43 protein-coding genes (1 of these 43 only partly in view) are annotated in these 43,318 nt (G+C 55.1%); 17 read left to right on the top strand and 26 right to left on the bottom strand.

The window, feature by feature from the left end:
- The 7 genes from istA to VSQ83_RS26270 all read right to left on the bottom strand — a co-directional run.
- On the bottom strand, nt 1-1,492 hold a 1,492-nt coding region (istA, locus tag VSQ83_RS26300; protein WP_196693432.1), incomplete at its 3' end, for an IS21-like element ISPst3 family transposase.
- A gap of 180 nt (nt 1,493-1,672) precedes the next feature.
- Nucleotides 1,673-2,083 (bottom strand): hypothetical protein, encoded by a 411-nt coding sequence (locus VSQ83_RS26295; protein WP_326427926.1) that lies wholly within the window; start codon nt 2,081-2,083, stop codon nt 1,673-1,675.
- On the bottom strand, nt 2,080-2,250 hold the full coding sequence (locus tag VSQ83_RS26290) for a hypothetical protein (protein ID WP_326427925.1): 171 nt from the start codon (nt 2,248-2,250) through the stop codon (nt 2,080-2,082). The genes VSQ83_RS26295 and VSQ83_RS26290 overlap by 4 nt, the downstream gene beginning before the upstream one ends.
- A gap of 67 nt (nt 2,251-2,317) precedes the next feature.
- Nucleotides 2,318-2,701, bottom strand: a complete 384-nt coding sequence (locus VSQ83_RS26285; RefSeq protein WP_326427924.1) for a hypothetical protein — start codon at nt 2,699-2,701, stop codon at nt 2,318-2,320.
- 238 nt (nt 2,702-2,939) lie between these two features.
- On the bottom strand, nt 2,940-3,203 hold the full coding sequence (locus VSQ83_RS26280; RefSeq protein ID WP_326427923.1) for a hypothetical protein: 264 nt from the start codon (nt 3,201-3,203) through the stop codon (nt 2,940-2,942).
- Nucleotides 3,204-3,300: 97 nt separating this feature from the next.
- Entirely contained in the window at nt 3,301-3,678 is a 378-nt protein-coding gene (locus VSQ83_RS26275; RefSeq protein WP_326427922.1) for a hypothetical protein, read from the bottom strand.
- Between the two features lie 190 nt (nt 3,679-3,868).
- Complete coding sequence (locus VSQ83_RS26270; RefSeq protein WP_326427921.1) at nt 3,869-4,090, bottom strand: hypothetical protein; 222 nt, start codon at nt 4,088-4,090, stop codon at nt 3,869-3,871.
- 241 nt (nt 4,091-4,331) lie between these two features.
- Here VSQ83_RS26270 and VSQ83_RS26265 point away from each other — a divergent pair.
- Nucleotides 4,332-5,551, top strand: a protein-coding gene (locus VSQ83_RS26265) for an IS3 family transposase (RefSeq protein ID WP_442800259.1) whose coding sequence is annotated in 2 segments (ribosomal slippage) — nt 4,332-4,677 and nt 4,677-5,551 — 1,221 coding nt in all. Because the reading frame shifts where the segments join, the coding sequence is not laid out codon by codon here.
- Nucleotides 5,552-6,021: 470 nt separating this feature from the next.
- The gene (locus VSQ83_RS26260) at nt 6,022-6,642 is read left to right on the top strand and encodes a DUF6904 family protein (protein ID WP_169872938.1); all 621 of its coding nucleotides are present in this window, start codon (nt 6,022-6,024) and stop codon (nt 6,640-6,642) included.
- Nucleotides 6,643-7,030: 388 nt separating this feature from the next.
- Here the strand turns inward: VSQ83_RS26260 and VSQ83_RS26255 are convergent, their stop codons facing one another.
- Together VSQ83_RS26255 and VSQ83_RS26250 are read right to left on the bottom strand one after the other, a co-directional pair.
- Nucleotides 7,031-7,474, bottom strand: a complete 444-nt coding sequence (locus tag VSQ83_RS26255) for a hypothetical protein (RefSeq protein ID WP_326427920.1) — start codon at nt 7,472-7,474, stop codon at nt 7,031-7,033.
- A 202-nt stretch (nt 7,475-7,676) separates the two neighbouring features.
- The gene (locus VSQ83_RS26250; RefSeq protein ID WP_169872936.1) at nt 7,677-8,063 is read right to left on the bottom strand and encodes a hypothetical protein; all 387 of its coding nucleotides are present in this window, start codon (nt 8,061-8,063) and stop codon (nt 7,677-7,679) included.
- Between the two features lie 462 nt (nt 8,064-8,525).
- On the opposite strand from VSQ83_RS26250, the gene VSQ83_RS26245 reads away from it, so the two are divergent.
- The 4 genes from VSQ83_RS26245 to VSQ83_RS26230 all read left to right on the top strand — a co-directional run bounded on the left by VSQ83_RS26245 (nt 8,526) and on the right by VSQ83_RS26230 (nt 16,573).
- Nucleotides 8,526-9,959, top strand: a complete 1,434-nt coding sequence (locus tag VSQ83_RS26245; RefSeq protein WP_326427919.1) for a hypothetical protein — start codon at nt 8,526-8,528, stop codon at nt 9,957-9,959.
- Between the two features lie 954 nt (nt 9,960-10,913).
- Nucleotides 10,914-13,277 carry an EcoAI/FtnUII family type I restriction enzme subunit R gene (gene hsdR, locus VSQ83_RS26240; protein WP_028622366.1) on the top strand — a complete coding sequence of 788 codons (2,364 nt, stop codon included), beginning with the start codon at nt 10,914-10,916 and terminating at the stop codon, nt 13,275-13,277.
- Nucleotides 13,278-13,379: 102 nt separating this feature from the next.
- Nucleotides 13,380-14,849 (top strand): type I restriction-modification system subunit M, encoded by a 1,470-nt coding sequence (locus VSQ83_RS26235; RefSeq protein ID WP_028622365.1) that lies wholly within the window; start codon nt 13,380-13,382, stop codon nt 14,847-14,849.
- Nucleotides 14,846-16,573 (top strand): restriction endonuclease subunit S, encoded by a 1,728-nt coding sequence (locus VSQ83_RS26230; RefSeq protein WP_028622364.1) that lies wholly within the window; start codon nt 14,846-14,848, stop codon nt 16,571-16,573. Before VSQ83_RS26235 ends, VSQ83_RS26230 begins: the two co-directional genes overlap by 4 nt.
- A gap of 506 nt (nt 16,574-17,079) precedes the next feature.
- Here the strand turns inward: VSQ83_RS26230 and VSQ83_RS26225 are convergent.
- The 6 genes from VSQ83_RS26225 to VSQ83_RS26200 all read right to left on the bottom strand — a co-directional run bounded on the left by VSQ83_RS26225 (nt 17,080) and on the right by VSQ83_RS26200 (nt 25,907).
- Complete coding sequence (locus VSQ83_RS26225; RefSeq protein WP_326427918.1) at nt 17,080-18,630, bottom strand: hypothetical protein; 1,551 nt, start codon at nt 18,628-18,630, stop codon at nt 17,080-17,082.
- Nucleotides 18,631-19,455: 825 nt separating this feature from the next.
- Nucleotides 19,456-19,824 carry a hypothetical protein gene (locus VSQ83_RS26220; RefSeq protein WP_326427917.1) on the bottom strand — a complete coding sequence of 123 codons (369 nt, stop codon included), beginning with the start codon at nt 19,822-19,824 and terminating at the stop codon, nt 19,456-19,458.
- Between the two features lie 44 nt (nt 19,825-19,868).
- Complete coding sequence (locus VSQ83_RS26215) at nt 19,869-21,962, bottom strand: integrase (RefSeq protein ID WP_326427916.1); 2,094 nt, start codon at nt 21,960-21,962, stop codon at nt 19,869-19,871.
- Entirely contained in the window at nt 21,952-23,493 is a 1,542-nt protein-coding gene (locus VSQ83_RS26210) for a site-specific integrase (RefSeq protein ID WP_326427915.1), read from the bottom strand. Before VSQ83_RS26210 ends, VSQ83_RS26215 begins: the two co-directional genes overlap by 11 nt.
- Complete coding sequence (locus tag VSQ83_RS26205) at nt 23,486-24,739, bottom strand: site-specific integrase (RefSeq protein ID WP_326427914.1); 1,254 nt, start codon at nt 24,737-24,739, stop codon at nt 23,486-23,488. The genes VSQ83_RS26210 and VSQ83_RS26205 overlap by 8 nt, the downstream gene beginning before the upstream one ends.
- A 763-nt stretch (nt 24,740-25,502) precedes the next feature.
- Complete coding sequence (locus VSQ83_RS26200) at nt 25,503-25,907, bottom strand: hypothetical protein (RefSeq protein WP_169872935.1); 405 nt, start codon at nt 25,905-25,907, stop codon at nt 25,503-25,505.
- Between the two features lie 613 nt (nt 25,908-26,520).
- Here VSQ83_RS26200 and VSQ83_RS26195 point away from each other — a divergent pair.
- Entirely contained in the window at nt 26,521-27,138 is a 618-nt protein-coding gene (locus VSQ83_RS26195) for a hypothetical protein (protein ID WP_169872934.1), read from the top strand.
- Nucleotides 27,139-27,252: 114 nt separating this feature from the next.
- Here the strand turns inward: VSQ83_RS26195 and VSQ83_RS26190 are convergent, their stop codons facing one another.
- The 8 genes from VSQ83_RS26190 to VSQ83_RS26155 all read right to left on the bottom strand — a co-directional run bounded on the left by VSQ83_RS26190 (nt 27,253) and on the right by VSQ83_RS26155 (nt 29,974).
- On the bottom strand, nt 27,253-27,531 hold the full coding sequence (locus VSQ83_RS26190) for a PapB/FocB family fimbrial expression transcriptional regulator (RefSeq protein ID WP_169872933.1): 279 nt from the start codon (nt 27,529-27,531) through the stop codon (nt 27,253-27,255).
- 84 nt (nt 27,532-27,615) lie between these two features.
- A complete protein-coding gene (locus VSQ83_RS26185) occupies nt 27,616-27,810 on the bottom strand; it encodes a hypothetical protein (RefSeq protein WP_169872932.1) in 195 nt (64 codons plus the stop codon).
- A 74-nt stretch (nt 27,811-27,884) separates the two neighbouring features.
- On the bottom strand, nt 27,885-28,136 hold the full coding sequence (locus VSQ83_RS26180) for an antirestriction protein ArdR (RefSeq protein WP_169873076.1): 252 nt from the start codon (nt 28,134-28,136) through the stop codon (nt 27,885-27,887).
- 12 nt (nt 28,137-28,148) lie between these two features.
- The gene (locus VSQ83_RS26175) at nt 28,149-28,433 is read right to left on the bottom strand and encodes a hypothetical protein (protein ID WP_169872931.1); all 285 of its coding nucleotides are present in this window, start codon (nt 28,431-28,433) and stop codon (nt 28,149-28,151) included.
- Between the two features lie 22 nt (nt 28,434-28,455).
- On the bottom strand, nt 28,456-28,857 hold the full coding sequence (locus tag VSQ83_RS26170; RefSeq protein WP_169872930.1) for a hypothetical protein: 402 nt from the start codon (nt 28,855-28,857) through the stop codon (nt 28,456-28,458).
- 10 nt (nt 28,858-28,867) lie between these two features.
- Nucleotides 28,868-29,092 (bottom strand): hypothetical protein, encoded by a 225-nt coding sequence (locus tag VSQ83_RS26165; RefSeq protein ID WP_169872929.1) that lies wholly within the window; start codon nt 29,090-29,092, stop codon nt 28,868-28,870.
- Between the two features lie 334 nt (nt 29,093-29,426).
- A complete protein-coding gene (locus VSQ83_RS26160) occupies nt 29,427-29,702 on the bottom strand; it encodes a type II toxin-antitoxin system RelE/ParE family toxin (RefSeq protein ID WP_057425920.1) in 276 nt (91 codons plus the stop codon).
- Nucleotides 29,702-29,974 carry a CopG family ribbon-helix-helix protein gene (locus VSQ83_RS26155; protein WP_015060662.1) on the bottom strand — a complete coding sequence of 91 codons (273 nt, stop codon included), beginning with the start codon at nt 29,972-29,974 and terminating at the stop codon, nt 29,702-29,704. Before VSQ83_RS26155 ends, VSQ83_RS26160 begins: the two co-directional genes overlap by 1 nt.
- 245 nt (nt 29,975-30,219) lie before the next feature.
- Between VSQ83_RS26155 and VSQ83_RS26150 the strand changes: the two genes are divergently transcribed.
- The 4 genes from VSQ83_RS26150 (at nt 30,220) to VSQ83_RS26135 (ending at nt 34,892) form a co-directional block, all read left to right on the top strand.
- Nucleotides 30,220-30,738, top strand: a complete 519-nt coding sequence (locus VSQ83_RS26150; protein ID WP_083188299.1) for a GNAT family N-acetyltransferase — start codon at nt 30,220-30,222, stop codon at nt 30,736-30,738.
- An 82-nt stretch (nt 30,739-30,820) separates the two neighbouring features.
- The gene (locus VSQ83_RS26145) at nt 30,821-31,252 is read left to right on the top strand and encodes a DUF1198 family protein (protein WP_065348729.1); all 432 of its coding nucleotides are present in this window, start codon (nt 30,821-30,823) and stop codon (nt 31,250-31,252) included.
- 109 nt (nt 31,253-31,361) lie between these two features.
- Nucleotides 31,362-31,922: a recombinase family protein gene (locus VSQ83_RS26140; RefSeq protein WP_065348730.1), complete on the top strand. Its 561-nt coding sequence runs from the start codon at nt 31,362-31,364 to the stop codon at nt 31,920-31,922.
- Nucleotides 31,923-31,925: 3 nt separating this feature from the next.
- A complete protein-coding gene (locus tag VSQ83_RS26135; RefSeq protein WP_232197098.1) occupies nt 31,926-34,892 on the top strand; it encodes a Tn3 family transposase in 2,967 nt (988 codons plus the stop codon).
- Here the strand turns inward: VSQ83_RS26135 and VSQ83_RS26130 are convergent.
- From VSQ83_RS26130 to VSQ83_RS26120, 3 genes are all read right to left on the bottom strand, one after another.
- Nucleotides 34,889-35,692 carry a methylmalonyl-CoA mutase family protein gene (locus VSQ83_RS26130; RefSeq protein ID WP_326427913.1) on the bottom strand — a complete coding sequence of 268 codons (804 nt, stop codon included), beginning with the start codon at nt 35,690-35,692 and terminating at the stop codon, nt 34,889-34,891. The genes VSQ83_RS26135 and VSQ83_RS26130 overlap by 4 nt on opposite strands.
- Nucleotides 35,689-36,546 (bottom strand): Pnap_2097 family protein, encoded by an 858-nt coding sequence (locus tag VSQ83_RS26125; RefSeq protein ID WP_166620063.1) that lies wholly within the window; start codon nt 36,544-36,546, stop codon nt 35,689-35,691. Before VSQ83_RS26125 ends, VSQ83_RS26130 begins: the two co-directional genes overlap by 4 nt.
- Before the next feature lie 215 nt (nt 36,547-36,761).
- Nucleotides 36,762-38,666: a sigma 54-interacting transcriptional regulator gene (locus VSQ83_RS26120; protein ID WP_326427912.1), complete on the bottom strand. Its 1,905-nt coding sequence runs from the start codon at nt 38,664-38,666 to the stop codon at nt 36,762-36,764.
- 242 nt (nt 38,667-38,908) lie between these two features.
- Here VSQ83_RS26120 and VSQ83_RS26115 point away from each other — a divergent pair, with 242 nt between their 5' ends.
- The 6 genes from VSQ83_RS26115 to VSQ83_RS26090 all read left to right on the top strand — a co-directional run.
- The gene (locus VSQ83_RS26115; protein WP_075944565.1) at nt 38,909-39,391 is read left to right on the top strand and encodes an MSMEG_0572/Sll0783 family nitrogen starvation response protein; all 483 of its coding nucleotides are present in this window, start codon (nt 38,909-38,911) and stop codon (nt 39,389-39,391) included.
- A gap of 97 nt (nt 39,392-39,488) precedes the next feature.
- Entirely contained in the window at nt 39,489-40,466 is a 978-nt protein-coding gene (locus VSQ83_RS26110) for a Nit6803 family nitrilase (RefSeq protein WP_326427911.1), read from the top strand.
- The gene (locus VSQ83_RS26105) at nt 40,453-41,535 is read left to right on the top strand and encodes an MSMEG_0568 family radical SAM protein (protein ID WP_326427910.1); all 1,083 of its coding nucleotides are present in this window, start codon (nt 40,453-40,455) and stop codon (nt 41,533-41,535) included. Before VSQ83_RS26110 ends, VSQ83_RS26105 begins: the two co-directional genes overlap by 14 nt.
- A gap of 14 nt (nt 41,536-41,549) precedes the next feature.
- Nucleotides 41,550-42,110 (top strand): MSMEG_0567/Sll0786 family nitrogen starvation N-acetyltransferase, encoded by a 561-nt coding sequence (locus VSQ83_RS26100; RefSeq protein ID WP_326427909.1) that lies wholly within the window; start codon nt 41,550-41,552, stop codon nt 42,108-42,110.
- Entirely contained in the window at nt 42,103-43,125 is a 1,023-nt protein-coding gene (locus VSQ83_RS26095; RefSeq protein WP_326427908.1) for a sll0787 family AIR synthase-like protein, read from the top strand. The genes VSQ83_RS26100 and VSQ83_RS26095 overlap by 8 nt, the downstream gene beginning before the upstream one ends.
- 1 nt (nt 43,126) lies before the next feature.
- Nucleotides 43,127-43,318: the 5' portion of an MSMEG_0570 family nitrogen starvation response protein gene (locus VSQ83_RS26090; protein WP_326427907.1), read on the top strand. Its footprint extends 144 nt past the window's final position; 192 of the gene's 336 nt are visible here — the first part of the coding sequence; the start codon lies at nt 43,127-43,129; its stop codon lies beyond the right edge, outside the window.

The following is a 43,318-nucleotide window of genomic DNA, read 5'->3' as shown; positions in this document are numbered from 1 at the left end:
GACCGATCTCCTCGGTCTGGCCACGCAGGCGGTCGTAGCGCGCCGTGTTAGCGACGGGGGCTTCCTTGAGCGACAAGTGGGTTTCGACGCTGGGTGGTGGTTCGGTCGCGGCCAGGCGCGCCACGACATTGAGGATGTGTTCGGCGCTCAGGCTGCCGCTTTCCAGTACCAGCTCAACAGCCACCAGCACCGCATCGAGCCCGGCGACCGGTACGGCAGCCAGAACTTGCGCCATGATCCGGTCACCGCCGGCATGACGCCCCAGACCGTGCTTAAGCTGACGCAGCGGCGCCGGCAGATCAGCAAAGGGCGCGCCGTTGCGCAGCGCACCGGGCTTGCGTTCGATCAGCGGGAGGTAGTGCTGCCAGTCATAGCTGACCTGGTCGCGATCCAGCAAGCGGACATGGCTGGCGATCAGCGCGTCGTCAGCCACCACCTCGATTCGCGTCGGATACAAACGGCTGCTGACCCACTTACCCGCATACTCACACGGCACCGAGTAGCGGTTGCGCCCGACGCTGACCAGGCAGGTGCTGGAGACCCGCGCAGGCCGCTCGACGTAACCGTCGAATGGCGCTGGCACAGGCATCAGTTCAGCGCGCTCCAACTCCAGCACTTCGGCCACACTCAGCCCGCTGTATTGAGGGTGCGTCAGCTCGTTCCAAAGCGCGCGGCAGCGCTGGCCCAGCCAGGCATTGAGTTCCTCGAAGGAGTGAAACTGGCAGTCCTGGGCGTCTAGCCAGATACGCCTGCGGCTGTCTTGCACGTTCTTTTCAACGATGCCCTTTTCCCAACCAGCGGCGACGTTGCAGAAGTCCGGATCGAACAGGTAATGCGCGCACATCACCGCAAAGCGCGCATTCACCGCCCGGCCTTTGCCCTTATTGACCTTGTCGACGGCGGTCTTCATGTTGTCGTAGATGCCCCGGCGCGGCACGCCGCCCAAGGAGCCGAACGAGCGTGTATGGGCGTCAAATAACATCTCATGGCCCTGGCTCGGATACGCCACAAGCCAGAACGCACGGCTGGCACACAGCTTCAGATGTGCCACCTGCATACGCCGGTAAATGCCGCCGACCAGCAAGCCTTCCTCGCTCCAGTCAAACTGAAACGCCTCGCCAAGAGCAAAGGTCAGCGGCACAAAGGCCTGCGACGCCTTGCCCTGTCCCCCTCGCCAGGCACGGATAAACGCGGTGAGCTGGCTGTAGCCACCGTCATAACCTTCGGCTTTGATTTGCGCCAACAGCGCCTTGGCACTGCGCCGCTGTTGCTTGGGCCGCAGCGAATCGGCTTTTAGCGCCTGCTCCAGCGTGGCGTGAAAAGGGCTGAGTTTGTTGAAGATCGCGCGGCGTTGGTAGACCGGCGGCTTGGCCTCAGGTGCTCTGACCCACTTGCGAATCGTGTTGCGCGCCAACCCGGTGCGCTTGGCTATCTCATGCAGCGACAGCTTGTCGCGGAAATACATCCGGCGAATTTTGCCCATCATTTCCATACTGATCACCCTGTGTTCTCCTGCTCAAAAATTGAGCAGAAGCAGTTGAACACCTGGGTCAGTTTTCAGTCGGCAGAACAGCCTCTACTGGGTCAGTTTTCGGTCAGCGGCAACACCCTTTCCTATGATTCATAGTGAGCGGCGCAATGGGGCCTGCCTATGTGACTGTCCTTGAATAGCTCAGTTCTTTGCGGGAGGGTTGCCAGTGAGGTCAAAAATCCGCTCGTCTAGCGGCCCGGATGGATCACGTACTTTAATGAACCCTGCTGCAACACCCATGTTGTAAGCGTGGTCAGCTTGTTCATCCGTTTGATCGCAGAGCGTGCTAAATCCATGGGGCAAGTCTTGGTCGGCCTGAGAATTTGCCATTAGGTGAGCAGACTCGCGCTCGATAGCGAGCAGAGTTGCTGCCCCATCATCGCTCATACCGTTATCACGCAGATGGCCAAGCATCACCAGACCGTTGAGCATCCAGTAGGCTGATGACGCACCGTCGTTGCGCCCTTGGCCATCTGGTTGGCTCAACTCGCGGCGCAGCTCAACGAGCTGAGTCTGAGCCGATTCAATAATTGTTTTCTCAAGCTGATTCATCTGCTACTGATCCTCAACGAGTTGTCGAACGCAGCCCCGGTTTCAATGTTTGGGACTGGCAAGCAGTCAATGACCGCGCCGGTTGGCACATTTAGGCTTGGCACGGCTTCCGCCGCCTGGGTAGTACCTGCGATGATCGAAAGCGCTGCTGCATAAACGAATTTCATTGGTTGAATCCTTTTGTATGAGGGAGAGCAGCATGTCGCTACTCAACCCATCGGCTCGCGTCTTCCCTCAATTGGCTGCTGGTTCATTGTCGCGAAGGATCTGCGCAACTTCGACGTTAAGCCCTTCCCTGTACCATCTATCAAGTGGGGTCATATCGACCTTCCGAAGCACTGCCAAAGCAGAGTCCAGTTTGGCAGACACGGAGCTTGAATCATTCTGGTCTACATTGGCAGTTATTGACTTGTTCAAGAGGCTTGCCACGCTGTCAGCGCTGACTTTTGCTAGCGTCTCGGAACAGTGGTTGCAGCCGAGGAAGAAAACACACTGTACGTCTTGAGTGTTGAGGCGCCCTTGCTGGACGCTCGACAGGTTGACGATAGAGGTTTGCCAAGTCAGGTCAGTGCTTTCGCATGCCTTGCAAACTGTGATTGTCGATGCCCTGATGCTCATGCTTTATCACTCCTACCTGTTTTGGCAGTGAGGGCATACGTGGATATTCCGACCTTTCAATCGGCGCATTACCCAGCCATTAGCTTTCGCCACTTCCCATGCACCTGTGGCGCAGCCTTTGGTGCTATGCCAGTAGGTCTCACCCTGTTCGATGAAATCTGTTTTGGCGCAGCCCCCACCGTCAGTCCCGTCGCAAAAAATATCAGCTTGCCAAACTATGCTCATTTGAATTTCCTTCTTACGCAGCCGCGTGTTCAGCTACGACGGTGCAGTGTTCCAAAGAAACAGCACCTGAAACATCCTCCACCATGATGACCGGCTCGCAGCACATGACGAATGCTTTGCCGCAGGTCTTGGTCTGGATCGTCTCACCCGAGCCAAGGCGCTCTTCGTAGGTCACGTTTACACCTTCCTGGTGCTCGGAGTTCCAGTCGTAGCACTGAACCTTGGCGGCAACTTCCCGTTGGCGAAGGGTCATGTTTTTTGGTTTCGGTAGTGGCATGTGTCAGTCCTTAGATTTGGTAGACGCCAAAAGGGCATCTTTCTACGGCCTCGGCCTGTATTCGGGCCGGAGCTTTAGCGTCCCTATTGAGAAATTCCTATCGCGCAACGCAAACGGCATGCCCTGGTTGATCACCCGCATTGCGATCTCGGCCCTGCCAGATATTTACTGCTTGAGTGCAAGCCACTTCTGAATTAAAGCCAGGCACATACGTGGCGGACTGATTCGTCGGGGTGAGGATCAACACCCAATCTTTACTGCGGTCTGAGCTGAGTCCTTTGCATGCGACGGGGAGGTCAATGCCCATTTGCCTAAGTTTGTCCTCTGCTTCTGTGCTCAACGATCCGCTCAGATAGATAGGGCAAGCTTGTGTTAGATCAAAGGTAGGGGTCGGAGCCTGTTTACCGACCGCTCCAACAGAGGTAGAAATCAGCAAGGTCGTAATGGCGGCAACTTTAAGAATGTTCAATTTCATCTCCTAATCCCGAGCGCAAAACCACGCCTCTTCTACTGCCAAAGCCCAGCTATAGCTGGGCTTTGGCATTTCATTTTGTTGGACATCAAGATGACTTGTTGTCTTCGCCGCCGCGAAAATGGATGAACTTCTATGCGTCAGATCTTGCTGGATCGCGGGCTACGTCGTCGCACGTGACAGCGGTATTAAGCTACGCGGCTGTTCTCGGGTGCCGATACGGAGATTCTTGCGTGGGCAGGTCCAGGGCTTTAGCAACCAGACGACGTCTTACTGCTTGGGCGAGCTTCTTGGCTTCCTTATCGCTATCGAAGGGAACGACATAAACCTCGCACTGCATATAGTCTGGATCGGACACCGGCCCCCCCATAGACCAAGAGCCATTCGGGAATCGCACCACCGTGATGAGCTTCATGGACAATTTTCCTTATTGGTCGTCGTCGACATCTTCAAGCTGGCCGAAGAGAGGTATTTCGTTCAAGTGCGTTTGATCGGGCCGAACGTGCTCAAGCTCTCGCAGGATTTTTTGAGCCAGTGCAAGCGCTTGATCCTTTGGGATAACCAACCGAACGAGGTCCGGGTAATGTGAACGAGCCCCATGAAAGACAGGACACCGTTTCCCCCTTACGATAAGGGATAGGCAAACGGTTATGTTTATGACTAATAGCAACGATAAGAGTGGGGAGCTTTTGGGCCAGGAGCGGCGGCGCCGATGGAGCCCGGAGCAAAAACTGGCCATGGTTCGCGAGAGCCTTGAGCCCGGACAAAGCGTTTCGGTGGTGGCTCGGCGCAACGGCATCAATGCCAACCAGCTGTTCCTGTGGCGCAAGCTGTACCAGGACGGCAGCCTGTCGGCGGTCAGTGCTGGCGAAGCCGTGGTGCCGGCCTCCGAGCTGAGCGATGCGCTCAAGCAGATCCGTGAACTGCAACGGATGCTGGGCAAGAAAACGATGGAAGCAGAAATCCTCAAAGAGGCCGTGGAGATCGCCCGGTCGCGAAAATGGATTGCGCACTCACCCTTGTTGCCGGGGGACGACCAGTGAAGCTGGTCAGCAAATGTCTCGGTGTGGCGCGCTCGCAATTAACGGTTCGAATCAAACAATCGGTATCGCCCAAAGTACGGCGAAGCAGACCTGTGGACGACGCTGAGTTGGTGGTTGAGATCCAGCAACAGGTCAGCGAGCTGCCCAGCTATGGCTACCGTCGGGTCTGGGGATTGCTGCGTCGAGCCCGTGAAACCCAGTCGCTACCGGCAATCAATGTGAAGCGGGTTTACCGGGTCATGCGTGATCACAACTTGCTGCTGGAGCGTCGACTCAAACAACCCGGCGTGCCGCGGCGGCACGAAGGTCGTATTGCGGTGAAAACCAGTGATACGCGTTGGTGCTCGGATGGTTTTGAGTTCCGCTGCGAGGACGGTGCCAAACTGAGCGTGACCTTCGCCCTGGACTGCTGTGATCGTGAGGCCATCGGCTGGGTTGCAAGTCCAACGGGGTACAGCGGCGATGATATCCGCGACTTGATGCTGGAAAGCGTGGAGAAGCGCTTTGGCGATCAACTGCCCGCCACGCCGGTGCAATGGCTAAGCGATAACGGCTCGGCGTACACCGCCGAACAGACACGCCTGTTTGCTCGGCAGATCGGTTTGCAACCGGTGACCACACCTGTGCGCAGCCCGCAGAGCAACGGCATGGCCGAGAGCTTCGTGAAGACGATCAAGCGGGATTATGTGGCGCACATGCCCAAGCCGGATCGAGAAACGGCGCTGCGTAACCTGGCAATTGCCTTTGAGCATTACAACGAGCAGCATCCGCACAGCGCTTTGAACTATCGCTCACCGAGGGAGTTCAGGCGCTTGGCAGTGGCATCAATTTAACGGGGAGTTGGTGTCCGGTTTTGTAGGGGCTAATCCATAATGGGACTTTCCGTCCACCATTTCCTGACCCTTGCCGATAGTGAATTCCTGATCTTTGCAGCGCATGATGCATCCCCATTGAATAGTTGAATGTTGGCAGCCGACTCTTCGAATCGTCTCTCGACAGGTCCCGGAATTCCGGGGCTAAGTGACAAGTGGCGTGCGTGAATTCAGTTGCGAATAGCGCTCTACCGAGCGCAACGTTACGGCTTTCTTAGGCTTCAGTGTCCAACTATCACGCATCATCATTGATTCGCTTCAGTGAAAATAGTGTATACCTCTAAGGATATACACACAAGCAAAAGAGCCACTTCAAATGGACCGGCAGATTTTAGAGAATGAAAGCTGTCGTAGGGGATTAAAAGCTGTCGTGACCGGCTGCCTCAGCTCGCCTATCCTGTAGCAATTCCATTCATAACAGGGTGATCCAGATGCACCACGCCATACGAAAAAGTAACGCCGGACTTGTGCTCTGGGGCGATATTTACGAACTCAAAGCGCTCTGGACTTTCATCCACCGTGTCATCGAAGAAAGCACCCTTATCGAAATAGAAGACCCACTACTATTAGGGCTAGCCGATGAGGTGCGTCACGCCTGCGATGGCATGAGGCACAAAGGTACGAAGGATTTGTTCGGGGACGACCCGGCACCGATTTATGGGTTTGACTGTATTTGGCCAAACATGCTGATCCAGATGGGCTTATTGAGAGCAGGTTTGGCCTTCATGCCTACCGTGACGAGAAATGACCAAGCGATTATGTACCAGTTGGAGCATGCCTTGTTGGATGGCCTTGAGGCCCTGCTGCCTGGGGCGAGCGAAAATTTATACAAAACTGCGCTCATGGTTGCCCAAGAAGGCGGGGAAAGCGCCAACGAAAAAATCCATAGCAGGACAAGTTACTTTCTAACGCTGACACCAGCCAAAAGGAAAAACGAATTGGGCGCAATTTTGGATACGCTTCTCGCCATCGCTGCATTCGACAACCCTCTCAAATCGATGGTTTTTGAGCCGTTCGAAAGCTGGTCTGAATATCCCTCTTACAAATGGTGAGTTGTTTTCGCAGCGCATGAGCGTTGGGTGCGTAGGCGCTTGGACGGAACTGAAGAGCGGTGTAGGTCGCGACAGTTTTAATTTTCAAAATCAAACGGGAATACCTCGCGCTCACGTCGGCACCTGCATGAATCGTCACTGTATGCCTGCGGCCCTCCGCTGACTGCCATTGCCATCAAATGATCCTCCGGACCATGACATGCAGTGCTCATGAATTTTAGTGGCACAACAATGCCTTCAAAGAGCCATAACAATGACCAAAATTTTGATGCTGCTCGCTATATTTTTTGGTGAGGATTAACGGGTGGCGTAGAAGGTTTGCAGTTTGGCGGCTGACGTACATCAGTCTGCACAGTGGCGCATATTTCTGCGGAGCAGATTGGTGGGGCTATGGCCAACGACTTTTGCAGCCTGGACGTTGACATCGACTAGAAGCTGGGACCGTATCGGCAAGCTCTGGATCTTGCATGAGCATTTGTGCGCCGCACGCTGGTTTTGAATTAATGACGATGTGGTAGCGCTTCGGCGTGCGTGTATCCGGGTAATTCAACCAGCTGGCGTCACGCTGCGCGGCCATTTCCAGATCAGGATTTACAGTGGAGGGATGGACCAGTGGATCGGGTGGTTTCCATTCAAGCCCGCTGCCGACAATTCTTGCAGCCGCTGACTTCGCGCCACGAACTGTTTGGTATCGCCTGGGCAGCTCCAGATACACCGAGCTACCTCGACGATCAAGGTTACATTCAAGCGAGAAGGGCATGTCGAGGCGATGCGAGACCTCGATACGCAACTCATCCAAACCATTCTTGGAAATGAATAATATTGTACTCATAGCTTGGTCGCCTATGACTGGTGGCGAGCACCAAAACAAGCAGGAGGGGTATTTGCTGGCCTTCAATGCTCGATGGCGTGTAAGAGACGGAGAGGCCGTCATCGAGCATGGATCTAAAGGTGCTGTGCCTACAGAAACAGACTGCATTGATTGGCTTGCCGATTACACAGCACTTCACCGCGCAACAAGCGATCAGCACAGATCAAAATTCAGCGCTGCGCTTGTGAGGTTGGATAAAACCGCAGGACATCAAGTAACCCATCCAAATAGCAGCGCCGCACGGCAACGCATGGCCAAGACCTATAACCGAGAAAACAATTGCGCGGGGGATGCTCGATTCAGGCAGTTGATACGCACTGCCTATGAAGGTGGCATCAAACGCCACCAAGAGAAAACCGAGCCCACTGAAAACCAATGCGCAGAATAAAAGACCTACAAGCCAAACAGCGATGATGAAAACGCCCGATGCTTTGGCTGAATGGTTCGATGCATGCAAAGCCCCTTCCTGCTGCTCCGAGTTAAAAGCATCAAATTCCTGCTCCGCAAACGAATCTTTTTCGCTAAGAGTTAAACCTTGTGGGACCTGCATGTTAAATCCTTTTTTTGAGGTGATGGCTGTGGGCGCGAACACCGCTCCCTGGTACTGCCGTTATGCTGACCAATTATGTAAACAAAGATGATTGAACGGGGACGGCAGCAGCCTTGGAGAGCGTAGGTTTCTGAAAATGGAAATAAATACTCGAAATACCGCTAAAAGTTTACACAAATCTCAAGGCGTTCCCGGGCGCCCTCGTATCCATAGAATCTGGTGACCCACACCCTTCACTTAAGTTTTTTCGGCATCGATAGCTGCTTATCGGTTGCGAACCAAACCACTATCTCTCGTGAATTCACAGGACGCTCTTGGCTTTTCCTCGAACACGAAATGCCCGGGTTCCGACAGATGCTTGTGGGTGGATGGACAAACGGGAAAAATCGTACGTTAAGCCTGCAAAGCGTTATGAGTATGCCTATATTTCAGAACGCTTAACTTACGGATTGGACTGAATCGATGAGCACCGTTATAACTACCCAAGGCTTAAACAGCCTTATCGATCCGCAGGCTCAGCGCCTGGTGGATTTCTTGCGCGACGTGGGCCTTCCTCACGAAAACATTATGGCCGAACCGTCCGAACGGTCGATCATTGCAAACAACCTTCCCAGCTACCTGCAATCTTTGCCGGCCGAGGTGAAGCGCGACGCGCGCTACCTTTCTAAGTTTGTGATAGGCGCCGGCTCTGGCCTCTTCGATTATGCGCTGAACGCAATCTGGAACGAGGTCGTCATCGACCTCCGCAAGAAGGCGGCACTCTACGGTCTCGATATTTTTTTCGATGCTGCCGTTGGCGGGAGCAAGACGCGCGAGTTTTACAAGACTGAAGACGATCTCGCTGCTCTCAAGGATGCAGTGCTTCTCGATACCTGCCGCAAGTTGGAGCTGATCTCCGACACCACCTACAAGAAGCTCAAGCACATTTTGGATATGCGAAACGATATCGGCATATCCCACCCGACGAATTACAACATCAATGCCTTCGAGCTAATGGGTTGGTTGCAGACGTGCGTGCAGGATGTATTGCACGATCGCCCAACCGAGGCAGCCCTTCAAGTCCAAGCGTTTATCGCAAACCTCAAGGGACATACGGACCCGATCGACCAAGCCACGAAGCAAACCATTGAGCGCCGCTTCACGGAACTGCCGAGCCATCTATGCGGAAACCTGCTACGAACCGTGTTTGGCATCTACGTAGCACCGGATACTGATCAGGGCGTACGCAAGAATATCGCTACCTTGGTGCCTGCGCTTTGGAATACATGTCCCGACGAACCACGATATCGACTCGGGATCGTGTTGGAGGGCTACAACACCAATCTCTACAAGGACAAATACGCGCTCGGAAACCAGTTCTTTACGCTGGTGGGTGGCAATGCCTACCGCTCTGCCTCCGAACGGCTTGTCATCGTAGATACGCTGATCACGGAGCTACTCGACAAGCACAACGGCTGGGATAACTTCCATCACGAAGCTCCTGTAGCTGCCAATTTGTGGTCGTACGTACCAGATCAAAACTCGATTTTTGACAATCTGGCGGCACGCCTTTTCAAGACGGTCCTGCTGTGTCGTATCGGTCGAGGGGTGTCCTTTAACGATGGCGTCTCGCCTGGCGGAAAGCGCTATTACGACGCGATCCTGAAACTTTGCGGCGACAAATTCGCGCCGCACATCCTGGCTGCGTTCACCCACTACGAGATTTCGGGCCAGCTCGGTCGCTCGGTCTGTCGAACTCAAGCGAAGCAGGCATTGGAAGCCGCCCGCACAAATATCATCAATGAGCGGCTGATCGAGTGCATGACCTATCTTATCGAGCACATCGACGCAAACCCCGGCTGCGCGACTAGCACCGAATTCAAACGGTTATCCGCTGACTACATACGCTGGAACTGACGGAGAGCTTGGCAGCTTTCGCCTAAAACAGGCAAAAATAAGGTTGAACTCGTTTTGATGAGGCCGATTTTGATTCTTGCAGCTCTTGGCGAAACTCCAGGGCCGCTGCTGCAGTTGGCATTCCCAGGTGCTCGATAGAGCAGCATGGACAAAACAGTGCGATCGCGCAGGCCGTATTGGGTGACAGCGCCGGGCACTTCGCAATGACACGCGATGAGTTGAATAAATACCTGAAGCAACAGGTCGAAATCTACAAAGCGCTGATCAAGGACCTGCGAGCGAGTCAGTAGTCAAACTTTGCTGAGCCACCCAGCCTGTGCTGGCTCAGCATTTGATTCCAAGTGAATTGCCATGAAACCCGTTTTGCATCTCGTCTCTTGCATTTCATCAACCTCACCTTCTGCTGTCAGCGTATATGGTGAGTTTTTTTGTCCATCTGCGCGTATTAGCTGGCCAAATAAACTAGAAAACTAGTTTTATGCGCAATTATGCAAAAATTCATAATTTGCCTCAGGCCATATCCAAGCAATGAAAAACTTAAGGTACGGGGGACCGCCGTCGCGATCTACCAATCATGGCTACAAGGTGCGTTGGTCACCGCTTCTCAAGAGCCTTGATTTAGGTTGACTGACTTCCTCAGGGCGTGAAGCGGCCGTTCGTCTGTACCCAATGCGAAATTGCGCTCCACTTGACCACCCGTTTGCATTCGACCCGACCAGTCACTTGCATTCGTCCTGACCAGCGATTGCATCGGATTTGACCAACACGCGTTGTAACCATGATCGGCAGAGAACGGCCACAAGCCGTCGCTAGATGTCCCACTTAACCGTGCCCAACTCGGGAATTAGCCGCTGCTCACGTTGGCAACGCAAATCAAGGTACATTTGTGCCTGCCAAGTAAGATCAGCAGTGCTGGGATGGAGCGACCATGCCGGCTTGAAAGGGAATCAGAGCATGGACAAAAAGTCGCTTACCGAGCGAGACATCTGCAGCAAGTACATCGCACCTGCCATCCAGCAATCTGGCTGGGACATGCATAAGCAGGTGCGCGAGGAAGTCAGCTTTACCAAGGGCCGCATCATCGTCCGGGGCAAACTACACAGCCGTGGAGAAGCACGCCGCGCAGACTTCATCCTCTACCACCAAGCCAATCTGCCTATCGCCGTGATCGAGGCGAAAGACAACAAGCACTCCGTCGGCTCCGGTATGCAGCAGGCTCTGGGTTACGCGGAGACGTTGGATGTGCCATTCGTGTTCTCCAGCAATGGCGATGGCTTTCTGTTTCATGACCGCAGTGGCACAGGCAGCCAAGTAGAAACCGAACTCAGCCTCGACCAGTTCCCCAGTCCTGACGAACTCTGGCAGCGATACTGCCAGTGGAAGGGCTTGAACGACCAAGTTCAGCACAAGATCGAAGCACCCTATTACGACGACGGCTCCGGGCGTATGCCTCGCTACTACCAAATGAACGCCATCAACCGCACGGTCGAAGCCGTGGCACGTGGGCAGAATCGCGCGCTGCTAGTTATGGCCACCGGCACCGGCAAGACCTACACTGCCTTCCAGATCATCTGGCGGCTCTGGAAATCCAAACAGAAGAAACGCATTCTGTTTCTCGCCGACCGCAACATCCTGGTCGATCAAACCAAGAACAACGACTTCAAACCGTTCGGCCGGGCGATGACCAAGATCGCCAGGCGTCAGATCGACACCTCCTATGAGATCTACCTGTCGCTTTATCAGGCCGTGACAGGCACTGAAGAGGAGATGAACATCTACAAGCAGTTCTCTCGCGACTTCTTCGATCTGATTGTGATTGACGAATGCCACCGTGGCAGTGCCGCCGAGGATTCCGCATGGCGCGAAATTCTCGATTACTTCTCCAGCGCCACCCACGTCGGCCTCACCGCCACACCGAAGGAAACCAAAGAGGTTTCCAGCATCACTTACTTCGGTGAACCGGTGTACACCTACACCCTTAAGCAGGGTATCGAAGATGGCTTCCTCGCACCTTATAAGGTGGTGCGTATCGACTTCGACAAAGACCTTCAGGGATGGCGTCCGCCCAAAGGCATGCTCGATAAGAATGGCGAGCTGATCGAAGACCGCATCTACAACCTCAAGGATATGGACCGCACCTTGGTAATTGAAGCGCGCACCCAACTGGTTGCATTGAAAGTTACCGAGTTCCTCAAGGCCACGGATCCGTTCCAGAAGACCATCATCTTCTGCGACGATATCAACCACGCAGAGCGCATGCGCCAGAGCCTAGTCAACCTTAACCCGGAGCGCATTGCAGAGAACCGCAAATACGTCATGCGTATTACCGGCGATGATCAGGAAGGCAAAGCCGAGCTGGATAACTTCATCAACCCGGAAGAGCGCTACCCAGTCATCGCAACCACCAGCAAGCTGATGACCACCGGCGTCGATGCGCAGACCTGCAAACTGATCGTACTCGACCAGCACATCAAGTCGATGACCGAGTTCAAGCAGATTATCGGGCGCGGCACACGCATAAACGAGGACTTCGGTAAATACTGGTTCACCATCATGGACTTCAAGAAGGCTACCGAGCTGTTTGCCGACCCAGCCTTCGACGGCGATCCGGTGGTGATCTACACCCCCGAAGGCGGCGTACCGCCCGTGCCACCCGATGACCTGATGGAGGACGATGGCATCAGTTCCGGCAACAATGCCGAGGCTGATGACCTGGAGTTCACAGGCGACGATGACGGCAAGAAGCGCATCAAATACGTTATCGACAGCATCCCGATCTACGTCATTGCCGAGCGTGTGCAGTACTACGGACCAGATGGCCACCTGATCACTGAGTCGCTGCACGACTACACCCGCACCTGCGTACAAAAACAGTTCGCCTCGCTGGATGACTTCCTGCGCCGCTGGAGTGATGCCGAGCAGAAGAAGGCCATCATCGACGAGATGGCCGCACAAGGTGTGATGTGGGAAGCCCTGGCAGAGGAAGTGGAAAAGAAGCAGGGTAAGCCCCTCGATCCGTTTGACCTTGTCTGCCATGTCGCCTTCGACCAACCTGCCTTATCGCGCAAGGAGCGTGCTGAGCAGGTGAAAAAGCGCAATTACTTTGCCAAGTATTCCGGCGCGGCTCGGCAAGTGCTGGAGGCGTTGTTAGATAAATACGCCGATACCGGTGTTGAGCATATCGAGGACATCAAAATCCTCCAGCTCGACCCTTTCATCCAGATCGGTGCCCCCCTCGAACTGGTTAAGGCATTTGGTGGCAAGGCCGGTTACAACCAGGCCATCCATGAACTGGAAGACGAACTTTACGCCAGTTAACCCGCATTGCCCCGCAAGTGGATTAGCCGTGCAGCTGGGTAACCTATCAGCAGCCAATCCCTTTACAATCGTCCGCTTTGCCGCGCCTCCCGAGTACTTGTTATGTCGATCAGCTCCACCATCAAATCCATCCAGGACATCATGCGCAAAGACGTTGGTGTCGACGGCGACGCTCAGCGTATCGGCCAACTTGTCTGGCTGCTATTCCTGAAGATATTCGATGACCGCGAGCAGGAATGGGAGCTCATGGACGATAACTACCACTCGCCCATCCCCGAGAGTTGCCGCTGGCGCACCTGGGCTGCCGACCCGGAAGGGATGACCGGCGATGAGTTGAAGAACTTTATCGACAACAACCTCTTTCCCCAGTTGCAGAACTTGCATGAGTACAGCAACACACCTTCAGCCTTCGTAGTCCGTAGCGTGTTTGAAGACGCCTACAACTACATGAAGTCGGGCCAGCTGCTGCGTCAGGTGATCAACAAAATTCAGCAAGGTGTGGACTTCAACAAGGCCCAGGAGCGCCACGAATTCGGCAACCTCTACGAGCAACTGCTGCGCGACCTGCAGAATGCCGGCAACGCTGGCGAGTTCTACACACCGCGCCCGGTCACCGAATTCATGGTGCGTATGGTCGATCCAAAATTGGACGAGAAAGTTATGGACCCGGCCTGCGGCACCGGCGGCTTCCTTACCTGCGCGATCGAGCGCAAGCGCAGCCGCTATGTAAAAACCGCCGAGGACGAACGCATCCTGCAGGCCAGCATCTTCGGCGTTGAAAAGAAGCCGCTGCCGCACCTGCTGGCCACTACCAACATGATCCTGCACGGCATCGAGGTGCCCAGCCAGATCCGTCACGACAACACCTTGAGTAAACCGCTGATCAGCTGGGGGCCGAGTGAGCGCGTGCACTGCATAGTTGCCAACCCGCCGTTCGGGGGCATGGAAGAAGACGGCATCGAAACCAACTTCCCCGCCGCCTTCCGTACCCGTGAAACCGCCGATTTGTTCCTGGTGCTGATCATGCACCTGCTTAAAGACGGCGGCCGCGCCGCCGTGGTGCTGCCTGACGGCTTCCTGTTCGGCGAAGGTATCAAGAGCCGCATCAAGGAAAAGCTGCTGACCGAGTGCAATCTGCACACCATCGTTCGCCTCCCCAGCGGCGTGTTCAACCCCTACACCAGTATCAAAACCAACCTGCTGTTCTTCACTAAAGGTACTCCGACCAAAAAAGTGTGGTTCTACGAGCATCAGTACCCGGCCGGAGTGAAAAACTACTCTAAGACCCGGCCCATGCGTATCGAAGAATTTAGCGCAGAAGAAGCCTGGTGGGGCAACGAGACCGACGGCTTTGCCGCACGGGTGGAGAACGAATTCGCTTGGCAGGTCAGTGTCGAAGAGCTGCAGGCGCGCAACTGGAACCTCGACTGCAAAAACCCACATATCGGCGAGCAAATTAGCCATGACCCAGGCGAACTGCTACGCAGCTATGCCGCCCTGCAAGGTGGAATCAGCGACCTGCGCGACCAGCTTAGGGCCGTGCTGGCCAAAGCACTGGAGCGCCAGGTATGACAGCGTTGCTGACCGAGAATCTGCCGCTGCTGGCTGGCGCACCCAATGGCATCAAAAAGCTGCGAGAGCTGATCCTGGAATTGGCGGTACGCGGCAAGTTGGTGCCGCAAGATCCCAGCGATGAACCGGCCAGTGAGCTGCTCAAGCGGATTGTTGAGGAAAAGGCGCGGTTGGTGGCTGAAGGGAAGATCAAGAAAGGTAAGACTGTAGATGACGCCGTAGCCGAAATTTCTTACCCAATACCATCGACGTGGGACGTTGCTTCACTTGGCCAGGTCGTTGAGATTGTTCGTGGAATTACTTTCCCAGCCAACGAGAAATCGAGAGAACCAGAGCACGGGCGTGTTGCATGTCTGCGGACTGCAAACGTGCAAAACGAAATTGAATGGGATGATCTGCTGTACATCCGCGAGAGTTTTATCTCTCGACCTGATCAGTACGTCCAGCCGTATGACATTGTTATGTCCATGGCAAACAGCCGGGAACTAGTCGGAAAAGTTGCCATGATTGGTTCAACACTTGATCAGCCAACAACATTTGGTGGCTTTCTCGGTGTCCTACGCCCGGTGTTGATTGAACCTCGATTTGTGATGGCACTACTGCGCACACCTCATGCTCGAAGTGCCTTAATAGATAGTGCGAGCCAGACCACAAACATTGCTAACGTGTCATTGGCAAAACTACGCCCCTTGTTGTTTGCTATTCCTCCACTTGCAGAACAATACCGAATCGTAGCCAAAGTTGATGAGTTGATGGCACTCTGCGACCGCCTGGAAGCTCAGCAGGCCGACGCCGAAAGCGCCCATACCCAACTCGTACAAGCGCTGCTCGACAGCCTGACCCAAGCTTGCGACGCAGATGACTTCGCCACCAACTGGCAACGCCTGGCCGAACACTTCCACGCCCTGTTCACCACCGAACCCAGCATCGTCGCCCTCAAACAAACCCTATTGCAACTGGCCGTGATGGGCAAGTTGGTGCCGCAAGATCCCAGCGATGAACCGGCCAGTGAGCTGCTCAAGCGGATTGTTGAGGAAAAGGCGCGACTGGTAGCGGAAGGCAAGATCAAGAGGCAGAAAGCGCAGGCTGAAATTGTTGAAGAGGAAAAACCGTTTGTACTGCCAGAGAAATGGACGTGGGTCCGTCTCGGGGAAATATTATCTTTAACATCAGGAAAAGGCTTTAAAGCGCAGGAGTACTCGCTTAGTGGCGCTAGACTTTTTCAAATAGCGAATGTAAGCCTTGGGCATACAAAGTGGCAAATTGAAAATTTCCTTCCGGAAAATTATCTCAATGACTATCCAGAGCTTGCACTCAAAGAAGGAGATGTACTGATAGCACTTAACAGGCCGTTACTTAATGGCAGGATGAAGGTTTGCATTATCTCTGAAAAAGACCTCCCTGCAATTTTGTATCAGAGAGTTGGAAGATTTAACTTTTACGACTCATCCGTAGAGGCTAAATTTTTTTATTACTATCTGCAGTCTCATTTATTCATTGGCAAATTGAATGAGAGCCTGCAAGGATCAGACCAGCCGTTCATTAACCAATCCCAGGTAGTTGAGTTCTTGTTTTCTTGGCCGCCTCTAGCCGAACAACACCGCATCGTCAACAAAGTCGATCAACTTATGGCCCTCTGCGACCAACTGGAAATCCGCCTATCCCAGGCCCGCGAACTGAACGAACAACTGGCCAGCACTCTGGTTGAGCAGGCGGTGGCGTGATGAGCGAAACCTTCAACATCTACTGCGACAAGTCCTGCCATCTGGAGAACGATGGCCAGAAGGCTATGGCGCTGGGCGCGGTCTGGTGCCCCAAAGCCAAGCGCCTAGAGATCGGCCAGACGACGAATCGATGGCTCACTAAGGGGGCCAGAGGCTTATCTATGATTTCTACTTCGCGCTCTTAGTTGGAAGACATTGATTAGCGTACCCGCAACGGGTTCCTATCTTCGGAGTTGAAGGGCGAGGATCCTCGATACAGGGTCGCTTTTGCGGCAGAAAGGCCGGCGGGAACGACGCACTGAAGGGCAGCATAGGGTCGTTCTCTGCCGGTCATGTCCACGAATCGTGCTGGTCAAATCCGATGCAAATGACTGGTCAGGTCGAATGCAAATGGGTGGGCAAGTCCGTGCAATTACCCACCCAATGAACCTCAGGTATTAAAGGTTGCTTACAGCCACCCCCACAGAAGGCTCGCTTTCGCACTGCTATCGCCTGAACCTCGGCGTCTAGCGCTTTTTCTTGTTCGCCTTCTTGGCTTCTTTCCGAGCTTCTTTCGCCATTTTGCGACGCTCAGCTCGGTTCATTGGGGTGCCAGAACCGTACTCGTAGAACTTGGGGCCACCAAAGTTGAACGGCATCGGGAATTCGTGATCTCCTCCGCCGAAGTACTGCACATCCTTGCTCGGTGTCTGCAGGACGTCGAGTTCCTCCATTACGCCCTTCCAATGGACTGACTCCTCTGGGCTCAGCTCGTGAGCAAGGTCGACGTACAAAAAATCTTGCGAAGCTACTTTCTCGGAAAAGGGCTCGGATGCAATACCAATCGCTTCGGTCGCGCAGGGAAAGCGCAGCTTGATGCCGTGGCAGTATGCGAGCAGTACAGCCGAGCGCATCTCCCGGTAATCCTGGTAGTCAACATTCGCTGGCTTTGGAACAGTTAGGAATACGTACCCACGGGACATGGTGTCACCGCTCAGGATCATGCGAGCGAACTTCTTGCCGGGCTCGCTCTTCGAGAGCGCGAGGCGGAATTGGTTGGCGAGATCACGCCTTGCCAGTCGGGGCTCTGATGCGAAGGCACGCAGGATTCGCTCGTGGTCGACGGTCTCAGGGGGGATCTCGGGAAGCCCAATCGCTGTCCCTGCACGAACGAAGGATGCTTGGTACTCAATGAGTGCATCCCACATGTAGCTGCCCTGATCGGCCACGCGCTTGGCCGCTCGTTGAGGGCTTGAGCGGTAGAACTGCCAATCGCCCTCCAAGAGGGTGACGGCACCAGTGCCAGGTGGCACTTTAGGCAAGGTGTGCCGACCGTTCTCCATCGTGCACATGTACTGCGCAAGCAATTCCTCTTCACCGGCAACGTGCATTACGACGCCGTTCGCGCTGAAATAGCGCTCCTTGCAGACTAGGTAGTCGACAAGGTCCGGGACGGTGTCCAGTTCCTCTAAGAGGGCGTCGACTGTCACCTCATCAAGGACGTGGACGAAGCGGCGGCCTTTCAGTGGGAAGCCGACTTCGAAAGGGTGTTCGTAGTGGGCGTTGCCCTCAAGCATGCTGTTGAGCATCAAGCTGCCGCTGCTTCCACCGCCGAAGTACCGAGCTGCTGCCTCATGGCCGCCTCGCGTGACGGCAATCAGGAAGTAGCGGGCTAAGCTTGGGTTCGGGAGTTCAACGGGTAACTCGGTCTGACATGACTTATCGACGAACACGCGGCCTCGGAAACGACGCAGGAAATTTTCGGCCCCTACAAGTTGCCTTGTTGACTTCTCGACTGCTCGTTTATACCAACGCGGCCAAGCAACCTTGATGTCCACGTCCGACTGAAACGCGCAGTGCTTGTCGGAGAACAGCAGCACGTCGTTGCCAAAGACTACCAGCAGGTCTACCAGCTCCTTGCCATCACCTTTGCCGCTAGATCTTCCTTCGTCGCTGTGAACGTTCGGGTAGCTCCACAGACTCAGAAACGCCTTGCGGGCGAGCCGCGCTAGGGCACGCTCCGAATCGGTCGTGCCCTCTGCCTCAGCTGCCTTCTCCCATGCGGTCTTGTTGCTCATCCGATTATCCCTAGCCTGCTATTCCACCAGCATATCCGGGCCGGTTTTTACACGTGTATTGAAATCGTGTGAGCGACCAATGACCCCACTTGATTACACCACGGTCGCCCGCGCCGTCGAGGCGTGCTGCAACTCTTAGCCCTGAGTGTGAAAAAACGCTAAATCGGTTTTTCTATAGCAACGCTAAGGAAAAGAAATGTTTCCTTTAAGTGGTGAATATAGCCGTAAAGACAACATTTCTTTACTTACGGCTATCGACCGATTCTGTTGAAAAAGTCGGCCATGGTTTCCACGGCAGAAAAGTAAGCGCTTGAGATTGAAATCTTTACCTTGTGCAGAGGATTCCGGGCTTAGATTTCGCGTAGCTGCGTGCAAAAAAGGCATTTTGAGCAGTAAGTACGCGGGCAGTCTGGAAGTACCGACTTTTTCAACACAATCGACCAAAAACTGACATTCGTAATCGATGACGGTTTTCTGGGCACAACCGCGCTTTGAAGCCGTCGCCAGTGGAATGCTTGGAAGTCAAAGCGCCCATTCGTGGCCCTCCCCAACGACTTGGTGCGATTCGCTGACCACGATTAGTGTCTTACCGCGATGCACTAGACAAAAACTCGATACAAGGTCAGCGTCGACGCCGACGGCTGATGTTATGTCACCAAGCGTTCCGATCCAGACATATCGCTGGGTTTCGAGGCAAGCCAAGTAGTAGCCGACAGACATAGCATGCTCCACAAACAAAAATACGAATCCCAAGCTCCCTGAAGCTACAGAGGGCAGTCGCAGCAACAGGCGTGATCTAAGCCCAGCATGAGCGCCTGCCATCCACTATGGTGTTTGCTGTCGATTGATGGCGGGTAGTGGGCGGCATAGGAACTGTTCATCCAAACCCCGGCTGTAAGCGTTGTAGGCCCACCGCACAAATTGTTCGAGCAGTCGATCATTCTCCATTTGCAGGCGTTGATTCTCGCCTTCCAAACGTGCGATTCGCTCGTTTGTCGCTTGAAACTCTGGGCTTATGGCCTTCTTCTTCCCAACCGAAATAGAGAGTGTTTTTTTACGTAAAGTGAACGCACTCCTAATCCGTTCATGCTTATGAAGCGCCTGACGCGTGTAGGTCCCCCGCAAACGGCGAGCGACGCTTTGGATCAGCAGATCCCAAGTCAACTTTCCAGACCAGCCATCAAGGATAGACACGATCTGCTCTATAGCACCAGGGGTAAGATTTCTCGAACGAGACATCACAGGTCCTCAGACTCTATGCGTGGCACATTTGGATCTTCAATGGCTGGACCTTGAAGTTCACGCGTTTTTACAATTTGATGATGGGCCAGTAACTGTTCCAATCTTGACGCAGGTACAACCCCGCGCGGCTGAATAATTGCGTTCGCGGCAACGGAAGAGTCCTCAAAAATGTCACACAGTTCATCCAAACGTTTTAGGGTCAGCGTCTGGTGTTCGACCCAACGGTTGGCACCAAACGCCTCCTCGTCCAGCGCTTCTAAGGCTTTCGCGAGGAGGACCTGGATTTCCACACGATGCTGACGTATAGCCTGCTCTCGGACCACATCGCCTTTAATGCACACATGCTCATCACAATTGAGGCAATCTCGATAGAGCTGACAAGGCAGCATGGAAAAATCGTGCAGGCAATATCCCAGGTCCGTAGTATGGGCGGTCACGATCTTCAGTGCCGCAAACTGATCCCGTGCAATCAAACTACTGGGTGGAATACTCGCGATATGCCCGGCCGACTTTTCTGGATCACCTAAAGCGGACCTGGCGAGTGCCAGCACATCCCTGTCGGATTGGTGGTCATAGCACCTGTTCTGTCCAACCTTGGCGCGACCGCTCCACTTGGCGATGTCGAGTTGCGATAATCCGCCCATCTGCGCCACGGTATTTAAAAAATGGCGAAATTGATGCGTCGTGATTTTCATTGGGCTGCCATCTAATTCACGATATCCGAAGCGATCAAAAATATTGAGGGCCCTTCGCGCACTGGACAATTGCTTCTGAATATAACTGGTGTCTGGTAAGACGATTACCCCTCGGTACGTTGCCCACGCCTCGGTTAATTCATTAACGCGCGTCAAGCAAAGCCCTTCACTGTATTTCAGGTTGTTGTTCTGGTCCGCCATCGGGAAGTTAGTTGGCAGCATCGAAATGATCACTCGTTCAATGTCCGCGAACAGAAATCTCGGGGCATTTTTTCGCTGAGGCTCATAAGGAATGTGTTCAACAATCCCATGCTTCCTGCACCACCGTGCCCCACGCTTGGCATGATTGCCATTGGGCGGTGGAGTGAGAAAAACAATCGCACTCACCTCTTCTGAACTTACTAGCGTCCTCCCCCGAAGAGTCTCCAATTCCGCTGATAAATAAATGGCATCAGGATGTTGCTCGTACCACCGTGCTACGTCACGCGCGGGCGTAGAAATGCTCCTGAGTTTACTCACCGCCTCTCGAGCAACACTGGCCATGGATTGCACCACCCATTTGACTTGCGCCTTTCCACCCTTTGAAGGCCGCCAGCGCAATCCATACAGTTGTTGCTTCGTTTTTGGATCGAACTCCTCCACTTCGCATTGTATTGAAATGGATAGCACCTCATTAATGCGACTTGGCGCCGACGCCAACAACGCACACACACAGGAGGTGAAGATGTCGCCAGGTTTTTCGGCGGCTCCGAAGATTTCGGCAATCGCCTCTAATGAGGCCGACGAGGGCAGACGAGCTTGACGCGAAGCATCAAACTCAGGCCCAACGCGGCGCTCAAAACTCGTTGGCGCTCGAAGCGGGTTTTGCCATTGGATTGGCACAGTGCAGAGCTGATGTTCGACAAGAAACTGCGAAATACGCTTGAGTTCTACACCGGCAAAAAAAGCGGCGGAGGTTTGATAACGCTCATTAAGTATCGCGCATGCGCGATTAAAATGCCTCAGACCGGCTTTGATTGGCGTGACACAATCCTCTGTTTCCTCCAAAGCTACAGCCAGAGAACGGAGCGCGGCCAATCGGGAGCTGACGGTGGTATAGGGACACAACGCATAATCATAACGGCAGTAAGCTTTGGCAAAGTCTTTGTAAGGCTGAGGTAAGCAACAAGAATCCCTTTGCCCTCGCCCACTAGGGAATCCATGAAATCGGATACTTGAGCAAGAGTTTCGTCGTTTCAATCGGACATAATTGGTGACATCCCAACTGTCTGCATCAAAAATCAACCCACTACCAAAAGCCGTCAGAGAATCTCTGGCGAGGGTAATGAAATCCCTTAGGTTATCTTCAGCCGCGTGCTCTGCTCGGGGCTTGAACAGGATGACCCTATCGTCCATGACCCTGCTCCTTTCTGCTACGGCATAATTGGACCACCTCTGCCACGGCGAGCATCGTTCGATCATTGATTGCCGCAATACGCCCATCCGAATAGCGTTTAGCATCCTCTAGCAAGAAATCCAGGACCGCCTCATGCGGCCCGTCCAACCAAGGTTGAAAACATTGGCAGGTGTAACAGGCCACGGGAGCATTCAATCCGCAGAAACTGAAGCTTCCACAAGAGCCCATTGGCCGTGCGCTTTGATCGATACGCAGATCAATGATGCGGCTAGAAGGGTCTGCACCACGAACAGCATTACCCTCATGAGCTATCAATTGACCTTTAAAGGCTTGAGCCAGTGGCGCCATGTACAGCGCAGTCGCCTTTTCAATCCGCATCGCAAGTTCTGGTGTGGCGGCGACATAGACCCCCGCAGAGTCGGTACGCGAATGATCAAGCAAGTCCGCAATAACCAACACCCCATGACCTTCACGAGCAAGATTTGTCCCTAAGGTGCGCCGAAAGCGTAGGGCACAGATATTAATCACAGTCCCTGTGCGCTCAGATCGAACGGAAAGTTTGTCCAACGCAGACACCAACATTTTCCGTAAATTCTCGCTGGTGCGATGGAACCTTCCCCATCCTGGCCCACTCGCCAAATACTGTAACTGCAGGGGTAAAGGAAACAGGGGCGCCTGCTGGGTGTCTGGAAACTCTCCAATAAAGCGCTCACTAACGCGCTGAGCATAATCAAACAAGGGGCGGCCAATTTGATTCACTAGCGCCCTGGGCTTGAGTTCCTGACGGAGCAGTGGGTTTTGTTGCTTCGCACGCGGAATGAGCAAAAGAAAAGACTCTGTTCCATCCGCAGCCACAGAGCGCACGACATCACAAACCTTCAAGGCTGCCAACTGAATAGGGCGGGAACCTAACGCAATGAACAACAATGCCAGCAGGTAAATTTCCTCACTCAACTGCCCTGAGGCATAAGCGTCATTCAAGGCATCTTGAATGCCCACTTGCTCAATTGGCGTGAAGGGGCCCAATACGGGATCCCACGTCAACACGGCAACCCCCGTTTCTCGTTTTCGAAGTTTTTTCCTGTCTAGGACGTACGCCACATCATCTTGAATCCCCGGCAGGCCCATTGCATGCCATCGGCGTAAAAAAGCAAAGAGATTGCGTGTTCGAAAGGCGTTGGCGTCGCAATGTATCAATACGTCATTTCCGCCGATAAATTCCAAAGGTTCAACTCGACCCTCCTGCAATCGCAAGGCAAATGCTTTCAAACCTATAAAATGCCCCATCAAGGTACCCGGCGCCCTATTTTCGGCAAACCATATCAACGTAAGGCGGACCGAAGCCAAGAGCACGACGGAAAAATTCAGCGCAGAAAAATTTATATAAACCGAATCCACACCGTCCCGATACGACCAAAGAGGCTGGTTAGGGTCAAACACAATTCCGCTTTTGCTCCGAACTACCAAGGGAAGTGAAGGACAGACATCACTTTCTGTCATTACGAAGTCTATCTCTGCACTTTTACTCATCCCGATGAGCCTCCATACGCAATTGCTTTTGCATTTGTAAGGACACAGCGGTGGCTTTTTTCTTGATGTGGCGCTGGTTATATACAGTCGCCATTCCGGATGTCTCGGACCACCCCATCAGTCGCGATCGCAGTTTTTGCTCCACGGTCGACGAAACTTCGTTTCTATCAATCTCTTCCGAAAAAAGATCATTCCAGGTATGACGAAGGAGATGGGGACAGAGATTTTCCGGCAATTCCGGGCAGTGTTGCCGTAGAGTGATGAACACTTTATTGAGTCCCGCAAGACTCAGCGGTTTGCCCGACCCACCGGCCACCCAAAGATATTCATGCTTACGCGCGCCTGTAATATTTCGACGAATGGACATTACATAAGTTCGAGTGAGCGCCGCCAACTCTACGTCAAGTGCTAATAATCGACCACTCGTTTTGGCATTGGGTTGTCTCAAGCGAGGATCCGCAGGATCATCTGCCCTCCTGGCAATTAAAACTTCATTGGTCTGAAAATTAATATCCGAAATTTTCACACCCAGCAATTCACCTCGCCGTACTCCCAAGAATAATAGCCAGCGAATCATTAAGTAGTTTCGCTGCCGAACATATTCATGCGACCACGGATTTTGCCCAAACGTTGGATCAACCACCTGTTGCAGAAGCGATAACATTTGCTCAGATAAACCCTCGCGAGGCGTTACATTTGAAAAACGGTGTACAGAAGGGATGCGAGCCTTTATGGATGTAGACACCCGCTCCCGTAATTTTTCTAAATTAGAGAAATGTGGGTGTCCAACCCCTGCTTTTAGTAAGTAATCGGTAGCAATCCAGTCAAGGTATCGGGCAATGTATAAAAGGCGTATGGCAATAGTGGCGGGATTAATTTTTTGCGAATTTGAGTCACTCGTATAACATGACCATGCAAATACACCATTTCCACATCGTTCTTCATCGCCAGCTGAGATTGGCAACTTACACGCCCCAACGATAGCTTCTATATCTCCTACAGTTAGAAGCTGGCCTTCACGCAACCGGGCGCATAAATCTATTTTTAGTTCATCCAGAACAATGAACAGCACCATCAGCGAGCGAAGTGCCTGATAGAGAGTGCTCGTTGACAAGTTAGCCGTTCTTAACTCTATCAGTACCCAAAGCGTGGCACTGTGTACGGGCATACCATCTTGCCGAGTACAAAGGACGGGAAACCGCTCGCCGCCATCGAATCGCACAAGCTTAATTCTATAAGGGTTCATTGTTTACACACCTGACAGGTAAACAATAATCAACCTTAGATTACAAATTACTTCTGCGCAAAAAATAGAAATAACTCTCTGTTTTTATTAGCTATTTACCGAATAAATTTACATCCAAGAAATGGTCATGCTGACTGACAAAGCCCCGAACGAGACGGGGTTAAGAGAGGGATCTGTTTGAACAGTTACTTATGAGGGCTCTAAATATACCTTAAAAGGTATAAATTGAAACTTATAAATACCTTAAAAGGAATATTTCTGTTTGAGGCCCTTCTTCGTCCAAGGCCAACTGCGACCAGAGATTTTTCAAAGGTGCTTTGCTTGCAAGTTTTGCGATTGAAGTCCTGCAATCAAATTTCATGACCTGGCTCCCTGAGGTACCTCATTTCGCAAGGCGCTGGTGGGAGGGTCAAACTTGAAAGATCAACATCTGTGCCTGCGCTAGGCCCGTCAAAATCGATTGATATAAACGTTCCAAAACCAGTAGCTGCGTCGTAGTGAGTAAGCACCCACTCGTCACACTCCTCGCTCAAGAGGTGGCTCATTAAGTCGCCCGACGGATAGGGCGGCAAAGCGACCTTGAATTCACAGATGTCATTACCAAGGCCGGGGTCGAGGTGTCCGGGTACGCTTGGCTCATGAGGCTCAATTTTGGTGATGATTGAAATCTTCACTCGGGTTCCCATGGCGGTAATGATTGGTTTGAGAATCAAGTGAAAGTAGCCTCACAGAACCTTCAATCCAGTAGCTGACCAGTAGATCGTCAGGCCTGCGTGAAAGGCATCTCTGCCGGTGCTGCATGGATCACATCAGCTGCTATTTTTCGATCTGACTTTGTGAAGCTCCCCACGGGCGCAAGCACAACCGACTCCAATGCTTCAATTGATTGCTCGCGCATGTACTTTTTATAAAGTTTGCGATTGAGGCGAACTTCCCAGTTGATCCAGAGTGCTAGGAAGGTGAAAGCACAAAATGCGTATGGAGTCAGCAGTGCCGGATCACCAATAAGCCCCGCAAGCATCCAAAAGCCCGCGATAAAGCAAGTGACAAGCACGTACGCGATTGCGAGAACAAAAGGAGTCAGAAAGAGACATGCACAGATCCGCGCCAGCCGCGCCCTGATGGTCTTGGGCAGCGTTTTTTTGAATTGTTTGGACGAATAGATCATTGGTCACCATGCCAGCAGGTAAAGAGCATTTCGCGCTGCGCTCCTGGTGAGCACAAAAGCTTTCAGGTCACCTTGAATGAGGGTGATCAGTTGATGCTGCAGAAAGCGCAATTCTACAATGTTTCATAATATTCTATGGCGCATATTTTTAACGTGCAACCTGAAGCGCTCAAAGGTAATGGCCAAGGGCTAGAGATGGAGTCGTGGGTTTGAAGGGGGATGGGGGAGGGCGAAGAATGTAGAACGGTCCCGCCCGGCTTGCTCGCAAGCCCCAAAGCCATGGCTTTGATCTAAAAACAGGGCATGAGTAAGGTTTAGAAAGGCGGTGAGTATTGAGGCAATAGCCCTGTGAATATCTGAAGCATTGGCCCTTTGTTGAACGGTACAAATAGCTCCAGTTGCGTGATACTACGTATCATTATACGGTGCAAACTGCTCGGCGGGTTCTGCTTCCTCCACTGGTTACTGCTTAGGACTTCATTGTGAAGGTTGGAAAATTAATGATGTGCGACGACCTGGTTCCACAATGCGCTGCCGCATTGCACTGCTGTGAGACACGGGCCCTTCGGGTCATTGATGCCAACGCTTTGATTCCGCAGGCCATGCCTTGAACATGGAGCAGACCGGCTATGAGAACAAGATGATCGAGGTCAGCATTACTGAGTACTACCATGCCCTGGTTCAACATGATTGGTATTCGAGTTGGTCTTCTGATCTGGAGGTGTACTGGGCAGGCGAAGTTAGCTACGAGTCACTGCGTCAGGTTGCGTTGAGCAATGGGCCTCCGTTCGCGTGGCTGATGGCCGAATACAAAAAGCGATATTTCAGTGGAAAGGCATGGGGCTGTGAATCACTTCCCATGCTTACAGCTCCCGAAACGCCAGCGGTGAGTGCGATGATTGATCTTCGGGCGGATTACGAGTGTCTTGCGTTTGCGCCAGCAGAAGGGACCACTGAAGAATCACTTTTGGAAAGGGCCTACAACATGGGCGCGCTTGCATATCCCGGATCAGACGTTCCGTGCCTGATTCATGGTGTTGCCCCTTTGAGGGATGCTTGGACGAAAGGTCAGCATGAGGCCGTCGAGTTGTTTAAGTCTCTCAAGCCAGCGGGGGTGATGGTTAGACTTTTAGCCGCTCAGAAATTGGCATTTGAGCGAGCTAGTGCAGAGGCCGAAATCCAAGCCGATTGCGATTGTGAAACCCCGTTCCCTGTGGGCACATCGCACTAAAAAGTAGGCCCTGCAGACCTCAGTTCACTGAGCAGGATTCTTACGATCATATTTGACGGGGATGGACGTTTACTTTGGTTCTGGGGCTGGCGCTGACACACTGTGGAGTACGGTTCAAGCTGCGTTATCCGTATCTGGCGATTGCTTTGCGTAATAAATACTCAGCTCAAAAGCGCGGTTGCTTTCGGCTTGAATGACCTTCAATCGCTTGTAGAACTGACCGGCATTGAGGCCGTTATTTTTCCATGCATCAGTGGCGGTTGAGCCTTTGACAAAATAATCACGCAGAGCGTTGGTAATCTTCTCGCCACGAATGCTGGTGCCTTCCATAAGCAAATCGAAGTGCCTCTGGGCAACCGTGCCTGGCGTGAGTCCAACTGCATCTTCTACCATGAGAATACCCATCTATTAAAAAGTTAGAGTTTACCTGACGTGGTGAACTCTGGCACGGAAGTGGGTTGAGTGCTGACGTAGAAATCATGATGCATCCGCACATGCTGAAATCACTTTGTACATGGACCCACAATCGCTGCGGTGCTCCCCCTTGATAACAGCGTCCAAAGACGGCTCAAGCAGCGCAGCACAATTGACGCACTCGCGCAGGCCCACGGGCTTGCGCTGAGCCTTGGCTTCCAATCCAAGCAAAGATTTAATCTTGCCTGTGATCTGCATGTCTTTCCTCTACCACTACATGTTGTGTTCGATCAGCTGGTCAGCGACACCAGATGTAGTGCCGCCACGTTTTCCTATTGCGCGTCAGGGTCAACCGCGACCCACGCTTTTGCACCGTTGTAGTCGTCGCCGCCCTCGGCCTTGAAGACCAGTCCGGCCTTGTCCACGGCATACGCACCTGGGCGCTCGCTGGCCGGATCACGCAGCTCATTCTTCCAGCCGTAAACCTCGCCGTCCCACACCAGCACTACGCCTTCGCGGTGTTCCTGGTTGCCTGCTCGCCACTTCGCGGCGGTCGAGCGTAGCGACTCCATCAGTTGTGCCATGGTCACGTTTTCCTATAGCCCTACGGGGACTTCGTAGACCCCAAAATGTTGGTATTGGGAGGCTTCAGCTCCTGCAGGATGACGACGCTCCCATTCTTTCATCCGTGCCTTGTAGTCGTTCCAGATTTCGCAGCCTGCCTCTAAAGGAATTTCAGGCGGGCTTAGGTGATAGTCGAACAGAACGTTCTGCCACTCCTCGGCTTGAGCGCGGTTCTCAAAAGCCCTTAATGGCAATGGCTTCCTTTCGTCGCTTCTAAAACCGCTGGCTGTCGCCATCACCAAAAAAAAGGTCACCATGAGCAACCCCCTCTACGTTTTCCTATGTGCCTGGATTCTGTAGCTGGGCCCTGCGCAACACCTCACGAAAAACATCACTTTCAGCGCCGTAATGTTGACTATCTAAGCGTGTTCCGATGCGTCGCGATGACTCACCTAGTGACCGATACCAATCATCTTTGGCACCAACGAATACCGCTGGCCTGCCTTCGAACTGATCGCTAGTGATATCGATCACAACGCCTTCGCACTCTAGCCAAGCATGACCAGTCCCACAGACGTATTCAGCCCGAACCCCTGAGGCGTTTAAGTAATGACCTAGCAGCTCTGAAGTAACGCCACAGCACCACGCAGGAAACTTGTGCATATGAGGCGGTAGCGTGCCATCGCGCTTTTGCGCATCAAGCGCCTCGCGGAAGGAACGGGCGATATTCAATAAATCCATGTACGTTTCCCTAACTGTTTTCAGCAGCTCGTAATGCCGCCTTCAAGGTGGTGCTACGGGTAGTAGACCGGCTGGATTTTTGAGCCTTCTCGATGATGCTGTGCAGGCCCGCTTTGGCCGCAATCAAATTTTCAGCGTCACCAGATGAAGCCTCAAGGATCGCGCTTAGGTAACTGGCAGCATCGTGCAGCGCTTCCAGCTCCTGGGTAGAGACATAGACGCTCGATCCTTTCATGGCTCTTTTTCTACAAAAAAACGGTGTCAGTGAGGGTCCTGCTCCCATCGGTGCCGATGGTGTTCATCCGCATCCGCGCCCCCTCGCCACCGCGCAATTCAAACCCTTCGGGGGGGTTGATCAGAAACCCGGCTGTTCGGGTGCTTGGGTCGCCAAGACCGTAGACCGGATTTTCACCTTCGGCGCTGGGCGTCACATTGCCAAAGCAGGGTAGCACCGCCTCAATTTCTTCGGAGGTCAACGGCAGGTAGGGGAGCCTACAGAATTCGGAAAAAATCGTACGCTAAGGTTTTCCGATCAGTCGTAGGCCCGCCAGTTGGTGTGTTCCGTTCCTCTATCGGTCTTCGCGGGTGTGCCACAGGCGCAGCAGGTAAATAGTTGAATCCGCTACCTCGTAACGCATCTCGTATTGGCCGATCTGAATTCGGCGTACGTCCTTTGGCTCGAACTCCTCTAGGCGTTCGCCAATGCGCGGGTTAGTCAGAAGCGTGGTAGGTGCTGTGGTGAGTTGCTGCACTACTCGTGCTGCGGCAGGTTGATTCGCCAAGGCCAGAAACTCGTATAGCCTGGTAATGTCGGAAAGCGCCTTGCTTGTCCACTTCAATTCCATCAGCGCGGCACCGGCAACGGAGTGTCGGTGCTAAGACTGTCAGCCCAGGCCTGGACGGCTTGGTGATCAATAACGCGTCCAGCGTCAACATCAGCCAAGGCCTCACGGGTCAGGCGACTACGCTCTTCTTCCTGGTCTATCCAAGCAGACAGGGCTTGCTTGACGATCCAGTTTTTAGAGCGCTCCAGACGCTCAGCCATCAAATCGACTTTTTCCGCCAGCTGAACCGGAACGTGAGCTGTGACAGATCGGGTTTTGGCGGTGGTTGCCATATGCGGTTAGTCCTGATTCGTTTCGATTTAAATATAATCATAGTGAATAATAATGTGTCGTCAAGCGTGATGTCAGGTTGGGCTATACTCTAAACTGACGTCAGGGCACCTTCTAGCAATCCGTCAGTTTAGGGCCCTGAAACTATAATGTTGACACCTGATAGCAAAGGTTATAGATTTCAGCCTTACACAATCGGTAAAATTCTCGACTTTTGCGCTTGCGGAAGTACCAAGGGGAGAGTCTTATGAATCAAATTGATTTGAAGAGTCCCTGTGAATGCTCGGACTATGAAATTGATGATTTCATGCGCCTGGTTACGGAAGGGTGCGAGGTGGCAGTTGGTGGGCTACGGAAAAGGGTAATGGCTGCCAAACACTTAGTTTTCCTGCGCACCGATGGACAGTTGGTTGGAGTAGCTGCAATGAAGAATCCCCATGATGGGTATCGTCTGAGGGTGGCTAATGCATCTGGGGTTCCGTTAGTGAAGCAGGAATTCCCTTATGAGCTGGGTTGGGTATTTGTCGTCCCTGCTGCTAGAGGCAATGGTTACGCGCACGCTCTCGCAAAAGCCGCAGTAACACATGTAAACAAAAATGGAATTATTGCTACATCAAGAACTGACAACTTGGCGATGCATCGTATCTTGATCCATCTCGAATTCACTCCGTCAGGATCCACATATTGTTCAACCCTCGACAACTATAAGTTGCAACTTTTTTTACGAGAGTCCCGCGTACATTTCCTGTCTGTAAACCGAATTTAGATTTCATAGAGTTGCACAATTACATTTATGAATTGATCACATAAATTTCTTATCTAAAAATTTCAAAACCTGAGGATAATCCATGTGGTGGTTAATTACAGTCGCAGCCATAGCCATATTATTGGTCGTAGTCCGCTGGGGTGGGAGCGATGTCCGTTTTATTGGGCGAAGCATTGGTGTCGCACTGAATATCAAGCCTCATCTCATCGAGCAAATGGCCTTAAAAATGGGTCAGGAACGATCTTCAATGCTCGCTAAGCAGCTAAAAAGCTTCCCTACACAAACGATGCAGGCTGCTGTCACAACCACTTTTATCTACCAAATATCGTTGAATATGCATCCCAAAAACGTCAAGTGGTGGCAGCAACGAGTAGTAGAACGCGGTTTTGACCCTCGACTTAACCTAGAAAATGTTGAGATCGCATTTATGTACTTGCGGGATGCAGGGAGCGAATTTGATATTTTAACATCGCGGGCATTTTTGAGCTCATACATTGCCAAGTATGAAAGTTAGTGATTAGTCCCGAAACTTTATTACCCCCCCATTGTTAATTCCGTGACGTTATCAGCCATTTGCAAATAGAGCAGTGCGTCTTTCGCATCCGTAAATAGAGGGGACCCCCTTGCAAGGACAACGTATCGGTTATGTCCGGGTCAGCAGCTACGACCAGAACCCGGAGCGCCAGCTGGAGCAGGCCGAGGTGAACAAGCTGTTCACCGACAAGGCCTCTGGCAAAGACACCCAGCGTCCGCAACTGGAGGCCTTGCTCGGCTTCGTCCGCGAGGGTGACACCGTTGTCGTGCATAGCATGGATCGCCTGGCCCGCAATCTGGATGACCTGCGCCGCCTGGTGCAAAAGCTGACCAAGCGCGGCGTGCGTATCGAGTTTTTGAAGGAAGGCTTGGTTTTCACCGGTGAAGATTCGCCGATGGCCAACCTGATGCTGTCGGTCATGGGAGCCTTCGCCGAGTTCGAGCGAGCGCTCATTCGCGAGCGGCAACGCGAGGGCATCGCCCTGGCCAAGCAGCGCGGCGCTTACAGAGGCCGCAAGAAAGCCCTATCTGATGAACAGACCGTCATAGTCAGGCAACGGGCCGCTGCCGGTGAGCCGAAGGCCCAGTTGGCCCGTGAGTTCGGTATAAGTAGGGAAACCCTCTACCAGTACCTACGCACGGATGACTGACACATGCCTCGTCGCTCGATCCTTTCGGCCAGTGAACGCGACACCTTGCTTGCACTGCCGGACATTCAGGACGATCTGATCCGCTACTACACCTTCAACGAGTCCGACCTGTCGCTGATCCGTCAGCGACGAGGTGATGCCAATCGCCTCGGGTTTGCGATTCAGCTTTGCCTGCTGCGCTACCCCGGATACGCACTGGCCAGCGACAGCGTGTTGCCCGATCCGGTCATTGAGTGGGTGGCCCGACAGGTTCAGGTAGCTCCTGACAGTTGGGCAAAGTACGGTGAGCGCGATGTCACCCGCCGTGAACATGCCCAGGAGCTGCGCACCTACCTTGGCTTACTGCCGTTCGGGCTTTCCGACTTTCGTGCACTGGTACAAGAGTTGACCCACCTGGCCCAGCAGACCGACAAAAGCCTGTTACTCGCCGGGCAGGCCCTGGAGAGTCTGCGTCAACAACGGAGAATCTTGCCCTCCCTGACGGTGATTGATCGTGCCTGCTCCGAAGCCGTGGCACGAGCCAATCGGAGGATCTACCGTACCTTGATCAAGCCGCTGAATCAGTCGCATCGCAACAAGCTCGACGAATTGTTGACCCTCAAGGCGGGCAGCAATAGCACCTGGTTGACCTGGCTGCGGCAGTCACCATTGAAAGCGAATTCACGGCACATGATGGAGCACATCGAGCGGCTAAAGATTTTCCAACTGGTGGCCCTGCCCGAAGGGCTCGACCGGCACATCCACCAGAATCGCTTGCTCAAGCTTGCCCGTGAAGGTGGACAAATGACGCCGCAGGATCTGGGCAAGTTCGAAAATGAACGGCGCTACGCCACCTTGGTGGCCATGGTGCTGGAGAGCACCGCGACGGTGATCGATGAACTGGTTGAGCTGCACGACCGCATCCTGATCAAGCTGTTCAGCAGCGCCAAGAACAAGCATCAGCAGCAGTTCCAGAAGCAGGGCAAGGCGATCAACGACAAGGTTCGCCTCTACTCGAAAATAGGTCAGGCCTTGCTGGATGCCAAAGCGTCGGGTGACGATCCGTTCGCCGCCATCGAGGCCGTTTTACCTTGGGCTGAATTCGCCCAGAGCGTGACCGATGCCGAGCAGCTTGCACGCCCAGAAACGTTTGACCACTTGCACCTGGTCAGCGAGAACTTCAACACGCTGCGCCGCTACACCCCGGCTTTTCTGGAGGTACTTCAGCTACGGGCTGCACCCGCAGCGCAACGCGTGCTGGATGCTGTCCAGCAGCTGCGCGAGATGAACGCTGACAACCTGCGCAAGGTGCCATCGGACGCTCCAACCGCTTTTATCAAGCCGCGCTGGAAGCCGCTGGTGATCACGCCGGAAGGCATTGACCGGCGCTTTTACGAGATATGCGCCTTGTCCGAGCTAAAAAACGCGCTGCGCTCCGGCGACATCTGGGTCAAGGGTTCTCGGCAGTTCCGTGACTTTGAAGATTACCTGCTACCACCCGCAAAGTTTGCCGCGCTCAAGAAGGAACAGGCGCTGCCATTGGCGATCAACCCCAACAGCGACCAGTACCTGGAGGAACGTTTACAGCTGTTGGACGAGCAACTGGCGACCGTCGCCAAGCTGGCCAAGGACAACGAGTTACCTGACGCAATCCTCACCGAGTCCGGACTGAAAATCACGCCGCTGGATGCGGCAGTGCCGGACACCGCCCAAGCACTGATCGACAAGACCAGTCAGCTACTGCCGCGCATCAAAATCACCGAACTGCTGATGGATGTGGATGAGTGGACAGGCTTCACCCGCCACTTCACTCACTTGAAGGACGGTAGCCAGGCCAAGGATCGAACGCTGCTGCTGTCGGCAATCCTCGGTGATGCCATCAACATTGGGTTGACCAAAATGGCCGAGTCGAGCCCCGGCATGACCTACGCCAAGCTTTCTTGGCTGCAAGCCTGGCACATTCGCGACGAAACCTACTCGGCGGCGCTGGCCGAACTGGTCAACAGTCAGTTCAACCATGCCTTTGCGGCCAACTGGGGAGACGGCACCACCTCATCCTCCGATGGCCAGCGCTTCCGTGCAGGCGGTCGAGGCCAGAGCACGGGGCATGTAAACCCGAAGTATGGCAACGAGCCGGGACGGCTGTTCTACACCCATATCTCCGATCAGTACGCGCCGTTCAGCACCCGCGTGGTGAATGTCGGTGTGCGGGACTCGACCTACGTGCTCGATGGATTGCTGTATCACGAGTCAGATCTGCGGATCGAGGAGCACTACACCGACACGGCAGGCTTCACCGATCACGTCTTCGCTCTGATGCACCTGCTGGGATTTCGCTTTGCACCGCGCATCCGCGACCTAGGCGAAACCAAGCTGTATGTCCCACATAGTCTGCAGGACTACCCGACGCTGCGCCCGATGATCGGCGGCACGCTGAACATCAAGCACGTCCGTGCCCACTGGGACGAGATTCTGCGCCTGGCCACGTCGATCAAACAAGGCACTGTCACCGCCTCGTTGATGCTGCGCAAACTGGGGAGCTATCCGCGCCAGAACGGCTTGGCCGTGGCCCTGCGGGAGCTGGGCCGGATTGAACGCACGCTATTTATCCTGGACTGGTTGCAAAGTGTCGAGCTGCGTCGTCGCGTGCATGCAGGATTGAACAAGGGCGAGGCTCGCAATGCCTTGGCCAGGGCGGTGTTTTTCAACCGCCTCGGTGAAATCAGGGATCGGAGCTTCGAGCAGCAGCGCTACCGGGCCAGCGGCCTCAACCTGGTGACCGCCGCCATAGTGCTGTGGAACACGGTTTACCTGGAACGGGCCACCCAAGGGCTGGCTGATGCCGGGAAGCCGGTGGATAACGACCTATATCAGTATCTGTCGCCGTTGGGCTGGGAGCACGTCAACCTGACCGGCGATTACGTCTGGCGGCAGAGCCGCAAGCTGGAAGACGGGAAATTCAGGCCGTTACGACAGATCGGAAAACCTTAGCGTACGATTTTTTCCGAATTCTGTAGGCTCCCCAAAAAGAAGCTGATGCGTTCGCAGAATCGCTGCACGTCCAGGCCGTTGTTTTGCACTTGCTCGGCGTAAGTCCTTGCGTTGATCAGGGTCAGTGCCAGCTCCAGCACGGTGTCGGCCCCGGCCTCTTGAAAGTGATAACCGGACACCGAAATCGGATTAAACCGAGGTACGTGCTCATTCAAGTAGCTGATCACATCAAGAGTGATCTGCATTGAAGGTTTCGGCGCAAAAATGTAGGTGTTGCGAACCATGAACTCTTTGAGAATGTCGTTCTGGATCGTGCCGCTGAGCCGTTCCGGCGCGACGCCGGATTCCTGAGCGGCAACGATGAAGGCCGCCAGCACTGGCAGTACCGCGCCGTTCATGGTCAATGACACCGAGACCCGGTCCAGGGCGATGCCGTCCAGCAACTCGATCATGTCCTCAACGCTGTCGATGGCCACGCCTGCCTTGCCGACGTCGGCCTGCCAGTGTGGATCGCTGGAGTCGTAGCCGCGATGGGTCGGCAGATCGAAGGCGAGCGACAGGCCGGTGGCGCCTTCGGCCAGGCGCTGGCGCAGGCGCTGATTGCTCGCCTCGGCGCCGGCGAACCCGGTGTATTGACGCACGGTCCAGGGCTTTTGCGGGTACATGCTGGCGTAGGGGCCACGCACAAAGGGTGCCTTGCCGGGCAGGCTGTGCAGGTGCTCAAGACCTTCGACGTCACTGCTCTGGTACAACGGCTTGAGTCGCAGACCTTCGGGTCGCCAAAGGGGAGAATGGCTCATCGGCTGCAGTCCGAAAGATGGTGTTTGCGGGTGAACACATCGGCCAGCTTGAACCCGTCGCTACGCCGAAATACCTCGCACCAGTGAAGCTCGCGATGGCTTGGCGATGTCGTGTGCAACAGCAGTTGCACGCTGTCACCGATATTGAGGTTGCCGTAGAAATGCAGCTCGCGCTGGCGGACATGACCTGGGCGGCGCAACCCCAGCAGGGCCCATTCGGCACGCTCGACCATGGCCTGGAAGTTGGCGAAGTACAGCAGGTCGGCACCGTTGAAATCGATGTCGGGGCAGGGCGTGAAATCGAATGCCTGCGCCGCGGTTGCCTGGCGATCAATACCGTAATGACTGTGCCAATCCCCGCTGCGTATCCGACGGTTGTCGACATGCAGTACTTGCAGTGCCTGCGGCAGCTCGGTCACTGCTGCCGACGAGCCCCTGAGGCAAGCCTTGCTGACACTGCGATTGTCCCCCGGTACATGCCGGCTGATGAAGGTCGACAGTAGCGCCAGTTGCCCCACGACGCGATCGCCCAGCCAGACTTCATGTTCGCTGAAATGCCGGGCCTGGCCGCCGCGACCGATCCGGGTATGAATCTGGAACGCGCGATTTTCGATGATCGCTTCCAGCTTCAAATCCCAAGTATTGACCGCCGTGAACGCGGCGTAGGCGATGCGTCCTTGGTCATCGACGAAATCCGGCAACGCGCGATCATGCAATTGCGCCAGGGCGAGCCAGTGTTGATGGCCGCACTCTTTCAACAACCAGTTTTCCGACAACCCGGTGAAGGCCAGGTTGGGCATCGAAGCCAGGTAGGTTTCTGTTCGGGAAGCGATGAGCGTGGTGGCTGTTGGCATGGTAGGTATCCGTCGTTTCGCCGCGGAGGGCGGCTGACGGCTACCCAATTGCGAATGACGTACCACTTTGTTGATGATTTCATATCGTTATGATTAATAACGGTATTTTTGATTTGTGGGACGTTCCGTTCTGAGCCGACCCGCTACGTAACTCCGTAGGAGTACGACATTTCGTAGCGGGTTTTACGAAGTTGCGTGGCGACCGGGTCCACGCTTTATTCGAGCTTGATCTCCAGCCGTTTGAACCGCGACGCCAATGTCGTCGGTTTCAGTCCCAGCAATTGCGCTGCGCCGCCCTTGCCGAACAACTTGCCATCCGCCGCCTTCAATGCGGCCTGCATGTTGCTGCGTTCAAGTTCGCGAATTTGCGCGTCAGTCATGATCTCAACTTCGGAGGAGGGTTGCTGTGGTGCTGGCAGGCTGGTTTTGGGCTCGTCCGGCAGGTCCAGGTTCAGGTCGGCGCCAATCGAGGTGATCAACGCGCGCTCGATGACGTTTTGCAGTTCGCGAATATTCCCCGGCCACGAATAGCGTTGCAGGCGTTCGATATCGCTATTGCGCAGGCGCCGGCCGGGCATGTTCAGGCGTTTGCCGGTCTGCTTGAGGAAGTGCGCGGCCAGGGCGCCGATGTCCATCAGGCGATCGCGCAACGCCGGGGACTGGATCGGGAACACGTTGAGGCGAAAATACAGGTCTTCACGAAAGTGCTTGGCCGCCACTTCTTGGCGTAGGTCGCGGTTGGTCGCGGCGACGATCCGCACATCGACCTTGCGCGTGCGCTCTTCGCCGACCCGTTCGAATTGCCCCTCCTGCAACACGCGCAGCAGTTTGCTTTGCAGCTCAAGGGGGATTTCGCCGATTTCATCGAGAAAGAGCGTGCCGCCATCCGCCAGCTCGAAGCGGCCGACCCGATCACGCACGGCGCCGGTAAAGGCGCCGCGGATGTGGCCGAAGAATTCGCTCTCGAACAGTTCTGCGGGGATCGCCGCACAGTTGACCCGGATCAGCGGGTGGCCGTTACGGCGGCTGGCCTGGTGAATCGCGCGGGCGATCAGTTCCTTGCCTGTGCCCGATTCACCGTTGATCAACACGCTGGCATCGGTGGGCGCGACCACGTCGATCTGCCGGATGATTTTCTTGATCGGTTCGCTCTGGCCGACGATCTCGCGGTAGTTGTGCTCGATGTGAATCTCTTCCTGCAGATAGGCGTTTTGCTCTTCCAGCCGATCCTTGAGCACCTTGAGTTCTTCGAGGGCGCTTTGCAGCTGGTTTTCTGTGCTGCGCCGCTCGGTGATGTCGCGGAACACCACCACGGCGCCAACGATACGGCCATCGGAGATCACCGGGGTGCTGGTGAATTCCACCGGGAACGAACTGCCGTCGCGGCGCCAGAAAATCTCCTGACGACCTTCGTGGATCACACCGTCGTGCACCGCTTTGTAGATGGGGCACTGTTCCACCGGGTAATGGCTGCCATCGGCATGGGTGTGGTGGTGAATGCGGTGGATGTTCTTGCCGATCATGTCCTGGGTTTCCCAGCCCAGCATGCGCGCGCAGGCTGGATTGACGAAGGTGGCCAGGCCTTCGCTGTCGATGCTGTAGATGCCGTCGCCCACGGAGCTGAGCAGCAACTTGTTATCGCGCTCGTTTTCCTGGAACAGGTTGAGGATATTGCGCCACTCGATCAGCCCGCCGCGCATGGTGCGTTCGGTGTCCGCCTGGTCGCGCTGGTACTTCTGCAGGCTGAGTTCGCGCATTACCAGAATCAGCTGCTGCTCGCCCTTGACCTGCAAGGTGGTGGCGGAGATTTCCAGCTCGATGCGTTCGCCGCTCTTGCAGTTGCAGCTGAGCTCGTCGCTCCAGCCGCGACCCTTGTCCATCACCGCCTGGGTGAAGACGATCAAGTCTGCCAGTTGATGACCGAAGAGTTTGCTCACCGGCAGTTCAAGAAGCTCCTGCCTGGGATAGCCGAGCAGTTTGCAGGCGGCGATGTTGAGGTCCACCAGCCGATCGGCGTAGGGATTGAGCAACGCGATGGCTTCGGCGCAATGCTCGAACACCATGTGCCGCGAGGAATACGCCAGGTCGGCCCAACCGCTGAGGGAGTCTGCTTCGTTCATGGCTACGAAATCTCGTGTTCTGTGGCTACGAATATTCGTATTTCTACGGGAATGCGTGGTTCGGCGATAGCATCAGATGCTGGAACAAAAACCAGATCAGATTGGTATCTTCATATAAATCAGATGCTTAACCCACTGCAGAAAAACGTTTTATTTTCTGGCACGGCGTTCGCTCTATCTCCTGCAACCCGGCAGCCAACTCAGGCTGACGTTCAAGCACGAAGACACTGGAGAGCGACACTATGCCAACCGTGGACATCCCCCATTACAAAGACGGCGACTTCCTGGTCAATTACGAAGAGAAAGTCTTCGAGGACATCAAAGCCGAACCGGGCGAAAAAGTACTGATCACCTTCCACACCATCGCCTTTGAAGGCTCCATCGGCCTGGTCAACATGCTTCAGGCCAAGCGCCTGCTGCGCAAAGGCTTCGAAACCAAAATCCTGCTGTACGGGCCGGGCGTGCAACTGGGCGTGCAACGCGGCTTCCCGACTCTGGGCGCCGAAGCGTTTCCCGGGCACCTGGCGGTGAACAAGCAATTGATGCAGTTCATGGAGGAGGGCGGTGAGGTGTACGCCTGCCGCTTTGCCCTGCAAGCCCTGTACGGCCAGACTGAAAAAGCCCTGATCGAAGGCATCCGCCCGATCAACCCGCTGGACGTGATGGATCTGCGCCTGCTGATGCGCCGCGAGGGCGCAATGATCATTGATACCTGGACGGCCTGAAAGCACCGCTGAAATACCCCTGTGGCGAGCGAGCAAGCTCGCTTGCCACAACAGCGACATCGATCTTGTGAACACACCACACTTCAGGACCCCCATCATGCCCATCATTCGCGCAGCAGCCGTTCAACTGAGCCCCGTGCTTTACAGCCGCGAAGGCACCGTGGACAAGGTCTGCCAACAGATCATCGCTTTGGGCGAGCAAGGCGTGCAGTTCGCCGTGTTCCCGGAGACGGTGGTGCCGTACTACCCGTATTTTTCCTTCGTGCAGCCGGCTTTCGCCATGGGTGCCCAGCACCTGAAACTGCTTGATCAATCGGTCACCGTACCGTCCGCCGCCACCCTGGCCATTGGCGAGGCGTGCAAGCAGGCGGGCATGGTGGTGTCCATCGGCGTCAATGAGCGCGATGGCGGCACGATCTACAACGCCCAGCTGCTGTTCGACGCCGACGGCACGCTGATCCAGCATCGCCGCAAGATCACCCCGACCTACCACGAGCGCATGGTCTGGGGGCAGGGCGACGGCTCCGGCCTGCGCGCCGTCGACAGCGCCATCGGGCGCATCGGTTCGCTGGCGTGCTGGGAGCATTACAACCCGCTGGCGCGCTACGCCTTGATGGCCGACGGCGAGCAGATCCACGCGGCGATGTTTCCCGGCTCCCTGGTGGGCGACATCTTCGCCGAACAGATCGAAGTCACCATTCGCCATCACGCCCTGGAGTCCGGCTGCTTCGTAGTCAACGCCACTGCTTGGCTGGATGCCGATCAGCAAGGCCAGATCATGCAGGACACCGGTTGCGGCCTGGGCCCGATCTCCGGTGGTTGCTTCACTGCCATCGTTTCACCTGAGGGCAAGTTGCTCGGCGAGCCGCTGCGTGCCGGCGAAGGCGTGGTGATTGCCGACCTCGACCTGGCCCTGATCGACAAGCGCAAACGCATGATGGATTCGGTCGGGCACTACAGTCGTCCGGAACTGCTCAGCCTGCTGATCGACCGCACGCCCACGGCCCATGTGCATGAGCGTGCTGCCCATTTGGCAACGGCTGCTACCGAGGAGCTCGATCATGCAAACCAATGAATTGCTGGCCGAGTTGCAGTGCCACGGCGTGCGCTGGCCAGCGGCGCAAAACGGCCTGTCCCGCCAGGGCGGCGCCGGGCCGTCGGACCACAAGGCGCTGACGTTCGGCAGCCGGACCATGATGGTGCCGATCCTCAACCAGGCCTCGCAGACCTCGCCTTACCAGGCGCAACCCAGTGCTGATGGCAGCCAGGCGTTGATCTTCCGTGAAGGCTTGCAGGTCGGTCAGGTACAGATGCCCGGAGTGCCGAACTTCTACGGCTTGAGCACCGCCGACGGCATTCCCTACTGGAAAATCGCCACGCTGCACAGCCGCGACGTATTGGCGACCACGGTATTGCAGCACTGCATTCGCTTCAACGATCGCGGCAGCTCCTGCCAGTTCTGCGCTATCGGCCAGTCGCTGGCAGCTGGCAAGACCATCGCTCGCAAGCGTCCGCAGCAATTGGCGCAAGTGGCGAAGGCCGCGGTGGAGCTCGATGGCGTCAAGCACATGGTGATGACCACCGGCACGCCGCAAACCCCGGACCGCGGTGCGTCGATCCTGTGTGAATCCGCCGCAGCCGTGACAGCGGCAGTCGACCTGCCGATCCAGGCGCAGTGCGAGCCGCCGGACGATGATCGCTGGTTCCAGCGCCTGGCCGACAGTGGCGTGGTATCCCTAGGCATGCACCTGGAAGCGGTCACCGACGAAGTGCGCCAGCGGATCATGCCGGGCAAGGCCGAAGTACCGCTGAGTCGTTACTTCGAAGCCTTCAGCGCAGCGGTCGAGGTGTTCGGTCGCGGCCAGGTCAGCACCTACATCCTCGCCGGCCTGGGTGACAGCGAAGCGGCCATCAGCGAGATGAGCGAGCGTTTGTGCGCCCTTGGCGTGTACCCGTTCGTGGTGCCGTTCGTGCCCATCGACGGCACACCGTTGGCCCATCACCCCAAACCCGACAGCGCCATGATGGCTCGCCTGTATCCGCAGATCGGCGCGAGCCTGCGCCGTCATGGTCTGCACTCCGATCAGATCAACGCCGGCTGCGCCAAATGTGGCGCGTGCTCGGCCCTGAAAAACTACGAATAAGCCGGAGAACTCCCATGGCCCATTCCGTCTTTGCTTTGGTCGACAGCACGTTCGAGCCGTTTCGCGCCGGTGAGTTGCTGGTCAAGCCCGCCCGTGAACACTGGGAGAAACAGGCGTATTTCGCCCTGCGTCGCTCGGTGTTTTCCGATGAGCAACAACTGTTGGTGCAGGACAAGGACAGCCATGACTTCCAGGCAATTGCCATCGTCGCCCTGGCCGGCAATTGCGGGATCGCCGATCAGGTGGTGGGCGCGGTGCGCATCTACCAGCCGGAGCCGGGTCTGTGGTTTGGCGGGCGCTTGTGCGTGGCGCCGGCGTATCGGCGGCACAGCATGATCGGTAAGGCGTTGGTCAACGAGGCGGTATCACGGGCCAAGGACCTGGGCTGCGAGGTGTTCCGCGCCACGGTTCAGGCGCAGAACGAAGGCTATTTCCATGGTTTGCGCTGGCACAGCCTGGAACAACTGGAGTTGCTCGGCCAGCCTCATTGCCTGATGCAGGCGGATCTGGCGAGCTACCCGTTGATGCCGCGTCAGGTGTCGTTGCGGGCGCTGAAGGTGGCGCGCCATGAATGATCTCGCGATTTTGATCGACACCCTGCGCAGCACCCCGGCGATGCTGTCGAAACAGGCGATCCAACAGCCGGCGGCGGTGATGGGCTGCACCGAACAAGCCCTGACCCGTGAACAGCTGTACGCCTTGCCCGGCGACGACACCGCGGCCATTGCCTGTGGCAATCACTTTCAACTGCTTGCCATCGAAGGCATGTTGCCGGCCTTCGTCGAGGCGGCGCCGTGGTTTGCGGGATGGTCGGCGGTCATGGCCAACGTCAGCGACATCACCGCCATGGGCGGCCGCGCGACGGCGGTGGTCAATGCCTATTGGCATCACGACAACACGGCTGCGCAGCAGATTCTGGCGGGTATTCGTGCGGCATGTGAGGCCTACGGCCTGTTGCTCGCCGGGGGCCATACCAGCCTCACCCGCGATAACCCGACGGCGCTGGCCGTGGCGATTACCGGCACTGCGCAGCACCTGTTGTCGACCCTCCATGTCGCGCCGGGGCAGGTTATCTCCATGGCCGTGGACCTTGAAGGTGCCTGGCACGCTGACAGTACCTATTGGAAGGCATTCGAAGGCGTGCCCGCCGAACGCCTGCGCAGCAAGCTCGACGTGCTGCCGCGCCTGGCCGATGCCCGATTGCTACACGCCGCTAAGGACATCAGCAACGCCGGGGTTCTGGGCAGCCTGTTGATGCTGCTGGAAACCACCGGTTGCGGCGCGAGCGTCGATCTGGCGGCGCTGCCGTGCCCGCCGGATGCCGACCTTGTGCGCTGGCTGCAGGTGTTCCCCAGCTACGGCTTTCTGATGACCCTCGATGAAGGTGACTGGGACCAGGTCCAGACCGCTTTCGCCTTCGAAGGGCTGCGCTGTGAGCGCATTGGCGCGGTCGATGCCAGCGGCGTCATGACCGTCCGCCACGGCGAACAACGCGGCCTGTTCTGGAATCTGCGCGAGCAGGCCTTCACCGGTTTCAGCTATCCCCATCTGGACCTGACCCCTTTAAACCTCAAGCAACAGGAGCACTGACATGCCCGCCGTCAACTTCAAGATCCGCTGGCCCAATGGCCGCGAAGCCACCGGTTACTCGCCTTCAACGGTGATTTTCCAATACCTGGAAGAGGGCACCAGTTACCCGCTGCCGGACTTTTTGCAGCGCATCGAAAGCGCGCTGAACAACGCCTCGGAACGGGTCAAGGAGGTCAAGGGGTTCTATTGCAGT

Source organism: Pseudomonas sp. DSV-1, assembly GCF_035830915.1.
Lineage (GTDB): Bacteria > Pseudomonadota > Gammaproteobacteria > Pseudomonadales > Pseudomonadaceae > Aquipseudomonas.
Note: the sequence above shows the minus strand (reverse complement) of the source record. Positions and strands in the feature narration are given on the sequence as shown.

Excerpts from the sequence above, each read along its gene's own strand:
- VSQ83_RS26295 (WP_326427926.1), bottom strand. The coding sequence starts at position 2,083 with ATGAATCAGCTTGAGAAAACAATTATTGAATCGGCTCAGACTCAGCTC.
- VSQ83_RS26290 (WP_326427925.1), bottom strand. The coding sequence starts at position 2,250 with ATGAAATTCGTTTATGCAGCAGCGCTTTCGATCATCGCAGGTACTACC.
- VSQ83_RS26285 (WP_326427924.1), bottom strand. The coding sequence starts at position 2,701 with ATGAGCATCAGGGCATCGACAATCACAGTTTGCAAGGCATGCGAAAGC.
- VSQ83_RS26280 (WP_326427923.1), bottom strand. The coding sequence starts at position 3,203 with ATGCCACTACCGAAACCAAAAAACATGACCCTTCGCCAACGGGAAGTT.
- VSQ83_RS26275 (WP_326427922.1), bottom strand. The coding sequence starts at position 3,678 with ATGAAATTGAACATTCTTAAAGTTGCCGCCATTACGACCTTGCTGATT.
- VSQ83_RS26270 (WP_326427921.1), bottom strand. The coding sequence starts at position 4,090 with ATGAAGCTCATCACGGTGGTGCGATTCCCGAATGGCTCTTGGTCTATG.
- VSQ83_RS26260 (WP_169872938.1), top strand. The coding sequence starts at position 6,022 with ATGCACCACGCCATACGAAAAAGTAACGCCGGACTTGTGCTCTGGGGC.
- VSQ83_RS26255 (WP_326427920.1), bottom strand. The coding sequence starts at position 7,474 with ATGAGTACAATATTATTCATTTCCAAGAATGGTTTGGATGAGTTGCGT.
- VSQ83_RS26250 (WP_169872936.1), bottom strand. The coding sequence starts at position 8,063 with ATGCAGGTCCCACAAGGTTTAACTCTTAGCGAAAAAGATTCGTTTGCG.
- VSQ83_RS26245 (WP_326427919.1), top strand. The coding sequence starts at position 8,526 with ATGAGCACCGTTATAACTACCCAAGGCTTAAACAGCCTTATCGATCCG.
- hsdR (WP_028622366.1), top strand. The coding sequence starts at position 10,914 with ATGGACAAAAAGTCGCTTACCGAGCGAGACATCTGCAGCAAGTACATC.
- VSQ83_RS26235 (WP_028622365.1), top strand. The coding sequence starts at position 13,380 with ATGTCGATCAGCTCCACCATCAAATCCATCCAGGACATCATGCGCAAA.
- VSQ83_RS26230 (WP_028622364.1), top strand. The coding sequence starts at position 14,846 with ATGACAGCGTTGCTGACCGAGAATCTGCCGCTGCTGGCTGGCGCACCC.
- VSQ83_RS26225 (WP_326427918.1), bottom strand. The coding sequence starts at position 18,630 with ATGAGCAACAAGACCGCATGGGAGAAGGCAGCTGAGGCAGAGGGCACG.
- VSQ83_RS26215 (WP_326427916.1), bottom strand. The coding sequence starts at position 21,962 with ATGGACGATAGGGTCATCCTGTTCAAGCCCCGAGCAGAGCACGCGGCT.
- VSQ83_RS26210 (WP_326427915.1), bottom strand. The coding sequence starts at position 23,493 with ATGAGTAAAAGTGCAGAGATAGACTTCGTAATGACAGAAAGTGATGTC.
- VSQ83_RS26205 (WP_326427914.1), bottom strand. The coding sequence starts at position 24,739 with ATGAACCCTTATAGAATTAAGCTTGTGCGATTCGATGGCGGCGAGCGG.
- VSQ83_RS26200 (WP_169872935.1), bottom strand. The coding sequence starts at position 25,907 with ATGATCTATTCGTCCAAACAATTCAAAAAAACGCTGCCCAAGACCATC.
- VSQ83_RS26195 (WP_169872934.1), top strand. The coding sequence starts at position 26,521 with ATGGAGCAGACCGGCTATGAGAACAAGATGATCGAGGTCAGCATTACT.
- VSQ83_RS26190 (WP_169872933.1), bottom strand. The coding sequence starts at position 27,531 with ATGGTAGAAGATGCAGTTGGACTCACGCCAGGCACGGTTGCCCAGAGG.
- VSQ83_RS26185 (WP_169872932.1), bottom strand. The coding sequence starts at position 27,810 with ATGCAGATCACAGGCAAGATTAAATCTTTGCTTGGATTGGAAGCCAAG.
- VSQ83_RS26180 (WP_169873076.1), bottom strand. The coding sequence starts at position 28,136 with ATGGCACAACTGATGGAGTCGCTACGCTCGACCGCCGCGAAGTGGCGA.
- VSQ83_RS26175 (WP_169872931.1), bottom strand. The coding sequence starts at position 28,433 with ATGGTGACCTTTTTTTTGGTGATGGCGACAGCCAGCGGTTTTAGAAGC.
- VSQ83_RS26170 (WP_169872930.1), bottom strand. The coding sequence starts at position 28,857 with ATGGATTTATTGAATATCGCCCGTTCCTTCCGCGAGGCGCTTGATGCG.
- VSQ83_RS26165 (WP_169872929.1), bottom strand. The coding sequence starts at position 29,092 with ATGAAAGGATCGAGCGTCTATGTCTCTACCCAGGAGCTGGAAGCGCTG.
- VSQ83_RS26160 (WP_057425920.1), bottom strand. The coding sequence starts at position 29,702 with ATGGAATTGAAGTGGACAAGCAAGGCGCTTTCCGACATTACCAGGCTA.
- VSQ83_RS26155 (WP_015060662.1), bottom strand. The coding sequence starts at position 29,974 with ATGGCAACCACCGCCAAAACCCGATCTGTCACAGCTCACGTTCCGGTT.
- VSQ83_RS26150 (WP_083188299.1), top strand. The coding sequence starts at position 30,220 with ATGAATCAAATTGATTTGAAGAGTCCCTGTGAATGCTCGGACTATGAA.
- VSQ83_RS26145 (WP_065348729.1), top strand. The coding sequence starts at position 30,821 with ATGTGGTGGTTAATTACAGTCGCAGCCATAGCCATATTATTGGTCGTA.
- VSQ83_RS26135 (WP_232197098.1), top strand. The coding sequence starts at position 31,926 with ATGCCTCGTCGCTCGATCCTTTCGGCCAGTGAACGCGACACCTTGCTT.
- VSQ83_RS26130 (WP_326427913.1), bottom strand. The coding sequence starts at position 35,692 with ATGAGCCATTCTCCCCTTTGGCGACCCGAAGGTCTGCGACTCAAGCCG.
- VSQ83_RS26125 (WP_166620063.1), bottom strand. The coding sequence starts at position 36,546 with ATGCCAACAGCCACCACGCTCATCGCTTCCCGAACAGAAACCTACCTG.
- VSQ83_RS26120 (WP_326427912.1), bottom strand. The coding sequence starts at position 38,666 with ATGAACGAAGCAGACTCCCTCAGCGGTTGGGCCGACCTGGCGTATTCC.
- VSQ83_RS26115 (WP_075944565.1), top strand. The coding sequence starts at position 38,909 with ATGCCAACCGTGGACATCCCCCATTACAAAGACGGCGACTTCCTGGTC.
- VSQ83_RS26110 (WP_326427911.1), top strand. The coding sequence starts at position 39,489 with ATGCCCATCATTCGCGCAGCAGCCGTTCAACTGAGCCCCGTGCTTTAC.
- VSQ83_RS26105 (WP_326427910.1), top strand. The coding sequence starts at position 40,453 with ATGCAAACCAATGAATTGCTGGCCGAGTTGCAGTGCCACGGCGTGCGC.
- VSQ83_RS26100 (WP_326427909.1), top strand. The coding sequence starts at position 41,550 with ATGGCCCATTCCGTCTTTGCTTTGGTCGACAGCACGTTCGAGCCGTTT.
- VSQ83_RS26095 (WP_326427908.1), top strand. The coding sequence starts at position 42,103 with ATGAATGATCTCGCGATTTTGATCGACACCCTGCGCAGCACCCCGGCG.